The organism is Novosphingobium mangrovisedimenti (assembly GCF_025153475.1).
GTDB lineage: Bacteria > Pseudomonadota > Alphaproteobacteria > Sphingomonadales > Sphingomonadaceae > Novosphingobium > Novosphingobium mangrovi_A.
Window position 1 is genome coordinate 55120 of sequence record NZ_JANZXA010000007.1, and the last position, 57210, is coordinate 112329.

General features: G+C 65.4%; 53 protein-coding genes and 1 tRNA gene (2 of these 54 cut by a window edge). 9 read left to right on the forward strand and 45 right to left on the reverse strand.

The features are described 5' to 3' along the window. The 3 genes from NZK81_RS11545 to NZK81_RS11555 form a co-directional block, all read right to left on the reverse strand. On the reverse strand, positions 1-1109 hold the 5' portion of the coding sequence (locus NZK81_RS11545; protein ID WP_260046235.1) for an MFS transporter. The gene continues 61 nt to the left of window position 1, outside the view; only the first 1109 of its 1170 coding nucleotides appear in the window; its start codon is at positions 1107-1109; its stop codon lies beyond the left edge, outside the window. 179 nt (positions 1110-1288) lie between these two features. Then, a complete protein-coding gene (locus tag NZK81_RS11550; protein WP_260046236.1) occupies positions 1289-1891 on the reverse strand; it encodes a superoxide dismutase in 603 nt (200 codons plus the stop codon). A 255-nt stretch (positions 1892-2146) separates the two neighbouring features. Further along, positions 2147-2416: a GlsB/YeaQ/YmgE family stress response membrane protein gene (locus NZK81_RS11555; protein ID WP_260046237.1), complete on the reverse strand. Its 270-nt coding sequence runs from the start codon at positions 2414-2416 to the stop codon at positions 2147-2149. 198 nt (positions 2417-2614) lie between these two features. Here NZK81_RS11555 and NZK81_RS11560 point away from each other — a divergent pair, with 198 nt between their 5' ends. Together NZK81_RS11560 and NZK81_RS11565 are read left to right on the forward strand one after the other, a co-directional pair. Continuing rightward, complete coding sequence (locus NZK81_RS11560; protein WP_260046238.1) at positions 2615-3502, forward strand: TauD/TfdA dioxygenase family protein; 888 nt, start codon at positions 2615-2617, stop codon at positions 3500-3502. Between the two features lie 84 nt (positions 3503-3586). Beyond that, on the forward strand, positions 3587-4042 hold the full coding sequence (locus NZK81_RS11565; protein WP_260046239.1) for an RrF2 family transcriptional regulator: 456 nt from the start codon (positions 3587-3589) through the stop codon (positions 4040-4042). A gap of 1 nt (position 4043) precedes the next feature. Here the strand turns inward: NZK81_RS11565 and NZK81_RS11570 are convergent, their stop codons facing one another. Both NZK81_RS11570 and NZK81_RS11575 read right to left on the reverse strand, forming a co-directional pair. Beyond that, positions 4044-4820, reverse strand: coding sequence for an SDR family NAD(P)-dependent oxidoreductase (locus NZK81_RS11570; RefSeq protein ID WP_260046240.1), 777 nt, complete (start codon positions 4818-4820; stop codon positions 4044-4046). A gap of 67 nt (positions 4821-4887) precedes the next feature. After that, entirely contained in the window at positions 4888-5670 is a 783-nt protein-coding gene (locus NZK81_RS11575) for a TetR/AcrR family transcriptional regulator (protein WP_311202089.1), read from the reverse strand. Here NZK81_RS11575 and fahA point away from each other — a divergent pair. After that, positions 5660-6976, forward strand: a complete 1317-nt coding sequence (fahA, locus tag NZK81_RS11580; protein WP_260046242.1) for a fumarylacetoacetase — start codon at positions 5660-5662, stop codon at positions 6974-6976. The genes NZK81_RS11575 and fahA overlap by 11 nt on opposite strands. Position 6977: 1 nt before the next feature. On the opposite strand, the gene NZK81_RS11585 is transcribed toward fahA, so the two are convergent. Next, a complete protein-coding gene (locus NZK81_RS11585; protein WP_260046243.1) occupies positions 6978-8201 on the reverse strand; it encodes a CaiB/BaiF CoA transferase family protein in 1224 nt (407 codons plus the stop codon). A 232-nt stretch (positions 8202-8433) separates the two neighbouring features. Between NZK81_RS11585 and NZK81_RS11590 the strand changes: the two genes are divergently transcribed. Further along, a complete protein-coding gene (locus tag NZK81_RS11590) occupies positions 8434-9678 on the forward strand; it encodes an MFS transporter (RefSeq protein ID WP_260046244.1) in 1245 nt (414 codons plus the stop codon). 75 nt (positions 9679-9753) lie between these two features. On the opposite strand, the gene NZK81_RS11595 is transcribed toward NZK81_RS11590, so the two are convergent. The 6 genes from NZK81_RS11595 to NZK81_RS11620 all read right to left on the reverse strand — a co-directional run bounded on the left by NZK81_RS11595 (position 9754) and on the right by NZK81_RS11620 (position 17413). Continuing rightward, complete coding sequence (locus NZK81_RS11595) at positions 9754-12330, reverse strand: TonB-dependent receptor (protein ID WP_260046245.1); 2577 nt, start codon at positions 12328-12330, stop codon at positions 9754-9756. A 412-nt stretch (positions 12331-12742) separates the two neighbouring features. Continuing rightward, positions 12743-13144 (reverse strand): carboxymuconolactone decarboxylase family protein, encoded by a 402-nt coding sequence (locus NZK81_RS11600; protein ID WP_260046246.1) that lies wholly within the window; start codon positions 13142-13144, stop codon positions 12743-12745. A gap of 13 nt (positions 13145-13157) precedes the next feature. Continuing rightward, complete coding sequence (locus tag NZK81_RS11605) at positions 13158-14198, reverse strand: alcohol dehydrogenase catalytic domain-containing protein (RefSeq protein WP_260046247.1); 1041 nt, start codon at positions 14196-14198, stop codon at positions 13158-13160. Further along, positions 14195-15385 carry a sulfotransferase family protein gene (locus NZK81_RS11610; RefSeq protein WP_260046248.1) on the reverse strand — a complete coding sequence of 397 codons (1191 nt, stop codon included), beginning with the start codon at positions 15383-15385 and terminating at the stop codon, positions 14195-14197. Before NZK81_RS11610 ends, NZK81_RS11605 begins: the two co-directional genes overlap by 4 nt. Positions 15386-15396: 11 nt before the next feature. Continuing rightward, positions 15397-16569: a hypothetical protein gene (locus NZK81_RS11615; RefSeq protein ID WP_260046249.1), complete on the reverse strand. Its 1173-nt coding sequence runs from the start codon at positions 16567-16569 to the stop codon at positions 15397-15399. A 4-nt stretch (positions 16570-16573) separates the two neighbouring features. Next, positions 16574-17413 (reverse strand): SDR family oxidoreductase, encoded by an 840-nt coding sequence (locus tag NZK81_RS11620; RefSeq protein ID WP_260046250.1) that lies wholly within the window; start codon positions 17411-17413, stop codon positions 16574-16576. 385 nt (positions 17414-17798) lie between these two features. Here NZK81_RS11620 and NZK81_RS11625 point away from each other — a divergent pair, with 385 nt between their 5' ends. Both NZK81_RS11625 and NZK81_RS11630 read left to right on the forward strand, forming a co-directional pair. Further along, positions 17799-19034 (forward strand): cytochrome P450, encoded by a 1236-nt coding sequence (locus tag NZK81_RS11625; RefSeq protein ID WP_260046251.1) that lies wholly within the window; start codon positions 17799-17801, stop codon positions 19032-19034. After that, entirely contained in the window at positions 19031-19633 is a 603-nt protein-coding gene (locus NZK81_RS11630; protein WP_260046252.1) for a TetR/AcrR family transcriptional regulator, read from the forward strand. The genes NZK81_RS11625 and NZK81_RS11630 overlap by 4 nt, the downstream gene beginning before the upstream one ends. 20 nt (positions 19634-19653) lie before the next feature. Here NZK81_RS11630 and NZK81_RS11635 read toward each other — a convergent pair whose 3' ends face one another. Both NZK81_RS11635 and proB read right to left on the reverse strand, forming a co-directional pair. After that, entirely contained in the window at positions 19654-20580 is a 927-nt protein-coding gene (locus NZK81_RS11635) for an NAD-dependent epimerase/dehydratase family protein (RefSeq protein ID WP_260046253.1), read from the reverse strand. Continuing rightward, positions 20577-21719: a glutamate 5-kinase gene (gene proB / locus NZK81_RS11640; protein WP_260046254.1), complete on the reverse strand. Its 1143-nt coding sequence runs from the start codon at positions 21717-21719 to the stop codon at positions 20577-20579. Before proB ends, NZK81_RS11635 begins: the two co-directional genes overlap by 4 nt. Before the next feature lie 306 nt (positions 21720-22025). Here proB and NZK81_RS11645 point away from each other — a divergent pair, with 306 nt between their 5' ends. Continuing rightward, positions 22026-22457: a hypothetical protein gene (locus tag NZK81_RS11645; RefSeq protein ID WP_260046255.1), complete on the forward strand. Its 432-nt coding sequence runs from the start codon at positions 22026-22028 to the stop codon at positions 22455-22457. 49 nt (positions 22458-22506) lie between these two features. On the opposite strand, the gene obgE is transcribed toward NZK81_RS11645, so the two are convergent. From obgE to NZK81_RS11780, 27 genes are all read right to left on the reverse strand, one after another. Further along, the gene (gene obgE / locus NZK81_RS11650; protein ID WP_260046256.1) at positions 22507-23562 is read right to left on the reverse strand and encodes a GTPase ObgE; all 1056 of its coding nucleotides are present in this window, start codon (positions 23560-23562) and stop codon (positions 22507-22509) included. A gap of 159 nt (positions 23563-23721) precedes the next feature. Continuing rightward, a tRNA-Ala gene (locus tag NZK81_RS11655) sits at positions 23722-23797 on the reverse strand. A gap of 139 nt (positions 23798-23936) precedes the next feature. After that, a complete protein-coding gene (locus tag NZK81_RS11660; protein WP_260046257.1) occupies positions 23937-24689 on the reverse strand; it encodes a hypothetical protein in 753 nt (250 codons plus the stop codon). Between the two features lie 155 nt (positions 24690-24844). After that, positions 24845-25585, reverse strand: coding sequence for a Bax inhibitor-1/YccA family protein (locus NZK81_RS11665; protein WP_260046258.1), 741 nt, complete (start codon positions 25583-25585; stop codon positions 24845-24847). A 128-nt stretch (positions 25586-25713) separates the two neighbouring features. Then, on the reverse strand, positions 25714-26535 hold the full coding sequence (locus tag NZK81_RS11670; protein WP_260046259.1) for a pyrroline-5-carboxylate reductase family protein: 822 nt from the start codon (positions 26533-26535) through the stop codon (positions 25714-25716). 49 nt (positions 26536-26584) lie between these two features. Further along, complete coding sequence (locus NZK81_RS11675; protein WP_260046261.1) at positions 26585-27091, reverse strand: type III secretion system chaperone family protein; 507 nt, start codon at positions 27089-27091, stop codon at positions 26585-26587. Between the two features lie 198 nt (positions 27092-27289). Then, positions 27290-29101, reverse strand: a complete 1812-nt coding sequence (locus tag NZK81_RS11680; RefSeq protein ID WP_260046262.1) for a tetratricopeptide repeat protein — start codon at positions 29099-29101, stop codon at positions 27290-27292. 166 nt (positions 29102-29267) lie between these two features. Continuing rightward, positions 29268-30800, reverse strand: a complete 1533-nt coding sequence (ftsZ, locus tag NZK81_RS11685; RefSeq protein WP_260046263.1) for a cell division protein FtsZ — start codon at positions 30798-30800, stop codon at positions 29268-29270. A 188-nt stretch (positions 30801-30988) separates the two neighbouring features. Continuing rightward, positions 30989-32269 (reverse strand): cell division protein FtsA, encoded by a 1281-nt coding sequence (ftsA, locus tag NZK81_RS11690; protein ID WP_260046264.1) that lies wholly within the window; start codon positions 32267-32269, stop codon positions 30989-30991. Positions 32270-32297: 28 nt separating this feature from the next. Further along, the gene (locus NZK81_RS11695; RefSeq protein WP_260046265.1) at positions 32298-33236 is read right to left on the reverse strand and encodes a cell division protein FtsQ/DivIB; all 939 of its coding nucleotides are present in this window, start codon (positions 33234-33236) and stop codon (positions 32298-32300) included. Beyond that, on the reverse strand, positions 33233-34186 hold the full coding sequence (locus NZK81_RS11700) for a D-alanine--D-alanine ligase (protein WP_260046266.1): 954 nt from the start codon (positions 34184-34186) through the stop codon (positions 33233-33235). Before NZK81_RS11700 ends, NZK81_RS11695 begins: the two co-directional genes overlap by 4 nt. Further along, positions 34183-35073, reverse strand: coding sequence for a UDP-N-acetylmuramate dehydrogenase (gene murB / locus NZK81_RS11705; protein ID WP_260046402.1), 891 nt, complete (start codon positions 35071-35073; stop codon positions 34183-34185). Before murB ends, NZK81_RS11700 begins: the two co-directional genes overlap by 4 nt. Beyond that, positions 35073-35297, reverse strand: a complete 225-nt coding sequence (locus NZK81_RS11710) for a hypothetical protein (RefSeq protein ID WP_260046267.1) — start codon at positions 35295-35297, stop codon at positions 35073-35075. The genes murB and NZK81_RS11710 overlap by 1 nt, the downstream gene beginning before the upstream one ends. After that, positions 35294-36715 (reverse strand): UDP-N-acetylmuramate--L-alanine ligase, encoded by a 1422-nt coding sequence (murC, locus tag NZK81_RS11715; protein WP_260046268.1) that lies wholly within the window; start codon positions 36713-36715, stop codon positions 35294-35296. The genes NZK81_RS11710 and murC overlap by 4 nt, the downstream gene beginning before the upstream one ends. Positions 36716-36815: 100 nt before the next feature. Beyond that, the gene (gene murG, locus NZK81_RS11720; protein WP_260046269.1) at positions 36816-38075 is read right to left on the reverse strand and encodes an undecaprenyldiphospho-muramoylpentapeptide beta-N-acetylglucosaminyltransferase; all 1260 of its coding nucleotides are present in this window, start codon (positions 38073-38075) and stop codon (positions 36816-36818) included. Next, positions 38072-39259 (reverse strand): FtsW/RodA/SpoVE family cell cycle protein, encoded by a 1188-nt coding sequence (locus tag NZK81_RS11725; protein WP_260046270.1) that lies wholly within the window; start codon positions 39257-39259, stop codon positions 38072-38074. Before NZK81_RS11725 ends, murG begins: the two co-directional genes overlap by 4 nt. Further along, positions 39259-40614 (reverse strand): UDP-N-acetylmuramoyl-L-alanine--D-glutamate ligase, encoded by a 1356-nt coding sequence (gene murD, locus NZK81_RS11730; protein ID WP_260046271.1) that lies wholly within the window; start codon positions 40612-40614, stop codon positions 39259-39261. Before murD ends, NZK81_RS11725 begins: the two co-directional genes overlap by 1 nt. A 13-nt stretch (positions 40615-40627) precedes the next feature. Continuing rightward, positions 40628-41698: a phospho-N-acetylmuramoyl-pentapeptide-transferase gene (gene mraY, locus NZK81_RS11735; protein ID WP_260046272.1), complete on the reverse strand. Its 1071-nt coding sequence runs from the start codon at positions 41696-41698 to the stop codon at positions 40628-40630. A 17-nt stretch (positions 41699-41715) separates the two neighbouring features. Next, positions 41716-43200 carry a UDP-N-acetylmuramoyl-tripeptide--D-alanyl-D-alanine ligase gene (locus NZK81_RS11740; RefSeq protein WP_260046273.1) on the reverse strand — a complete coding sequence of 495 codons (1485 nt, stop codon included), beginning with the start codon at positions 43198-43200 and terminating at the stop codon, positions 41716-41718. Between the two features lie 2 nt (positions 43201-43202). Next, positions 43203-44666 carry a UDP-N-acetylmuramoyl-L-alanyl-D-glutamate--2,6-diaminopimelate ligase gene (locus NZK81_RS11745; RefSeq protein ID WP_260046274.1) on the reverse strand — a complete coding sequence of 488 codons (1464 nt, stop codon included), beginning with the start codon at positions 44664-44666 and terminating at the stop codon, positions 43203-43205. Further along, complete coding sequence (locus NZK81_RS11750) at positions 44663-46447, reverse strand: peptidoglycan D,D-transpeptidase FtsI family protein (protein ID WP_260046275.1); 1785 nt, start codon at positions 46445-46447, stop codon at positions 44663-44665. The genes NZK81_RS11745 and NZK81_RS11750 overlap by 4 nt, the downstream gene beginning before the upstream one ends. After that, entirely contained in the window at positions 46444-46977 is a 534-nt protein-coding gene (locus tag NZK81_RS11755; protein ID WP_260046276.1) for a hypothetical protein, read from the reverse strand. The genes NZK81_RS11750 and NZK81_RS11755 overlap by 4 nt, the downstream gene beginning before the upstream one ends. Next, positions 46974-47948 carry a 16S rRNA (cytosine(1402)-N(4))-methyltransferase RsmH gene (gene rsmH / locus NZK81_RS11760; RefSeq protein ID WP_260046277.1) on the reverse strand — a complete coding sequence of 325 codons (975 nt, stop codon included), beginning with the start codon at positions 47946-47948 and terminating at the stop codon, positions 46974-46976. Before rsmH ends, NZK81_RS11755 begins: the two co-directional genes overlap by 4 nt. Next, on the reverse strand, positions 47945-48514 hold the full coding sequence (locus NZK81_RS11765) for a division/cell wall cluster transcriptional repressor MraZ (RefSeq protein ID WP_260046278.1): 570 nt from the start codon (positions 48512-48514) through the stop codon (positions 47945-47947). The genes rsmH and NZK81_RS11765 overlap by 4 nt, the downstream gene beginning before the upstream one ends. A 465-nt stretch (positions 48515-48979) precedes the next feature. Then, complete coding sequence (locus NZK81_RS11770; RefSeq protein WP_260046279.1) at positions 48980-49351, reverse strand: hypothetical protein; 372 nt, start codon at positions 49349-49351, stop codon at positions 48980-48982. 40 nt (positions 49352-49391) lie between these two features. Further along, positions 49392-50378: a cysteine synthase A gene (locus NZK81_RS11775; RefSeq protein WP_419181675.1), complete on the reverse strand. Its 987-nt coding sequence runs from the start codon at positions 50376-50378 to the stop codon at positions 49392-49394. A gap of 94 nt (positions 50379-50472) precedes the next feature. Then, positions 50473-50790, reverse strand: coding sequence for a 2Fe-2S iron-sulfur cluster-binding protein (locus tag NZK81_RS11780; protein WP_260046281.1), 318 nt, complete (start codon positions 50788-50790; stop codon positions 50473-50475). Between the two features lie 109 nt (positions 50791-50899). Here NZK81_RS11780 and NZK81_RS11785 point away from each other — a divergent pair, with 109 nt between their 5' ends. Continuing rightward, positions 50900-51517: a DNA-3-methyladenine glycosylase family protein gene (locus NZK81_RS11785; RefSeq protein ID WP_260046282.1), complete on the forward strand. Its 618-nt coding sequence runs from the start codon at positions 50900-50902 to the stop codon at positions 51515-51517. A 159-nt stretch (positions 51518-51676) separates the two neighbouring features. Here NZK81_RS11785 and NZK81_RS11790 read toward each other — a convergent pair whose 3' ends face one another. Next, complete coding sequence (locus NZK81_RS11790) at positions 51677-53392, reverse strand: FAD-binding protein (RefSeq protein WP_260046283.1); 1716 nt, start codon at positions 53390-53392, stop codon at positions 51677-51679. A gap of 391 nt (positions 53393-53783) precedes the next feature. Between NZK81_RS11790 and NZK81_RS11795 the strand changes: the two genes are divergently transcribed. Then, entirely contained in the window at positions 53784-55568 is a 1785-nt protein-coding gene (locus tag NZK81_RS11795) for a thiamine pyrophosphate-binding protein (RefSeq protein WP_260046284.1), read from the forward strand. Between the two features lie 63 nt (positions 55569-55631). Here NZK81_RS11795 and NZK81_RS11800 read toward each other — a convergent pair whose 3' ends face one another. The 3 genes in view from NZK81_RS11800 to NZK81_RS11810 are tightly spaced (at most 45 nt apart) and all read right to left on the reverse strand, a layout consistent with a single transcriptional unit that may run on beyond the window. Then, complete coding sequence (locus NZK81_RS11800) at positions 55632-56126, reverse strand: YybH family protein (RefSeq protein WP_260046285.1); 495 nt, start codon at positions 56124-56126, stop codon at positions 55632-55634. A gap of 45 nt (positions 56127-56171) precedes the next feature. Beyond that, on the reverse strand, positions 56172-56738 hold the full coding sequence (locus NZK81_RS11805) for an SRPBCC family protein (RefSeq protein WP_260046286.1): 567 nt from the start codon (positions 56736-56738) through the stop codon (positions 56172-56174). A gap of 3 nt (positions 56739-56741) precedes the next feature. After that, positions 56742-57210, reverse strand: the 3' portion of a protein-coding gene (locus NZK81_RS11810) for an FAD-binding protein (RefSeq protein ID WP_260046287.1). The gene runs 1229 nt beyond the window's last position; only the last 469 of its 1698 coding nucleotides appear in the window; its start codon lies off the right edge, out of view; its stop codon occupies positions 56742-56744.

Below are 57210 nucleotides of genomic sequence, written 5' to 3' on the forward strand. Positions count from 1 at the left end.
GCATGGAGCACCAGCGCCACGCCCGCCACGGGTATGCTCCCGCGTTCGATCCACGGGGAAACCAGCGCGGTGCCCATCGCGGCGACGCCGAGCACGAACAGCATCACGAGGGCACTGCCTCGTGCATCGTCTCCGTGCGAGGCGAGGATGGCGCGGAAGAAGCCCGGCGGCCCGCGAAGGCCGAGCCCGGAATTGACCGGGACGAACAGCGCAGTGATCACCCACGCCGACCGGCCGCCCATCACCGCGTAGCCGAATTGCGCGAAAGCCCCGGCTGCAGCCAGCCAGGTTCCGATGGCGATGACCCGTTCGGCCCCCATGCGCGCAACGAGGCGCGATGTCAGGTTAGCCGCCACCATGAACGTCGCGATCCCGCAGACCTGCATGACGATGAAGTCGGTCAGCGTCCCGCCATGGACGCGCACGAAAACTGCAGGCATGCCGAAGACGAACACCAGCAGCCCGCCAAGGACAAAAGCCTGGCTGAAGGCGTAGCGCAAGAACGTGAGGTCCCCCAGCAGGGCCAGGAAGCTCCCGCTTCTCCGGCGGCTGACCTGCGGCACTTTCGCCGTGAACGCCAGCAGGACGGCCAGCACGACGGCCAGCCCCGACATCACCTCGAACGAGAGCTGCCACCCGCCCAGCGCCAGCAAGGCGACACCGGCAATCGGAGCGAGCGCCGGCGCGAGCGATTCGATGCTGGCCAGCACGCCGATCGCCTTGACCGCGCCTTCCTCGTCGAACATCGCATTGATGATCCCGGGCGCGAAGACCGCGGGTCCTGAGGCAACAATCCCCTGCACTACGCGCAGCGCGATCAGCGCCCCGATCGTGGGGGCCTGCCCGCAGGCCAGCGAAAGCATGGCCGTGGCCAGCAAGGAACCGATGAACAGGTGCGGCGTCGCCACGCGATCGCCCAGCATACCGAAGCCGAGCAGGCCGATGCAGCTCCCGCCGACATAGGCCGCCAATACCAGTTGGGCCCGCGCGGGATCGCCGCCCAGCGCCTCCGGCAAGTGCGGGACCGCAGGCAGGACAAGGTCCGTGCCCATCAGACCGACGATCGTACTGCTGACGACAAGCCCCAGCGTCCACCAGGCGCGATTCACATGATTTCCCCCGTACTTGGTCCCGGGCCGTGGCATGGAGCCTCGCCCCATGCCGCACAACAGCCAAAGTTTGCACGGCCCGCACACAAAAAGAGAAGCCACCCCCGAAAGGGTGGCTTCCCGGTAAGCCGCATTGTCCGGCGCCGGCCCGCTATCGGACGCGGCGCTCGCGAGACGGATCAGCCCGGATAGGTCCAGGCCGTACCGCGGTCGAAGTTCTCCGAAGCGAACTTCCAGTTGATGAGGTTCTCGAGCACCGCCTTCACGTAGGCCGGACGCTTGTTCATCTGGTCGATGTAGTAGGCATGCTCCCAGACGTCGATCGTGATCAGCGGGTTCACGTCGGAGGTGATCGCAGTGCCGGCATCGTGGGTCGAGATGACCTTGAGCTTGCCGCCGTCGACGACCAGCCAGGCCCAGCCCGAAGCGAAGTGGTTCACCGCTTCGTTGGTCAGCGCTTCGAGCAGCGCGTCCATCGAACCGAATTCAGCGGTAATGGCAGCGGCCAGCGCTTCGCTGGGCGCGGTCTTCTCGGGGCTCAGCGAATGCCAGTAGAAACCGTGGTTGTAGACCTGAGCAGCGTTGTTGAAGAGCGGGCCCGCGGCCGACTTGCTGATCTCTTCCACCGACTTGCCGGCGTTGTCCGTGCCCTCGATCGCGGCGTTCAGCTTGTCGACGTAGGTCTTGTGGTGCGCGCCGTGATGGATCTCGAGTGTCTTGCTGGAGATGTGCGGTTCAAGCGCATCCTGCGCGTAGGGCAGCGGCATCAAGGCAATGGTCATGGCAAATTTCCCTGTTCAGGTTATCGAACGCTTGGCGAAGGCGCCGTTGCGGCAGGGACGCCGCCGGCACCTGAAAGGCACGGTCGCCTATGTCTGTTGTCCCCCGCGACAATTCAAGCCGGCGATTACGGCATTTTTCACTTCGCAGGAGGATTTTCAACGCCGTTCGGGCCGGAACACGGCACGAAACCAGCCCATGCGTCCAATGAGCCCGCCCTGCGGGGCCACTTCGCCAGACGAAGCGGCCCCTTGGAATCAGCGCACCGAACCGCGACGGAACAGGTTCACGATCGCCAGCAGGATCACGGCGCCCATGAACGAGGCAATCAGCGACATCAGGTTGAACGAGCCGCTGGTGATCGGCGCTCCGCCGATCAGCGGCGTGATGAGAATGCCGGCGATAACGGAACCGACCACGCCGACGACCACGTTGAGGAATATCCCCTGCTGCGCATCGGTGCGCATCACGATCGAGGCAAGCCAGCCGATGATTCCACCGACAAGCAGAATGAACAGAAGTGTCATGGGTTTTTCTCCGGCAAATTACATGCTGCCTGGAATAACCAACCGCCGCAGGCATGGTTCCGTGTCCCGAAACCGGAGCATGGCGACGGCGACCAATGTCTCCGCAGACGCTCCAAAAAGCCATGGACAAGCGGTGTCGACACGCGCAGACTGTACACCTGTACAGCAACATAATCCCTGGGAGAGGAGCGCACCGTCATGTCCATCACTGTCGAGCCCGCAAAACCGCTGATCGGCGGCATCGTCCACGTCTCGCAGGACCACCTGCTGGACGACGAGACCATCGAGACCGTCCGCACCGAGCTGGAAAAACGCGGCGTGCTGGTCTTCCCCCGGATCAACGTTTCCGACGAACTCCAGCTCGCCTTCACCGACAAGCTGGGCGATCGCGTCAACTTCACCCGCCAGGTGCCCGGCTCCGATGCGGAAACGCCCGACGTCTACAAGATCACGCTCGACCGCAAGCTCAATGCCGAGCCCGACTATGTACTGGGCACCTTCTTCTGGCACATCGATGGCATCACCATCGACCAGCCGCTGCCCAAGGCCACGGTGCTTTCGGCGCGCACGCTCTCGGCCAGCGGCGGCGCCACCGAGTTCGCCAATCTCTATGCCGCCTGGGACAAGCTGCCCGAGGAGGAAAAGCGCGAGATCGAGAACCTCACCGTGATCCACTCGGTCGAGGCGGCCGTGCGTCCCGTCCATGGCCATCCCAGCGAGGAACGCCGCGCACGCTACAAGGCGATGGCCGCGGTCATGGAACAGCCGCTGGTGTGGACGCATGAGGACGGACGCAAGTCGCTGCTGCTGGGCACCCATGCGGATGGCATCGTCGGCATGCCCGGTCCCCACGGACGCGCCCTGCTGACGAGCCTTCAGCAATGGGCCGCGCAGCCCGACTTCGTCTACACGCACAAGTGGTCCGAAGGCGATCTGGTGATCTGGAACAACCAGGGGGTGATGCACCGCGTGGTGCCCTATACCGACGAAGGCCGCGTGATGCACCGCACCACGATCGCGGGCAAGGAACGGCCCGGACACCCTGCTACAGAGGCCAACATCGAGCGTATCTACCAGATCGCTTGAGAAAGGCATGCACCCCGCTTGACGGGGCGCGGCCATTGAGAGCATGGACAGGGGATAACGCTTCCTGCGAGATTTCTCCCCGCCATGCTTTCGCAGAAAACACGCTATGCGATCCGGGCCATGCAGCACCTCGCGGATGCCTATGGCCAGGGCCCGGTCCCGCTTGCGGAAATCGCCGCGGTCCAGAACATCCCGGCCAAGTTCCTGACCGTGATCCTGTCCGAACTCACGCGTGTCGGCATCGTCGCTTCACAACGCGGCAAGGATGGCGGCTACTGGCTCGGGGTTTCGCCCATCGACATCACCTACGGCGACCTGATCCGCACCATGCGCGGATCGCTGGCGCTTGTCCCCTGCGCCAGCCGCTTTGCGCACGAGACCTGCAGGAACTGCCTCGACGAAAAGGACTGCCGCACCCGCGCACTCATGTTGCAGGTGCGCGACGCCACGGCGGACCTGCTCGACGGCATCCGCCTGTCCGATCCTATTGAGCTCGCGCCCGCTTCAGACGACGACGTCGGCCGCGACGCGGCCGAATAAGTCAGCCGCCTGTCATTCTCAGGCCGGCATCGGCGATCAGCGTCTCGCCGGTAACCCGACATGCCGCCTCGCTGCCCAGGAACAGGGCCGTCCCGGCAATGTCTTCCGGCGTGGAGGCGACCTTGAGCAGCGTGCGCTCGATCACCGATTCGCGGATCCTGTCGCGATGCGGCCCCAGCTTGTCGAACCAGACCGTGTCCATGAACCCCGGCGCCACCGAATTGATCCGGATCTTCGGCGCAAGGCCACGCGCAAGCGACAGAACCATCGTATTGAGCGCGGCTTTCGAGGCGGAATAGGCGATCGAGGAGCCATTGCCCGTCACGCCCGCAACCGACGACGTCGCGACGATGGCGGCCCGGCCCGAGCGTTCGAGCAAATGGCGACACGCCCGGACGGTCTGGAACGTGCCCACCACGTTGACGCGGTAGACGTCGAGGAAATCGTCGCCGCTCAGCTTGTCGAGCTGGTGGGCATGCGCGGGCTTCGTCGTCTTCCCCGCATTGCAGAACAACGCATCGATCCGGCCGAACGGCGCGGCGGCTTCGGCAATCGCGATGCAATCCGCATCGTTGCCGACATCGCCCTGCACGATCACGGATTCGGCGCCGAGCACGCGAACCTGCCGCGCGGTCTCCTGCGCTTCGCTCTCGCTGCTGGCAAAGTTGATGACGACCGCGCGCGCGCCCTGATCGGCAGCTCCCACGGCAATGGCGCGGCCAAGGCCGGTCGATGCTCCGGTCACGACCACGACGGCATTTTCATATGGCGGTTTCAACGGCACGCCCTCCCCGCATGTTCATGCGGACTGGGCAGCGGACGATCAAGCCGCGTTCCGGAAAATGTCATTCCGGGGGAGAAGTCATGACCTCGCCGTGCTGGAGGAAATGCAACAAGGTGCGCGAAAGCTGGTCGACCATCACCTTGACGCGCGGTCCCGGCCCGTCCTCGGTGATCTGCACCGTGGTGCCTTCGATCATGAACAGCATCATGTAGCACTTGATGCGCCGCGGCTCGCGCTGCTCGCGTGGCAGAGCATCGAGATCGAAGCCGGGAAAACGCCGCCCCAGCGTGGCGATGATGTTGTCGTGATGGCGATAGACAGGATCGAGGATGTCGGTCTGCAGGTTGGCGCCGGCCCAGAACAGGTTGAGCGAATTGCGCCGCTCCTCCTGCTCGCCGCGCAGCCGCAGCAGCCACTTGCGCACGGCGGCCAAGCTGATCCGCCTGACCGTCACCAGCTCGGCGTAGATTTCCAGCTGGTATTCGAGATCCTGCCGCATCAGGTCGAGCAGCATCTCGTCCTTGCTGCGGTAATAAAGATAGACAGTCGCCCGGCTAACCCCCGCCATTTCGGCGATTTCCTCAACCGAAGCAGGAAAAAACCCCTTGGCATAGAACACCTTGCGAGCAGCACTCCGAATGCGCGCGATGGTCGGCTTCGTCTTGGTTCGGGAGGCCTTGCGGGGCGACGGTGTAGTCGTTGTCATAGACACTTGATTAGCTGCAACCGATTGATTTGGGCAAGCACGCAAAAGAACTCCCCCGTGACCAGGCGGATTTGACTCTGTAGAGAGCCTCCTCCCCCCAGGCGAACGACAAGAGGTTGTCCCCGAAATGCCCTCCATACTGATCGACGAGACCCACGACCCGGCCCGCGAATCCTGGGTCGAAAGCGCCAACGGGCATGGCGATTTTCCGATCCAGAACCTGCCGCTCGGGGTGTTCTCGCGCGGCGGCGATGCCCCGCGCGGCGGCGTCGCGATCGGCGACATGATTCTCGACCTCGGCAAGCTGGCGCTGTCGGGGCTGCTCAAAGGCCCTGCGGCAGACGCTGCCGAAGCCGCCGCGGCTCCTTCGCTCAATGCCATGCTTGCCCTCGGCGCAGAGCCGCGCCGCGCGCTGCGCCGGTGCATCTCGGCCTTGCTGGCGAAGGATGCGCCCGAACGCGCGCAAGTCGAGCCGATGCTGGTGCCGATGGCCGAGGTACAGATGCACTTGCCCGCGCATGTGAGCGATTACACCGACTTCTACGTGGGCATCCACCACGCCACCAACATCGGCAGCCTGTTCCGCCCGGACAATCCGCTGCTGCCCAACTACAAGCACGTGCCCATCGGCTATCACGGCCGCGCCTCGACGATCCGACCCACCGGAGCCGAGGTGATCCGCCCGCAGGGACAGACCAAGGCGCCCACGGCGGACGCGCCCTCGTTCGGTCCGATCGCGAAGCTCGACTACGAGCTGGAACTGGGCGTCTGGATGGCGACCGGCAACGATCTCGGCACGCGGATTCCCATCGGCGAGGCACTCGATCACGTCGCCGGGCTCACTCTGCTCAACGACTGGTCGGCGCGCGACATCCAGGCCTGGGAATACCAGCCGCTCGGGCCGTTCCTCGCCAAGAACTTCCTCACCACCGTTTCACCCTGGCTCATCACGCTGGAAGCGCTCGCACCGTTCCGCCGCGCCCAGCCGCCGCGCCCCGAAGGCGATCCGCAGCCCCTGCCCTACCTGTGGGACGAGGCCGACCTGCGCGAAGGTGCCTTCTCGCTCGATCTGGAAGTCTATCTCAGCAGCGCGGCCATGCGCGAAAAGCACATCGCCCCGATGCGCCTCAGCCATGGCCCGGCGAGCAACATGTACTGGACCATCGCCCAGATGGTGGCGCATCACGCATCCAACGGGTGCCAGATGCAGACCGGCGACCTGCTCGGCAGCGGCACGATCTCGGGACCCGAGCATGGCTCGCAGGGCAGCCTCATGGAGATCACCCGCAACGGCAAGGACGCCGTCGAGCTGCCCACCGGCGAGACGCGCACCTTCCTCGAGGACGGCGACGAACTCTCGCTGGCGGGACGCTTCACGGCCGACGGCGCAGTGTCGATCGGCTTTGGCCAATGCACCGGCGTGGTGGCACCGGCGAAGGTCTAAGTCAGGACACGCCCGTCACCACACCGCGCCCGGCACAATCGGCAATCGCCTCGTCCGACAGCCCGAGTTCGCGCAATAGTTCGGCGGTATCCCGCCCCATGCCCGGAGCGCATTTCGGCTCGGGCGGGAGCGGGCTGCCGCCGAACGAGACCGGCCCGGAGACCACGGTAACCGGCGTGCCGTCCTCGACAGTCACGTCGAACAGCACATCGTTGGCGGATGCCTGCGGGTCGGTGACGAGTTCGCGCAGGTTCTGGATCACTTCCCACGGCGCGTCCCAGCCGGCAAAGGCCTCGCGCCACTGATCGAGCGTGCGCGAGGCGAAGGCCGCATCGAGCGCGGCCAGCAGCGCATCGCCATGCTCGACCCGTCTCTCGACGCTGGCGAAACGCGGATCGTCCAGCAGCGCCTCGCACCCGGTGCGGCGGCACAGTTCGCCCCAGTAGCGTTCGGGGTCCAGGAACATGAGCTGCAGATAGCGCCCGTCGGCGGTCTCGTAGGCACTGGTGAGCGCATGGCGGCCGGGATTGGCGAGCTTGGCCAATTGCTCGTCGCTGAGCGCCGCACCCATCGTCACGTCCGCCGAGAGAATCCACATGGCAGACGACAGCAGCGAGATTTCCACCTCGCTCGGCTCTCCGGTGCGTTCGCGATGGAACAGCGCCGAGGCCATGCCGAAAGCCACGTTCATCGCGCCGGCATGATCGCCCAGCGCCGGGCGCGGCCGGGTCGGGCGCTGACCGGGCGTGGAGAGCATGTGCGCAAAGCCGCCCCGCGCCCAGAAGCATGAGGCATCGTAGCCAGCGCGGTCGGCCTGCTCGCCGCGAAAGCCCAGCCCGTTGCCATGGGCATAGATCAGGCGCGGATTGCGCGCGCGCAGCACGTCGAGCGTCAGCCCCAGCCGCTTGAGCGCCGCCGGACGGATCGAGGTGAGGAAAACGTCGGCCGTCTCGACCAGCTTCAGGAACAGCGCGCGGCCTTCATCCGATTTCAGGTCGATGGCGATCGAGCGCTTACCCCTGTTGTTCAGTTCCATTGCGAGGTTCGCCGACTTGGTCTGGCGCCCGTCGGTGATCTTGAGCCGGCGGTAGGGATCGCCCTCGGGCATCTCGATCTTGATCACGTCCGCGCCCAGATCGGCCAGGATGGCCCCGGCCGCCGGCACGAAAACGAATTGCGCGAGTTCGAGAACCCGAACGCCCTTGAACACCTGCGTGGCGAACATCGCCCTCTCCCATCTTTCCGGCGACCTCGAACGCACCGGTTTCATGCGCGACGATAGCCATCCATCAGTTATGTAGCAAGCGCTTGGTTTAGAAGAAGCGACGCCTCGCCGCCCAGCCCGTCGGTGCCGACAAACGTGTGGGCGCTATGGCCGCTCAATGCGCTTCCCGCCTGCGTGCCTTTCTGCCAAGCTGAACGGTAGTTCAAAACATGGAACGGGAGAAAATTCAGCCTTGGCCTACTTGTCGGAAATTTTCGCGGCGTGGCGCCCGATCCTGGCCGCCACACTCGGCATGGGCACGGGAATGTCCATCGCCGGCACGGTCACGAGTGCGATTGCACCGACGCTGGTTGCCGATGTCGGCTGGGCCAAGGCGCAATTCGCGATGATCGGCACTCTCGGCGTGCTGACCGCCATCGCCATGCCGTTCATCGGCCGTCTGGCGGACGTGATCGGCGTGCGCTTCACGGCCGCGATCGGGCTGGTCTGCATGCCGCTCACCTTTGTCGGGTTCAGCCTGTGCGGCGGATCGTTCGCGCTGTTCGCGGTCTTCTACGTCATCCAGACCTTCGTGTGTGTAACGACGACGGCCACGGTCTATTCGCGCCTCGCGGTGCAGCACGTGGTTCACGCGCGCGGCCTGGCACTGGCCATCATCGCCTGCGGGCCTGCCGTTTTCAGCGCCGTAGGCGGCCCGCTTCTCAATGGCTATGTCGAGGCGAACGGCTGGGAGGCCGCCTATCGCGCCATGGCGCTACTGGTGACGGTGACCGGGATCGTCACCTTCCTGCTGATCCCGCCCGAGCGGGCTGGCGCCGCCCAAGCCGACGAACAGGCCGCACAGAAGGCGCCCGCCCCGATCCGCCGCCGTGCGCGCGACGACTATCCGGTGATCTTCCGCTCGCCCCCGTTCTGGATCCTGCTCGGGGCCATGCTGCTGTGCAACCTTCCGCTCACGCTCGTGCTGGTCCAGCTCAAGATGCTGGTGCTTGACAACGGCGTGTCGGGCGAAGACGCGGCGGTGATGTTCACGACGCTGGCGGTGGGCATGCTCCTGGGACGCTTCCTGACCGGCGTTGCGCTCGACCGGCTGCCCCCGCACATCGTCTCCTTCGTGACCATGGTGCTGCCCGCGGTCGGCCTGTTCATACTGGCATCGCCGAACGATACGATGGGCATCGTCACCTTCTCCATATTCTGCCTCGGCTTTGCCGTCGGCGCCGAAGGCGACGTGCTGGCCTTCCTCGTGGCGCGCTATTTCCGCACCACGATCTATTCGAGCGTGCTCGGCCTGCTGACGGCAGCCACCGCCCTCTCCAACGGCGCAGGCGCCCTCTACCTGAGCTGGACGCTGGCCCGGACAGGCACCTTCGACCAGTTCCTGGTCACGGCGGGCACCGGCGTGCTGGTCGGTTCCTCGCTGCTGCTCCTGCTGGGCCGCAGGGAGCGCGAAGCGAGAGCCATGGCGCCTGCATGATACTGCACACGTGAAAAGGGCGGGCCCCGGTCTCCCGAGGCCCGCCCCTGTCATCGCGTATCGAGAAGTCGGTCGTTACTGCCCGAAGCGATACTTCAGACGAACGCCCCACATGCGCGGTTCGCCCAGAAGCCCCGAACGGAAGCCGCGTGCCGTGTTCTCGTTGATGTTGAGAATGACCACTTCCTTGGTGACGTTGGTCACGAACAGCGCCGCATCGACCGGCATGCCGCCAACGTTGTTCCAGTTGAGGTTGAGGTTGAGCACGTTGCTGCTGGGCACCATGCCCGCGCCCGGGTTGGCGAACGGGCAGCCCGGAGTCGTCGCGGTCGGGCAGCCATCGGCCACCGAACGGAACTTGCCGGTGTAGATCCAGGTGCCGCCAAGGGTGATGTCACCCACCGATTCCGGCAGTGGCAGCGTGTAGGCGGCCGATACCGTCAACTTGTGCGGTTGCGCATTCGGGATCGGGTCACCCACGTTCGGCAGGGTAACCGTGTCATACGGCGAACCTGGCGCGAAAGTCGGCGCGACCAGTTCCTTGATCTTGGTCTTCAGGTAGCCATAGGCCACGCCGAGACGCATGCCGTCGAAAGGCCGCAGGTTAAGCTCTGCCTCGAAGCCCTGGAGCGTCGAGGAACCCGAGTTCACGATCGAGGCGCTCGGCGGCGCGACGGGGAGCAAGTTCCCATCCTCGTCATAGTTCGGGAGCAGATCCTGAACGCCCAGCAGCAACTGCTGGTTGGTGAAGTCGTTGTAGAAGCCCGAGATGTTGAAGCTGCCGGGCACCACGCCGCGCCAGCTGGCCTTGAGGCCCAGTTCGTAGGTGTCGACCTTTTCCTTGTCGTAGGGCTGCGTCGTGTCCGGGCTGAAGATCGACAGGCCGCCCTGACGATAACCGCGCGTCCACTTGGCGTAGATGAGCAGGTCCTCCATCGGCTTGTAATCGAGGCCGACCAGCCAGGTCGGTGCCTTGGATTTCTTGCTCTGGATGTCGTGACAGCCATTGTAGATCGTGCTGATCGGGAACGGCGTCGTCGCGGTCACGGTCGTGCCCGAAGTATTGGAAACACCGATCGGCGAGCCGCAGAAATAGATGCCCTGGGCCAGACGCGGGCGCAGTTGCTGGACGTCCGTGGTCTGCTTGTCCCAAGTGTAGCGCAGGCCCGCGGTGAATTTCAGCTGGTCGGTGATGTCGTAGCTGGCCTGCCCATAAACCGCGTAGTCCTCGAACTTGGTCTTGGACAGCTGACCGTTGATCGAACCAAACGAGAAATAGCCGTTCACGCCCGGCGCGATGTAGTCCGGCAGGATCTGAAACGAGCAATCGTAGGCATCGATGTCGTTGCAGGCCGAAAACGTCGCCGTCTGCACGCCCGACTTGCCCAGCGGATCGCTGATCTCGGAATAGGCACCGACCTGCCAGTTGAGGCGGCCGCTGTCCGAGACGCCCTGAACCTGAAGCTCGCCCACGAAGGTCGACTGGGCATTGGTCAGCCGGGTGTAGGGGTTGATGTGCGTGAAGGCAAAACCCGTCACCTGGCTGCCCGAGGTCTCGGTGCCATAAGGCACGTCGGGGCGCAGGAAGTAGGTGCCGAACAGGTCGAGGTTCGTCTTGCCGCGGAATTCACCGTAGGACAGGATGTTCTTGACCGTGATGTTGTCGCTGGCCTGCCAGGTCAGCTTGTTGATGATCTGCCACTGCTCGATCGTCGACTGCGAGTCCGGCAAGCGGTTGGACACGGTCCAGGGACCGTATGCCGCCTCGCGCTGATACTGCGCATCGGCCATGTCGCCGAACGGTATGCCCGAGGACAGGACCCCGGCATAGGCATCGAGGATCTTCGGGATCGTGCCGTTGCTCTTCGACTTGGTGTACGTGGCAACCGTGTAGTTCTCGAGATCGGGCGTCAGGTCCGCCACCACGCTGGCGCGGAACGTCCAGTAATCGAGGTTGCCCATCCCCTTGCTGCCGTAACGGCCATCGCCAAGGTTACCGATGTTCCTGAGATAGCCGTCACGCTCCTTGTGCTCGCCGCCGAGGCGAACCTTGAAGGTGTCTGCGAGCGGAATGTTGAGGACCGCCTGAACGCCCAGCAGGTCGTAGTCGCCGGCGGTGCCCTCGACATAGCCTTCGAGCACGTCGGTCGGTTTCTTGGGGACCAGCAGCACGGCGCCGCCGGTCGAGTTACGACCGAACAGGGTGCCTTGCGGCCCCTTCAGGACCTGCACGTTCTGAAGGTCGAACAGCGCGCCCGGCCCCGCACCGTCACCGCCAAAGGATGCGCCCGAACCACGCGGCGCCACCACGTCGGCGAAGTAGACGCCCACCGTGGCGGTCGTGCGCTGTTCCTGCGTGAAGCCGCGGATCGAGAAGTTGGTGCTGTCCGCGCCGTAGCGATTGTTGACCTGAAGACCCGGCGTGTACTGGGCAAGGTCCTTGATGTTGCTGACGGCGTTGTTGTCGATCTGGTCCTGATTGAAGACGGTAACCGAAATAGGCACGTCCTGCAGGCGCTGCTCGATACGCTGCGCGGTGACGATGATGTCGTTGGCGCTGCCCTGAGCCACCGACTGCCCCATCGCCGGGGCGGCCGCGAATCCGCCCAGCGCGGTTGCGGCAAGCAGAATCCTCCTGTGGTGTAGTTTCATGCATTCCCTCCCTGTTAATTCCCAATTTCTTCTGCCGCTCCTGGCGGCTTGCCCGTTCCGATTTTTCGGAATCGAGATGAATGTTCCTCAGTTTCGAATCATCGCTTCAAATTAGTTGCGTCAATTCCAATTCCGATGGTTCGTACACATCTAGACACTTGTCAAATGCGCGTGGCCTTCCTGCCGCAGGCCTGCGACAAAGCTACTGCCTCCCCAGTCAATTCCCGCAACAAAACCGCGCATATATGATACACAGAGGATCAAATTAGCAAGGAGAGACCGCGCGCAGACTTCACCAGATGCGCCTCCTCTGCTCCGGGAAAACAGGAAGTCCTGCTATATAGTATACATTTATCCCGACTTGGCGATACCGATCGCCGCTGCAGGCGCCAAACCGTTGCCAGCCACGCCGTCAGTCCGCGTCGGTTTCACCATCCATTTCGGCAAAAGCCTGCAGCATCGCCTTCTTGGCATTCTGCGCTGCGGGAAACCCGCAATAGGGAATGGCCGTGTAGAAGATTTCTTCCACTTCCCGGCGGCTCAACCCGTTCTTCATGCCCGTCCGGGTATGATAGACGAGCTCGTCGTACGCACGTTGGGCAATCAGCATCCCGATCACCGCGCAGCTGCGCGCCTTGCGCGACAGGGCATCGCGCGACCAGACTTCGCCAAAGGCAAAGTCGATCGTCCATTCGGACTGCTTGGCGCCGAATGCGGTGCTCGATGCCATGTGCTCACGCGTGACGCGGGCCATGTCCTCGCCGAAGATCTCACCAAAGATGGCCAGCCCCTTTTCGCGCGAAGTGCCATCCATCTTTCTTCTCCCGTCAGTTACACAGAACGTGGACCTTGGTCTCGTTGTTCGGTCCACGCAGGGTTTCGAACATCGCGGGCAGGTCCTGCAAGCCGATATTGTCGCTGACGATCGCCTTGGGATCCGGATTGCCGGCGCCGCGGATGCGGTCGCGGTCGAGCTGTTCGGCGATGTAGATGAATTCCTTCATCGAATAGCCCACCACGAACTGCATCGAGACGCACTTGTAGCTCGCCATGCCGGGGATCACCGGATCGGGCGACGTGCAGAAGCCCAGCGAGATGATCCGCCCGAACTGCGCGGCATGCATGACCGCCTTCATCAGCATGCCCTCTGCCCCCACGCATTCGAGCACGACTTGCGGCGCGCCGCCGAGCACTTCCTGTACCTCGCCGATCTCGTTGTCGCCAAAGGCCACAAAGGCATCGGCGCCCATCTCGAGGCACAGGTCCTTTCGCCGCGAGGAGCGCGACATGGCGACGATCCGCCCTGCCCCCAGCCGCCGCGCCCAGTAGATTGCATAGAGCGCCACCGTGCCGCCACCCAGAACGACCACGCTGTCGCCCGGCTCGATATGCGCCATCCCGGTGCCATAGAGGCTGATCGCCATCGGTTCGATCAGCGCGCCGTCGGCCATCGACAGCGTCTGCGGCAGACGCGTCGCCACGCTGGCAGGCACCTTGGCCAGCTCTGCAAAGCCGACCATGGCCGAACCGGGGCTGTTCCCGCACAGCACGTTGTTGCCGTGGGCCGTGCACGACGGACACGCGCCGCAGGCAACGGACGGCAGCACCGCGATCCGTTCGCCCACCTTCCAGCCGGAGACATCCTTGCCAACCTCGATGATCTCGCCGGCATATTCATGGCCGAACTGGACGCCCTTGCCCCCGGAACCGGCATAGTCCCACATGCCGCCCTTGGTCATCGACAAGTCGGTCCCGCAGATGCCGCAGCGATCGACGCGGATCAGCAGGTCGCCGGGGCCGGGAACGGGATCGGCAATGTCCTCGATGACGATGGGCTTGCCTTCGCCCGGATAGATCGCGGCTTTCATGGCTTCCTCTCCACCAGATCGTAGCATTCGACATAGTCGCCGAACGGCGCGCGCGCCTCGTCTTCGGTCATGCCGAAATCGGCGATCGAATACCGGTGCACGCCGTGCCGCAACTCGGGCTTTTCCTCTATCCGCCGGGCCAGCGCGGCGCGCGTGCCCTCGGGAATATCCATGCCGATGAAGCGGTAGATCGCCTCAACCGTCTCCATCGGACGCGCATGGAAGTCGGCGTGGACCACGTCGAGCACCTGCCCGGGATGCGTCTTGCGCACCTTGTCCGCCTTGCGCACGGCGTTGGCCCACTTTGCGACTTCGCGCTGGAGCAGGTTCTCGGCCCGCTGCTGCGGCCGGTCGCCTTCCGTCACGTTGTTGAGGTTCATCAGCAGCGAGACGAGGCTGGGCATCGCCTTGGCCGGATCGCGGTGGGTCTGGACCACCCGCGCATCGGGAAACACTGCGAAGAGCAGGTCGAGGTGCTCGATATGACCCGGATTCTTGAGCAGCCAGCGCTTGTCCGGATCGTTCATGCCGATCAGCTGGACGCACTTGTGGAAGTGGCGATAAGCCGCCGCCTCGCTCTGGCACTGCCACCAGGCATCATAGGTCGCCGCCGACCAGCCGCAGGACCACAGGTTCGAGACGAACGACTGGCGCAACACCATGCAGCATTCGTGGACTTCCTCGGCAGCACGGTAATGCGCGGCCTTGGCATCGGGCGCGGCGGCATATTGCGCCTCGAGCTGGGCGACCGTCGCCCGGAACTCGGGATAGTCCCCCCAGGTCTCGATCGGGGGGCGCGGCATCGGGCTGTCGAGCAGCCATGTCTGCAGTCCCTGGAAACGCGGGTCGACCGCAAGCAGCCGGTGCAACGCGGTGGTGCCGGTACGTGGCACCCCGGTGATGACCACGGGCGCAAGGATCTGGCGATCGGCGAAGCCGGGATTGGCCTTCATCGAGGCATAGGCCTGCGCCCTGCCCCGCAGCACGCCGACCACCATGCCCCATGCCACCCGCCGTCCGGTTTCGGAAAAGTGCGGATCGTAATCCATGGACTGGAGCAGGACCTTCAGGCCCGGCAGGTAGTCATCGGGACCGAAGTCGGTCAGGCCGGTCTCGCCGGACACGACTTCGTGCAACTGGTCGAGCGCATGGCGGAAGGCCTCGGGCGGATCGTAGCTCAGGTCCATGGCTCAGCCCCTCACCACCGGCGCCGGCGCTGGCAGGCGACGACGCGGCGGCGGATTTCTGCGGCGCGCTGTTCGGGCGTCACCACCGGCGTGTCTTCCGGCAAATATTGCCGCAGGTCCGCCAGCTTGACGCGCGTGATCGTGGGCACCGGCTCGCTGTCGCAGTCGTACCAGCGGCCGTAGATGCCGCCTTCCCTGTAGCCCGCCGGATCGAGCCAGTTGGGCACGCCCGGATCGGTCAGCGCAATCACGCCGCGATACTTGCCGTCACTCGACAGCGCAGCCATCGCGCCATTGGTGCTGCTGAGGCGATAGACGTATTCGAGGGCGTTGAAGTACGGATCGTTGAGCTGGATGTTCCAGTAAGGCGCTTTCTCGGGAATTTCCGTCTCGATGACGAGCGCCTCGTCTTCCTCGAGCTGGAACACAGCGGGCCAGTAGGTCTGCTTGATCAATGCCCCCGGCATGCGCAGCGGCTCGAAGACATTGAAGCCGACGCGCTCCTTCACGCCGTTCTGCATCGCGTAGTAGAGCTTGGTCTTCCTCGCAGGAAACCTGGCCATCTCCTTGATCCGGCGCAGGATTTCCTCCGGCGTGAGGCGCGGTTTGGGCGGCACGGGATCGAGACACTCGATCGACAGAACCGGGTCCACCTCGCCGTGCCAGTCATACATACGATAGCGGGTGAACATGCCACGCGCCTCGGGATCGATCGGCGCCCAGTGGCCTTCATAGCCCTTGGGCCGCTCGGCACTGAAGACAATCGAGAAGTCCTTGCCCAGCCCGATGCCGATGTCGTTGGTATCGAGTTCGTTGTGGCCGCCGGGACGCGGCAGTTCATCGACCGTGCCCGAAAGCGCCTTTTGCGACGTGAACGAGAGAATCTTGCACGTCCCCCGATTGCCCGAGACCCGATAGGTCAGATCACCCCGGATCGGCGATTGCACGTAGATATCGTCGGGGTTGGGCTGGAGCGTATAGACCGGATTCCACAAGGGCGCCCAGTCGGGGTGCTCGGCATCGGCATGGAAGTACATGAAATAGGCGTAGGAGAGGCTCGTCATCGTCTGGCGATAGACGTCGGCACGATAGGCCGGATCATCCGGGTGCCAGGTGTCCCTGAGATTGGCAACGGCCCCTTCGAGATCGGCCAGGTACGGAAGGATGGCGGGCTCGATTTCCATCGCCTCACCTGCCTCCGGTCATGAACGAGGGATCGATCGCGCCGGTATAGACGCCGCTGGCAAAGCCCTGGTCGGTCAGCAGGAAGGCGCCGGTCACGGCGGCATTGAGCGGCGAGTTCAGCAGCACGAGTGGCCAGGCCTGCTCCTCCGCCGTCGCCATGCGGCCAAGCGAGGGATAGGGCCATGCCTCGAGGAAGCCTTCGGGCAGGTGCTGTCCCTGCTCGTCCATGAAGGCGGTCTTGGTCGGGCACGGGCCGATGGCGTTGAGGCGGATGCGCCGCTCGTTGCCGAGCTTCACCGCCGCGTTCTGCACCCAGATCACCAGCATTTCCTTGGACGAGGTATAGCCGTCGCGCACGCGTGTCTCGGGATCGGCCTCGCACCATGCAAGCGCTTCGTCGGGCTCGGAGATCGCGAGCATTTCGAGGCTCTGCGCAAGGTTCTTCTGCCAGCCGAGCGCGGCATCGGAGGAAATGAGCGCGATGCCGGCCCCGTCCCTCAGAGAAGGCAGCAGGCATTCGACGAAGTGGCGCGTGCCGATGTAGTTCACCTGCATGCAGTACATCGGCCCCTTCACCGTCGGCGGCAGGCCGGCGCAGGGGAACAGAAAGTCGATCGGCGCCAGTGCGGAAAGCGCTTCGGCCACGCCGCGCACGGCGCCGAAGTCGGCAAGATCGACCTGATGGAAGGTCTCGTGGGCGACCTTGGGCTCGCGAATGTCGACGATATGTACTGCGGCGCCCAGTTCACCGAGAATGCGGGCAACCTGTTCACCCATGCCCGAAGCCCCGCCGGTGACGACCACCGTCTTGCCGCGATAGCCCAGACCATCCAACTCCAGCATGTCTTCCTCTCCTTGCAGGTCCCCGGTGGCGATCGTGCGTCGGCCTGCCCGGAGAATCGGTTCTCCATTATTGATAGTACGGACTATCTTTAGAGACCAGAGGGGTCCAATCGCCCCGGCGGAGAACAATCCAGCCCCAGGGCAGTCCGCGCGGCAGGATCGGCCGGGAAAGCCCGATTGCCCATGCCCGACGAGGACATGAAACATGACCATCCCCTTCAAGGCACAGGACAGCATATTTTCTGTCGGTCGATTGGCGAATGCCGGACATCTCTCGTCAAAACATAGCCTTTTAGGACAATTCGTCTGAAATATGCTAACAAGGTGACTGGCAAACGGCGCGACTCCGAAAAACAAGCGCCGACCAGGAGAGAGAAATGATCCCATGACCGCCCAGCGCATAGACGACCTCGATCTCGTCCACCTTCCGATCGAAACCCCCGAGTTTGCAGCCGATCCCACCCCCTGGCTGGAAAAGGCCCGCGCCCGGCATCCCTGGCTGGCAACCAGTTCGATAGGCCCCGTACTCACCTCCTACCGCGCAATCGACGAGATCATGCGCATGGACGACGCCCTGAAAATGCCGGGCGGCGAGATCGTCGCGATCATGGGTGCAGAGGGCACCGGCTGGGGCGATTTCGCGCAGGAAATGATGCTCGTGCGCGAAGGCCAGGACCACCAGCGCCTGCGCGGGTCGGTGAGCGGCGCCTTCGGCCCGAACAACGTGAAGCGCATGCGCCCCGTCATGATCGAGACGATCTCGGCCCTGCTCGACGAATGGGCCCCGAAAGGCGCATTCGACTTTGCCGAGTTCGCCGCCAATTTCCCGGTGCGTGTCATGTTCGCCCTGATCGGCGGCGACGTGAGCAAGCTGCCCGCCATCATTTCCTCGCTCGAGGTGCAGGGCACGAGCTTCAACATGATCGTGGAGGACATGCCGAAGATCGAGGAGGCCTATCAGGTGCTCTGGCGCTTCGTCGACGACCTGATCGGGGAACGCGGGCCCGATGCCGGCAAGGGCGACCTGCTGGACGACCTTATCGCCGCCAATACGCGGGGCGAGCTGACCGACAAGGAACTGCGGCAGATGCTCGTCTTCCTGTTCGGCGCCGGATACGACACCTCCAAGAACCTGCTCACCTTGCTGATGAACACGATGATCGACCACCCCGACATCTGGCGGCACTGCGCGCAGGATAAGGAATACTGCCGGCTCGTGGTGCGCGAGCAGCTACGCCTGACCAGTCCGTCCAACACCTATCGCGTCACGACCCGCGACGTCACCTGGGAAGGCGTCACCATTCCGGCCGGAACGATGCTGCTGTTCCCGCTCGGCATTTCGGGCCGCGACCCGACCCTGTTCGCGGATCCCTTGCGCTTTATGCCCGAGCGCCCGGACCGCACCGCCCCTCTGGCTTTCGGGCGCGGCATGCACATCTGCCTCGGCCAGTTCCTGGCGCAGGCCAATGTCGAGGAAGCCACCCACCTGATCGCCCGGCGGCTGAAGAATCCCCGCCACACCGTCCCCGCCCAATGGCGCAGCTTTGCCGGCGTGTGGGGGATCAAATCGCTGCCGATCGCCTTCGACCCGACCCCCACCCACGCCCCGGAGCCCGCATGACGACAGCCACCGCCCCCAAACGCCGGATGGGCTCGCGCAGTTCGGCCACCCATGCCGCGCTGCTGGATGCGACCGAGGCGGTCATGCGCGAGGAAGGCTATGCAGCCGTCACCTCTCGCCGCGTGGCCGAGCGGGCGGGCATCAACCAGCAGACCGTCTACTACTACTTCGCGACGATGGACGACCTGCTGCTTGCAGCCTACGGCCGCCGCACCGGACAGATGCGCAAGCGGGTGGAGCAGGCCATGGCGGCGGATCGACCGCTGCATGCGCTGTGGCAGTGCTTTGCCGACCCCTTCGACGCAGCCCTGACCATGGAATATCTCGCGCTCGCCAACCACAACGACGCGATCCGGCGCGAAACCGTGGCATTCGGCGAGAGGCTGCGCGCGCTGGAAGTCGACCATCTGGTTCGCGGCGCCAGATCCCCCCTGCCCGACGGCGCGCCGGACAGCCCGCTGGGCCTTGTCATGGCCCTGACCTGGGTAACGCACCTGATGGGGTTCGAAGCGACGCTGGGGCTGCGCGGCGGGCACCGCGAAGTGCGCCAGCTGGCCGAATGGGCGCTGCGTCAGGTGGAACCGGCCGGCCGCAAGTAGGCTGGTTCAGGCCCGCCCGGTCACAGCCACTTGTTCTCGCGATACCATTGCGCGGTGGACTTGAGCCCTTCGCGCGTTTCGATCTGCGGCTGCCAGATATTCGCCGGAACGGCCGCCTCGGGCGAGACCACCCAGTCGGGATGGCTGAAATAGGCCGCGCGATCCAAGGTCATCTTGGCCTTGGTCCCTCGAAAGAACCGGTCCACGTGCGCGGCCCTCTCCAGAGCCTTGCGCGAAAGACCGAACACCATCGGACGCCGCCCCATGGCCCAGCCGATCGCGCGGGCCATTTCATAGTGGCTCCAGCCCTTCGCGCGGCCATCGTCGGGCTCGAACACACGGCCCGAGACAGTCTCGCCACCGTCCACCAGCGCAATCAGCAACCGCGCGAGATCCTCGACATGGATCATCGAGACGAGGCCTTCGCTCGGCGTCGGGATCACGCCCCAGCGCGCGGCGCGAAAAAGTTCGAACATTTCCTTGTCCCGCGGACCGTAGATCGCGGGCGGTCGCACGATCGTCCAGTCCAGCGGGCTGGCCTTCAGCAGCTTTTCCGCACGCGCCTTGGACGCGCCGTAGGCGGACAGCTCCGGCTCGCGGGCCGACAGCGAGGAGACATGAACGAAACGCGGTATGCCCTTGGCGATCAGCGTCTCGACCAGATTGAGCGTGCCCGTGACGTTACCGGCCTCGAACCCCGCCGCATCGGGCGCGTTGACCACGCCGGCCACGTGGATCGTCGCCTCCACCCCGCGCGTCAGGTCGCTGAGCGACGCGGTGTCGGCCAGCTCTCCGGGGACCCATTCCACCCCTTCGCGAGGGGCCTGCTCGCGCCGGGTCAGTGCGCGCACGTCGTACCCGGCGGCCAGCGCCGTATCGAGCACGGCCTGACCGACGAATCCGGTAGCCCCGGTCAGGGCAATCGAAGGGCGCGCGGTTCCGGTCACTTGAGCACGAGCTGATCGCGATGAACCACCGAGGAACGCGGCGCATATCCAAGCACTTCGGCCTGTTCACTGGAATGAAGACCGGTAATCGCGGCGCATTCGGCAGCATCATATTCGGAAAGGCCATGCGCCAGCACGCGTCCGTCGCCATCGACAATGGCCACCGGGTCGCCGCGCTCGAACACGCCCTCTACGGCGGTGATGCCCTTGGCCAGCAGGCTCGACCCGCGCCGCAGCGCGGCCGCGGCACCGGCATCGACCATCAACCGGCCCTTGAGCCGCAGCCGCCCCCCCAGCCAGGCCCGTTTTGACGTCCCGCGCGCGCCGGCCTTGCGGCGGGGCAGGAACAGCGTGCCGACGCCCTGCCCCATGATGCGCGCGACCGGCCGGTCGTGCTGGCCGTTTCCGATAGCAAGGCAGATACCCGCAAGCTCGGCGATCTCCGCAGCCTGCAGCTTGGAAACCATGCCGCCCGAGCCCATGCCCGAATTCGATTCCGGGCTGGCCATCGCCTTGATCTCGCTCGTGACCCCTTCCACCACCGGGATCATGCGCGCGCCGGGCTCCTTCGGGTGCCGGTCGTAGAGACCGTCGATGTCCGACAGCAGGAGCACCGCGCTCGCCATTGCCGCCTGTGCGACGCGCGCGGCAAGGCGGTCGTTGTCACCGAAGCGGATCTCGTTGGTGGCAACCGAGTCGTTCTCGTTGATCACCGGCACCGCCCCGGCATCGAGCAGCCGGGTCAGCGTGGCGGTGACGTTGAGGTAACGCCGCCGGTCTTCGAGATCCTCCAGCGTGAGGAGCATCTGGGCGGCGGTAAGCCCGTGGCTGCCAAGCAATTCCGTCCAGAGCCCGGACAGCGCGATCTGCCCGACGGCGGCGGCGGCCTGCGCATCGGCAAGCGAGCCACGCCCGCCCTTGTCGAGCCCCAGCGTCGCCGCGCCGAGCGCAATCGCGCCCGAGGAAACCACGATGACCTGCTGCCCGCGTGCGCGCGCCTCGGCGATCTCGTCGACAAGGCCGGCAAGCCATTCACGCCGCACGCCTTCGCTGCCGACAAGCAGCGCCGAGCCGACCTTGATGACGAGGAGCGGGCACTGTGCCTTGTCGGCAAGATCGGGAAGACAGGTGATAGACATGGAGCGCCAGCCTCTAGGAGAATTGCCGCGCGGGGGAAAGCATCTCGATGCGCGAATGGTCCTGCGCCGGGCACGGGCGGACGGAAGCGGCCGCTTGCCCGAGCCCTGCCTGGGTGTTACGAAACCGCCATGAGCGCGAAGCCCTGCACACTCAATCAACAAGGCCGTCATTTCCCGGCGGTGTCGGTGCGCGCGTTCGATTTGAGAGGTCGATAGACCCGACCTCTTTCGAAAAGCCAGCTCATCACCCCGCCCGATCGGCGGGGTTTTTCATGCCGGTTGGGCTTCCACCAAGGACAACAGGCCATGACACTATCCGACGATTCCTCCATCGAAAGTCTTGCCCTTCGCTTTATCGACGCGCGCCTGCCGAAAGCGGAATGGACCCACGAGGGCCATTTCGCGGCGGCGCTCTGGTTGTGCAGGCACCGGCCGGACCTTGCCGCGCCGGACGAGATCCGCACGCTCATCACGCGCTACAACGCGGCGACAGGCACGCCCAACACCGAGACGGAGGGCTACCACCATACGATCACGCTCGCATCGATGCGGGCCGCGCATCATCACCTGCGCAGTCACGCACCGGATGCGCCGCTTCATCAGGTGCTGCGCGCGCTGATGGCCTCTGCCCATGGACGCACGGACTGGCTGCTGGCCTACTGGCACCGCGACACGCTGTTCAGCCCGGCGGCACGGCGCGCATGGCACGCGCCCGACAAGGCGGACATGCCGTTCTGAACGGCACCGGGGCGACGGTCCGCGTCACGCGGGCCGTCCATGGCCGCGATCAGATCGGCGACCAGGGCTTGTCTTCCGCCTCTTCCTGCTCGCCTTCGGGACGTTCGGTCACGGTCGCGGCGGGAAGGTATTCGATCACCGCATCGAGCAGCTTGGAAATGCCCTTGCCGGTCGCGCCGGAGATCGGGAACACTTCCGCCGCGCCTGCCTTGAGCAGTTCGCGGGCGTAGTCTTGCGCCAGATCATCGTCGACAAGGTCGATCTTGTTGAGCGCAACGAGGCGCGGCTTGTCCTCCAGCCCGCTGCCATAGGCTTCCAGCTCTTCCTCGACGATCTGCATCGCCTCGACCGGATCGGCGCTGGAAATGTCGATCAGGTGGATCAGCACGCGGCAGCGCTCGACATGGCCCAGGAACCGGTCGCCGATGCCCGCGCCGTCAGCGGCACCGGCGATCAGGCCGGGGATGTCCGCCAGCACGAACTCGCGGTTCTTGTGCATGACGACGCCGAGCTGCGGGCGCAACGTGGTGAAGGCATAATCGCCGACTTTCGCCTTGGTGTTCGACAGCTTGTTGATGAAGGTGGACTTGCCCGCGTTGGGCATGCCGACGAGGCCGACATCCGCCAGCAGCTTCAGGCGCAGCCAGACCCACATTTCCTCGGCCGGCTCGCCGGGCTGGTGCTGACGCGGGGCGCGGTTGGTGCTGGTCTTGTAGCTGGCGTTGCCACGGCCGCCCAACCCGCCTTCGAGCAGCGTCACGCGCTGGCCCGCCTCGGTAAGGTCGGCCAGCACCGTCTCGCGGTCCTCGTCGGAGATGACCTGCGTCCCCACCGGCACCTTGATGACGAGATCCTTGCCCGCCGCGCCGTTGCGGTTCTTGCCCATGCCGTGCCCGCCGCGCGGTGCCTTGAAGTGCTGGGTATAACGAAAGTCGATCAGCGTGTTGAGACCAGCGGCCGCTTCGAACACCACGTCGCCGCCCTTGCCGCCATTGCCGCCGTCCGGGCCGCCGTACTGGATGTACTTCTCGCGCCGGAAGCTCACGGCTCCAGGCCCGCCCCCACCGGAACGGATGTAGATCTTGGCTTGGTCGAGAAAATGCATGGCTTGTTATCCGGCGGAATGGGCAATGTGTCGAGTGTGGTGATGAAGCACCGCCGGATGCGGCACCAGCCGACGTAAAACAGGGACGCGCGCAGCGCATCCGGTGAAAACGCGAACGGCCGCAGCGATGTGCGGCCGATCAGCGGAAATATCAATTACTGGTGGAGCCGAGGGGGATCGAACCCCTGACCTCGTCATTGCGAACGACGCGCTCTCCCATCTGAGCTACGGCCCCGTTCCAGTTTGATTCCGAGCACGGCCCGCTTCATCGAGAGGCCGCATCGGGAGCGCCCCCTTAGCGAAGAGAACAGCACCGTGAAAGAGCAAAAATGCGCGGGGCGCGAAGAATCTCGCGCTCCGCGCCCCAGCCGCCCTTACTGCGAGTAGGACTGCGGGCTGCTCGCGTGCTGCTCGGCCTGCTGCTCGAACGTCGGACGAACGGTAACCAGCCCCCCGCCGTAGCGGGCCTGCCATGCGGCAAGATCGGCCTTGTACTGCTCATAGGCGTTGAAGAACGACTTGAACGGCGCTTCCATCTTCGCGAGGCCGGCGAAGGCATAGCCATTGAACTGGCCCGGATCGACGGTCTCCAGCTCACCGGAAAGATCCATGGCCGCCTGGCAGAAGTCGGTGCCGACGGGCGGCAGCGAGAAGAAGTTGTAGACCTGCGTCTGGTAGGTCTCGCGCGCGACGATGGCGGCCCGGCGGCTGTGCTGCGTGCGGAAGCTCGCGTCGATTTCCTTGTTCGCAGCGGCAAGCTGCCTGGAATAGACCGACAGGAAGCGCTTGTAGCCGGCAAGGATCGGGTCGTACCGAGGCTCGACGCAATTGAGCGCCGCGACATTGAAGGCCGAACGCAAGTTCCACACCGCCTGCGAGGTCGAGATGCCGGAATTGACCGTGTGACGGTCTCCGTTCGCATCGAGCGGCGGAACGGTCATGTCGAGCTGCGCCCCCATCGGCGGCATCGGCATCGGCGGGATGACCACCACCTTCGGCGGCGGCGGTGGCGGTGGCGGAGCAGGTGTGGGAGCACAGCCCGAGAGGGCCGCGATCGTAAGCGCGACGGCCGCCCCCGACAGCAGAGGCAGCCTGCGACCAAGAGCTTTGAACTTAAACAATTCCACCCCTCAACTCTCCATTACAGAGCCCAATATCTAACGCTGCCGCGAAAAAAATGAAATGCCCGGTGCGACGAAACGCACCGGGCATGGTCACCAGTTGAATCCTGGTACGGTATTTTCCCCGCGAAATCGCTGCGCGGGGGCAATTCGCCGCCGTGTCAGTTGCGCTGCCCCAGGAAGCTCAGCAGGAACTGGAACATGTTGATGAAGTCCAGATAGAGGCTGAGCGCACCCAGAACCACCGCCTTGCCGACAAACTCGGTGCCGCGCAGGTGATAGTACTGGTTCTTGAGCATCTGCGTGTCGTAGGCGGTCAGGCCCGCGAAGATCAGCACGCCGAGGATCGACACCACCAGCTGCAGCACGGTCGACTGCACGAACAGGTTGATGAGCATGGCCACGAGAATGCCGACCACGCCCATGATCAGGAACGTGCCGAAGCCCGACAGGTCCTTCTTGGTGGTGTAGCCATAGAGGCTGAGGCCCGCGAAGGCCGCCGCCGTGGCAAAGAAGGTCGTGGCGATCGACGCCTGCGTGAAGACCAGGAAGATCGTGGAGAGCGATAGGCCCATCACCACGCAGAAGCCCCAGTAGAGCATCTTGAGTGTCGATTCCTGGAAGCGGTTCGCACCGCCGCTGATCGCAAAGACGAACCCGAGCGGCGCAAGCATGACCAGCCACTTGAGCGGCGAGTAGATCATCTGGGCGGCCATGCCCGAGTTGGCAAAGAGCAGCGCCACGATACCCGAAAGCAGGACACCGGAAGCCATGTAGTTGTAGATCGACAGCATGTGCCGACGCAGCCCCATGTCATACGAGGCCCTGCCAGCGGCACGTCCGTCAAGGCTGGGCGACGCACCGAAGCCCGAACGGGGCTGGGGGTCGTTCCAATTCGCCATTTCAAACTCCCTTTCGCGGGGGTCTTCCGCACAATGCGGACCCCGGACAGGAGCAATATCGGCCCGGTCCGTTAAAGTTTCAAGAAAAACCGGGCCCAGGCAATTGTGACAAATTGTAAGTCGCGTGGTCAGGCCTTGCGGGCCTCGGCCGCCATTTCGGCGTTGCGGTCCCGCGAGGCGGTCATGGCCGCGGCCACGACTTGCACCAGCGCCCCGCCCGCATCGAGCACGTTGAGCCCTGCCCGGGTCGAGCCGCCGGGACTGGCGACACGGTCCGCCAGTTCGCCCGGAGAAACGGGTTCGGCAGCCCCTGCCTGAGTCGCGGCAAGCTCGGCCGCGCCCTCCACCATCGCCAGCGCCAGCCGCTGCGACTGCCCTTCGTCGAGACCGAGCGCGACGGCACCGGCCGCCAGCGCGTCGATGAAGCGATAGACGAAAGCCGGCCCGCAGCCCGCCAGCGCGGTGACGGCGTCGAACAGCGATTCGTCGGCCAGCCACTCGGGCGTGCCGAGCGGAGACATCAGGGACGTGACGGCGGCACGCCCGGTCTCGTCCAGCCCCCTCGCATCGAGCGCTATCGGCGACTTGCCGACGGCTGCGGCGAGATTGGGCATGATCCGCACGATCGCCGCAGCATCGGGGAAACGCGCCGCGAGGCTGTCGAACTCGACCCCCGCGAGGATCGAGAACAGTACCGTCTCGTGCCCGACCAGCCCCGTCAGCACCGATGCGACGTCGTCCAGGCCCTGCGGCTTGACCCCCAGCAGGACCGCGTCGAAACGGCCATCGGGAAGATCGCGAAGCAGCGTCACGCCCTCCGGCACTTCGGCGCGGTAGGGATCGACGACGGTAAAGCGGGATGCCGGAATGCCGCCGGCGAGCCAGCCAGTGAGCATGGCGCCGGCCATGTTGCCACAGCCGACGAGCAGGATGTTCTGAAAGCGGTCCATGCGCGCCCGCTTAGGCCAGCATGGTCGCCCTGCCAAGTATGTGGAAGGCTCAGGCCTCTCCCGCGGCGTCGACCAGCGCGGCGGCCAGCGCTTCGGCCGGGGTCTTGTCCCCCCACAGGATGAACTGGAAAACCGGATAGAAGCGATCACACTCCTCGATCGCCGCCTCGACCACCATTTGCGCCTGGCTGGGACCGAGCAGGCCGTCCTCGCCGAGCATCAGCCCGTGGCGGTAGAGCACCACGCCGCCATTCGACCAGACATCGAAATGTCCCAGCCATACCTGTTCGTTGATCAGCGCCAGCGCTTCGAACACCGCCGCCCGCTTGCCATCGGTAATCCGGATGTCGGGCAGGCACAGGAGCTGCAGCACCCGATCCTGCGCGCGCCAGATCGCCTGGAACTGATAGGTCGCCCAAGCCCCTTTCACTTCGGCAGAAATTTCATCCTCGCCGGCATATTCGAAGGGCCAATCGCGCGCTTCGAACAGCGACGCGAGCATCTCCACCGGAGCGGCCTCATCGTCCCTGTCGATATCGTCCTGAACTGTCCTCATAAATTCTGACACATGCCCTCCGCGAGTACGCACAGCATGGATGCTTTGCCGGGATGGGAGAGCACAATGCGGCAGGCGCGATCGCCTGCGTAAAACTGCACAAGTCTGTTTACAGCGTGTGGATAAGGCTAACCGGGCCTTAACAAGTCGGCAAAAACAGTACGGCAAATCGGCCCGATACGGCCTGCCGGACCGCGCTTACTTGACCGGAAGCGTATCGACCACCTGACCGGCGGGGCTGATCCAGGGCAGCGCGCCGTCGATCCCCGCTTCTTTCAGGTCCGCGATGAAGGCATTGGCCGCCTTGCGCGTTTCGAATGGGCCCGCGAGGATCCGGTTGGTGCGGCCCAGATCGCTGATATAGGCCTCCCTCCCCTTGAACAGCTTCGGGGCCTGCTTCACGTAACGCCGCCAGTCGAAGGCGATGGCGTTCTTGTTACGGCCCACGCCGATCTGGACCCAGATGCGGCTGGGATGTGCGGGCTTCTTCGGCTTTTCCTCGACCTTGGGCGCGGGCCGTGCGGGCTCGATCTTGCGAATGTCGACCGCGCCAGAGGCTGGCCCCGCCTTGAGCACCGGCTTGCCGAGATCGGCGAAAGCCTCCGCCATCGACGGCTCGGGCGGTGCCGGCCTAGGCGTTGCTGGTTTGGGCGTTGCTGGTTTGGGCGTTGCTGGCACTGGCGGCGTTGCGACCGTCTCGCCCGATTGCGACCTGGAAAGATTACCCAGATCGAAGCCCGGCGCGGGAACCTTTCGCGCAGGTGCCGGCGGCGGTGAGGTCGCAGGCTCACCGCGTGCCACGGCCGGACCGATCCCTGCTGCCTCACGCGGAGGCGGCGCGGGGGTCGGCCGGGGGGATGGCGCGGGAGCCGCGGACGGCGGGGATACGGTTTTCGCGGCGGGCGCGCTTGCGACCGGCGGCAACTCGGCGCTTTTGCGAAGCGGCGGAAGCTCCCCGGTGCTGTCGATCGCAGGCCTGGGTTCCGGCGGCGCGACCCGGTCGGGATCGTTCGCCGCAAGCGCGGCGGTGCGAACGGCCTTTGCCCGGCCCGACGTGTCGCTCTTTCCCGCATCGCCGCGGGTGCGTTTCGATGACGTCTTTTCCGCCTTGCTGCTCTTTGCGTTCCGGCTACCGCCGAACGCATCGCCCTTGGGCACGAGCCCCGCGTCCGCGGCCGCAACGCGGGGCGGCGAGTAGGCAGCGATACGCGGATCGTCCCGACCGATTTCGGAGGCCCTCGGAAACCGTCCGAGGTTAGCGGCCGCAGCCTGCTGCGCCTTGGTCAGACGCGGCATGTAGCGCAGGTAGGGGACGACGTTCTGCGCCAGTTGCTCCGGCAACATGGCCTGCGTGATCTCGACCGCCTGCTTCGTATCGCCGTCTATCGCAAGAGCGAATGCCCGGGTCCGCCAGCCCGGCTTGTTCTGCTTGCGCAGCAGCGGCATCAGGGTCGTCTCGGCAGACGTCCGGTCACCGCCGATCGCCTGGCTGAGCGCGAGGCGCATGCGCACCTCCTCGCTGTCGTCCCCCGCCAGCGCCACGGCATAGTATCGCTGCGCAGTGGCATTGTTCCCGACGAGATCGTAGGCAAGCCCCCGGTCCGCCGCGATCTTCGCGGGCGCCGCGCCGACTTTCTCGGCCGCATCGAAATAGGGGATCGCGCTGACCGGATCGCCATTCATGACGAAGGCCCGGCCAAGGCCGGCCTGCACGCGGGGATTATCCGGAGAAACCTCGTCCGCCCGGCGATAGAAACCGATGGCCGCGTCGAAATCCCCGAGATTGCCTGCGGCATCGCCGGCGTCGATCAGGGCATCGACATTGTGCGGGTCTCGGCCGAGCTTGGCCAGCGCGGCATTGAGACTTTGAACGTGGGGATCGGGCAGCGCCTGCACGACGGGCTGGGAAATCACCGGCGCAGCCTGGGCAAGCACGTTGACCGGCAAAAGCGCGGCACCGGTCCACGCCGCTCCTGCCAGCAACCGCAAAACCCCGACCTCAACCTGCAAGACCCTGGACATTCCCGCCTGACCGCGAGCCTTCGCCCGCCTTCTCAAAAACACCGCAACCGGATACCGCGTCGTTCCCTGGCATCCGGTCGATGAACCTCACGCGAACATCACGCTGCGGGGCGGCAGTCCGCCGCCCCTACGCGCTGGGCCGGGCATCCGGCCCTTACTGGTTGTTCTGCCTGCCGAGGAAACGCGGGATGCTGATCGAGCTGCCGTCCTCTTCTTCCTCGTCGGACGGCAGGTCGCTTGCCGCCGCCTTGGGGCGCGAAAGGCTGGTCATGCGCTCGAACAGGGTGCTGCCGCCGCCAACCGGCTTGGGACGCGGCGCGGCCGTTTCGGTCCGCGGAGCCGCCTGCCCGCCATCGAGCAGCAATTCGTCCTGCGCACGATTCTTCGGTGCAGGCGCCGCTTCTTCCGCCGGGCCAAGTTCGAGCGGTTCGCTGCGCGCACCACCCAGACCGGAGAGGCTGGCATAGTTGCCCGAAGCGGTCTCGTCCTCTTCCTCGCTCTCGATTTCGTCTCCCACGCCCAGTTCAAGCTCTGCGGAAGCCTCGTAGGGCTCAGGCACTGCCGCGGCGGCGGGGCTGAAATCAGGTTCGGGGGCCGGCTCGTTCAGTTCGATCGGCTCGGGGGCGGGTTCGGGGGCAGGTGCCGCCTGGACCACCGGACGCACGGGTCCGCGCGAAGCGCCCAGATTGAGCGGACGCGTGGCGACCTCGGCCTGCTCGGCGGTCTGCTCGATGCCGGTCGCGACCACGGAAACCCGGATCTTGCCCTGCAGGTCCGGATTGAACGCCGAACCCCAGATGATGTTGGCATCGTTGTCGACCAGCTCGCGAATGTGGTTCGCGGCCTCGTCCACTTCGAGCAGCTTCATGTCGTCGCCACCGATGATCGAGATGATCACGCCCTTGGCGCCCTGCATGGAAACGCCGTCGAGCAGCGGGTTGGCGATCGCGTGTTCGGCCGCCTCGAGCGCGCGGTTCGGGCCCTCGCCCTCGCCGGTGCCCATCATCGCCTTGCCCATCTCGCCCATGACCGAGCGCACGTCGGCGAAGTCGAGGTTGATGAGGCCCGGCATGACCATGAGGTCGGTGATCGAGCGAACGCCCTGCTGCAGCACTTCGTCGGCGAGCTGGAAGGCCTCCTTGAAGGTGGTCTCCGCCTTGGCGACGAGGAACAGGTTCTGGTTCGGAATGACGATCAGCGTATCGACGTGCTTCTGCAGCTCCTCGATACCCGATTCCGCGGCCCGCATGCGGCGCGTGCCCTCGAACAGGAACGGCTTGGTGACCACACCCACGGTCAGCACGCCCTTCTCGCGCGCGGCCTGGGCGATGATCGGCGCCGCACCGGTACCGGTGCCGCCGCCCATGCCGGCGGCGATGAAGACCATGTGGACGCCTTCGAGCAGACGGTCGATCTCCTGCAGCGTCTCTTCCGCCGCCGCACGACCGACCTCGGGCCGCGAACCGGCACCGAGACCCTGCGTGATGTCGGGGCCGAGCTGCACGCGCGTTTCGGCGATGGAATTGTTGAGCGCCTGCGCGTCGGTATTGGCGACGACGAAGTCGACGCCTTCGATCTGCGCCTCGATCATGTTGGCAATCGCATTGCCGCCGGCACCGCCGACGCCGATCACGACAATCCGGGGACGAAGTTCGTCGATCGCCGGCGGTCCGATGTTAATACTCATTCTGATCTCCTGCAGTCCCGCGCGCGAAGAAATTACTTTGACTATGCTGATTGCACGCTTCGACTCGTCGAGGCAAAGCATGGTAAACCGTTGTCCACAGCGAAGACCGCCGTTTCAGCGGCATTCCCGCCGCTTGATCGCGCCCCTTGCACGACTGGTCGGGTCGTCGCACCGGGCACCGATCCATTTCAGAAATATTCTTTCAGGGCATGGTAGACGCGGCCCACCATCCCGAGCCCGCCAAACCGTACCGTACGCTGCGTGAAACGCCCCATCGCGCGGATGTCGACCGGATCGGCCGCCGCATAGAGCACGAGCCCCGCGAGCGTCGAAAATCCGGGCTTCACGTGTGCCTCGGCCAGCCCTGCCAGATGCGGCACGCGGCCGATGCGCACCGGCTTGCCGATCGCCGCCTGGGCATAGTCCGCCAGACCGACCAGTTCCGCGCCGCCGCCGGTGAAGACCACCTGCTTGCCGCGCTGAGCGTTGAACTGCATCATCTTCAGCGCCTTGTTGACCTCTTCCATCACCACGCCGAGCTGGCCGGTGATGACGCCGATCAGTTCGGCACGCGGAATCCGGTTCTTGTCGTCCGCATGGCGCGCGAGCGGACCGGATTCCTCTTCGCCGGGCGCGTTGACCGGGATCATCTCGCGATGATCGTGCGGGCTGGCGATCGCCGATCCGTTGACGCACTTGAGCCGTTCGGCCTGGTAGCGCCGGATACCGAAGGCCGATGCCACGGTATCGGTGATGTCGGCGCTGCCCATGGGGATCGCCACCATGTCCTTCAGCATCCCGCCCGAATAGAGCGAGACATTGGTCACTTCCGCACCGAGCTCGACCAGCGCCACACCCAGATCGCGCTCTTCGGGCGAAAGGCAGGCGTGCCCCGCCGCGATCGGCGAGCCGACCACCGCCTCGACTTCGAGATGCGCGGACTGCACTGCCTCGGTCAGGTTTCGGATCGGCGCGCCGTCGGCCAGCATGACGTGGATGTCCACACCCAGCCGCTCGGCATGCAGCCCCTTGGGATTGCCGACGCCATGCGCGCCGTCGAGCCGGTACTGCGCGGGCTGCGCGTGCAGCACCATGCGCCCGTCAGGCCGGATCACCTCGCGCGCGGAAACCAGCAGCTGGTCGATGTCCTCCTGCTCGATGCGGCGACCACCGATCTCGGCATCGAACTGGTCGATGCGGCTGGCCAGTCCCGCGCCGGAACAGCCGATCCAGACCTTCTGCACGGCGGTATCGGCCATCTTCTCGGCCCGGTCGATGGCATCGCGCACGGCATAGGTGGCGGCGGCCATGTCGGTCACGTAGCCGCGCTTGATGCCCTGGCTGGCGCGGTGACCAGAGCCGAGCACGACCACGTCGCCCGTCTCGTTGATCCCCGCGACGATCGCGGAAATACGGAAGGAGCCGATGTTGACCGCGCCGAAAACGCGGGTGATCCGGGGTGCAGCCATTATGCGGATCTCCCTTTCGCCAAGACCATCATTGGTCGCCTGCCTGTGCCGTGTGCGGAACGGCGCCTGCCTTGAGGGCCAGTTCCTTGCCCTCCTCGTCGGGAACGCGCAGGTAGATGCGATCCTTCGCCCGCATGTCGAACGCCGTCACCTTGCCGCCGAGCAGGCGATTGGTGCCGTCGAGCCTCGCGAAGGTGACAAGCGCGCCGGCCGATTCCCGCTCGCCTTCGGGCAAGGCCAGTACCTGCCCGGTGTGGAACGTGAGGTTCCAGCGCCGGTTGCCGATCCATTCCGCTTCCGCCACGCGCGGCTTGAGCGCCGGCGCGGCCTCCAGCAAGCTCGTCAGCGCAACGACCTGCTGGCCCGCGCCGGGACCCGAGACGATCAGCTTGCCCTGCGCGTCCTTGCGGCTGATGGTTTCCAGCTCATGCCCGGTCGCGTCGATCAGCTCGAAATGATCTGCCTTGCGCAGCACCGCGTGCGGCACCCGCTCGACGATGTCGATGACGAGGGTATCGGGCAATTGCCGGGAAACCCGCGCATCCTTGACCCACGAAAGGCCGAGCAGCTCCTGGCGCAGCGCCTCGAGATCGACCAGCGGCATCGCGCGATCACGCTCGGCCAGGGCCTTTTCATAGACCTTGAGCTCGTTGATGTTCCTGACCCCGCGCACTTCGACACGCTTGACCTCGAACCCGGCGTCCGCGGCCATCTGCGCCATCTGGTACCCGGCCATCGTCGGCAGGCCCGCCATCGACGCAACGGCCCACGCCAGCAATGCCGCCCCGCCGAGGATCGCGACAAGGAAGATCCGGTGGAGCTGCTCTTCGGAAAAAGGCAGCCAGCCCATCAGCATGTCGAAGGCGGACCCGGTGCGCGCGCGGGCCGTGCGGACCTTGGCCTTGGTGCCCTGCGCCGCGGCCGCCTTGCGTGCCGTCGTCGCCTTGCGCCGGATGGTCGTGCTCATTTGGCCCCCTTCCGCTTTTCAGCGTCCGCCAATGCTTCCGCGATGATCGCCTCGACGAGATCGGGATAGTCCATGCCGCAGGCCCTGGCCTGTTCCGGCACGAGGCTGAGCGGCGTCATGCCCGGCTGGGTGTTGGTTTCGAGCAGGAACAGCCCTTCCACGCCCTGCGTATCGTCCCAGCGGAAGTCCGAACGACTGGTGCCCTTGCAGCCGAGCACCTTGTGCGCGCGCAGGGCCAGATCCTTGCAGGCCTGCGTGATCTCGTCGGGGATCTCGGCCGGACAGACGTGCTCGGTCATGCCGTCGGTATACTTGGCATCGAAATCGTAGAAGCCGGACTTGGGGCGCAGTTCGGTAACGAGCAGCGCGCGATCACCAATCACCGCCGTCGTCAGTTCGCGCCCGCGGATGTAGGGCTCGGCCAGAAGGTGATCGAATTCCTGCCACGGCCCCTTGGCATCGCGCGCGATCGGATTGCCATAATTGCCCTCGTCGGTGACGATGGCGACGCCGACCGAGGAGCCCTCGTTCACCGGCTTGAGCACATAGGGACGCGGCAGCGGATCGCGCTCGTAGATTTCCTCGCTCGCGACGATCCGCCCGCCCGGCATCGGGATGCCATGCGGCACCAGCGCCTGCTTGGTCAGTTCCTTGTCGATGGCGATCACCGAGGTGGCGAGGCCCGAATGCGTGTAGGTGAGACCCATCAGGTCCATCATGCCCTGCACCGTGCCATCCTCTCCCGGCGCGCCGTGGAGGGCATTGAACACGACATCGGGCTTCACTTCCGCCAGCCGCAGCGCGACGTCGCGATCCATGTCGATGCGCGTGACCTTGTGCCCCTTGCTCTCCAGCGCCTTGGCCACGCCTTCCCCGCTCGAAAGCGAGACCGACCGCTCGTGCGACCAGCCGCCCATCAGGACTGCGATGTGGAGTTTGGGGAGGGTCACTGTCTGCCTACTCTCTGAATTTCCCATTCGAGCGTCACGCCCGAGTTTTCCTTCACGCGCCGGCGCACTTCCTCGCCAAGGGCTTCGATGTCGCTGCTGGTGGCTTCGCCGGTGTTGATCAGGAAGTTGGTGTGCTTTTCCGAAACCTGCGCACCGCCCAGTTGCAGGCCCCGGCACCCGGCCTGATCGACGAGCTGCCAGGCCTTGTGACCTTCGGGGTTCTTGAAAGTCGAACCGCCGGTCTTGCTGCGCAGCGGCTGCGAGGCCTCGCGGCTGGCGGAGATGCGGTCCATCTCGGCCTGGATCGCCGCAGGTTCGCCGGGGCGCCCGCGAAAGCGCGCGGCGACGACGATGGCGCCTCCGGGCAGTTCGGAATGGCGGTAGGTATAGCCAAGATCCGCGTTCTGCAGCGTCGCCAGCGAACCATCGCGCAGCACCACGTCGCAATCGACGAGGATGTCCTTCACCTCGCCGCCATAGGCTCCGCCGTTCATCCGCACGAAGCCGCCCACGGTGCCCGGGATCGAGCGCAGGAATTCAACGCCTGCAATGCCGTTGTCGCGCGCCGTCGAGGAGACGAGGATGCCCGAAGCCCCGCCGCCGCACTCGAGCGTAAGCGCATCGACCGGCGTGACCTTGGCAAAGGGCTTGCCCAGCCGAACCACGACGCCCGGCACGCCGCCGTCGCGCACGATCATGTTGGAACCAAGCCCCAGCGCCATGACCGGCGTGGCCGGATCGAGATCGCGCAGGAAGCCCTGCAGGTCAGCCAGATCCTTCGGCTCGAACAGCCACTCGGCCGTGCCGCCGGACTTGAACCAGACGAGCGGGGCCAGCGGCGCATCGGCCGTCAGCTTACCGGAAACGGAAGGGAGCACCTGCACCATCAGAACCGCCACATCCCCAGCCACGACCATTGCGCCTTGGCCAGTTGCTCGGCCGCCTCGATGGCCTTGCGGTTGGCGTCTTCCAGCTTCTCACCCGCCTCTTCGGCCCGTTCGGGATCGACCGAGGCCTGCGTGGCCTCGATATAGGCCTGCATGGCCTCGATCTGCTTGCGGTGCGCCTCGGCAACCGCCTCGATCCAGTCGACGGGGTTAAAAAGGCTCACGTTGCCCTCCGTGACCGGATCGCCCCGGCAAGGCCCGCGGCCCACTTGGTGATGTCGCCCGCGCCCAGGCACACGATCATGTCGCCCGGCTGTATGGTGTTCGCAAGTGCATCGGCCAGAGCATCGGGGCCCTCAATGACTTGCGCCGAACGGTGCCCGCGCGATTTCATGCCCGCGACCATGGCCTCGCTGTCGAAGCCCTCGATCGGCTTTTCGCCCGCGGCATAGACCGGCGTTGCATAGACCACGTCGGCATCGTTGAACGCGCCCTGGAAGTCCTCCATGTGATCGCGCAGGCGCGTATAGCGGTGGGGCTGGACAACGGCGATGACCCGTCCCTTCACGCCTTCACGGGCCGCCGCGAGCACGGCGCGGATTTCCACGGGGTGGTGGCCATAGTCATCGATCACCGTAACGGCACCGCCATCCACGGCCACTTCGCCGACCTTGGTGAAGCGGCGCTTGACCCCGCCGAATTTGGCAAAGCCGTTCTGGATCACGTCATCGGCGCAGCCCATTTCCACCGCGACACCCACGGCGGCGAGTGCGTTCTGGACATTGTGGCGGCCGGGCATCGGCAGTTCGATGCCCTCGATCCGGCGGAAGCTGCCGTCGCGCTGGCGCAGCGCCACGTCGAAGCGGTTGCCGCCCGGGATCGGGGTCACGTTCTCGCCGCGAATGTCGGCCTGCGCGGAAAAGCCGTAGGTCACGACGCGGCGGTCGCGGACCTTGGGAATGATCGCCTGCACTTCGGGATGGTCGATGCACAGCATCGCCGCGCCGTAGAAGGGCACGTTCTCGATGAATTCGACGAAGGCTTCCTTGACCCGGTCGAATGAACCGTAGTGATCGAGGTGCTCGGGATCGATGTTGGTGACGACGGCCAGCGTGCCGTCGAGCCGAAGGAACGAGCCGTCGCTCTCGTCCGCCTCGACCACCATCCAGTCGCTCTCGCCCAGGCGCGCGTTGGAGCCGTAGGCATTGATGATGCCGCCGTTGATGACCGTGGGATCGATACCGCCCGCATCGAGCAGCGCCGCGATCATCGAGGTGGTGGTCGTCTTGCCGTGCGTGCCAGCCACGGCCACGGTGTTCTTGAGGCGCATCAGCTCGGCGAGCATCTCGGCGCGGCGCACGACCGGAATGCGATGCTCCAGCGCGTAGACCACCTCGGGATTGTCGCGCTTGACCGCCGTGGAGGTAACGACCACCGCCGCCCCTTCCACGTTCTCGCCCGAATGGCCGATCATGACCTTGATGCCGCGCGCGCGCAGCCCCTCGACGACATAGCCCTCGGCAATGTCGGAGCCCTGCACCGAATAGCCCAGGTTGTGCATGACCTCGGCGATGCCCGACATGCCGATGCCGCCGATGCCCACGAAGTGGATCGTGCCGATGTCCGTGCCGACGCCCTTCATGCCAGCCCCCCGTGGCCACCAACGTGCTTCGACCAGCTCGGCACGAGCGGGTTTCGGAAATTCATGACAAAGGTCCGCTCATCCTGAGCTTGCCGAAGGATCACTGCGCGCGCTCCATCGCAAGTGCCTCGGCACCGGTCGCGGGCACGGCATTGTTCATGCGGATCACATCCATGATCGGCGGCGCGCCAAAGCTCTCAACAAGGTCGGCGAGGTCCTTCGCGGCATTGGGATAGCCGCAGTTCCACGCAGCATGCGCGGCATTGGCCAGCGAGGCGGGGTTCTTCGCGATGGCCTGGATCTGCAGGCACACGTCCTTGGCCATCCGCTGGAAGATCTCCGTCTGCTCCCTCAGCAGTGCATTGCGTGCGTCGCCCTTACGGTCCTCGGGATTTTCCGTCGTCACCCGGGGCTGGCGGATCACGCGCGCACCGCCCGCAGCGACGATTTCGCGCGTGTTGGCCGACTGGTGGTCGTCGGTCGCATAAGGCAGCGGAATGAGAATCGCCGGGCGGCCCACGGCAGTCAGTTCGGCAATGGTCGAAGCGCCGGCACGGCCGATAAACAGATGCGCCCCGGCCAGCCGCTCGGCCATGTCCTCGAAATAGGTCGCCAGTTCCGCCGGGATGCCATGGCCGGTATAGCGCGCGCGCACCGCGTCGATGTCTTCGGGGCGGCACTGCTGGATCACCTGCAGGCGCGAGCGCAGCGCCGGCGGCAGCATCGCGAGCCCATCGGGCACGACTTCGGACAGCACCCTCGCGCCCTGGCTTCCACCCGTCACGAGGATACGGAAAAGGCTGTCCTCGGTGAAATCGGGGAATGCCTGATCGCGCAGCGTCAGCACATCCGCACGCACGGGGTTGCCGACAAGCGTGACCTTGTCCTCGTACTTCGGATCGAGCCGGTCGACCTGTTCGAAGGAGGTCGCGATCGCGTCGACCTTGCCGGCGAAGTAGCGGTTCACCCGCCCCAGCACCGAGTTCTGCTCATGCAGCACGGTCGGGATCTCCGCCGCGTTCGCAGCGAGCAGCGTAGGCATGGCCGGGTAGCCGCCAAAACCGATGACCGCCGAGGGCTTGAACGTCTCGAACAGGCGCAGCGCCATCGAGCGTCCCTGCAGAACGCCGCGCACGCCTTTCAGCCAGCCGAGAGGGTTCCTGCCCGCGATGCGGCCCGGCGGCAGCACGTGCGATGTCAGGTAGTCCGGCTTTCCCGGAATCGCCGCACCGCGCTGATCGGTGATCAGCGCGACGTGGTGGCCCCGCTCGTGCAGTTCGGCTGCCAGCGCGAAAGCGGGGATGAGGTGTCCGCCGGTTCCGCCGGCGGCGAGAACATAGTGGCGGGAAACCTGGCTCATTGAAAATCTCCGATGGCGCGCAGCGAAAAGGTCTCGCGCTGAATGTACGGATTGCGCCGGGTAATCGCCAGCAGAAGCCCCATGCACAGGCACATCGCAACCGTGGATGAACCGCCGTAGCTGATGAGCGGCAAGGTCATGCCCTTGGACGGGAAAAGCTGCAGATTGACGAGAATGTTGATGAATGCCTGACCGCCGAACTGCGCGGCGAAGCCCGAAGCGGCAAGAACGGTAAACAGGTCCTCTTCCTCGACCAGCCGCAGGACCACCCGGATCAGGATCGCGAGATAGAGAACCACGATGGCCATGCATGCAAGCAGGCCGAATTCCTCGCCGATGACCGAGAAGATATAGTCGGTATGCGCCTCCGGCAGCGCCAGCTTGCGCGTCCCCATCCAGAAGCCCAGCCCGGTCCACCCCCCGTTCAGCAAGGTCCGCTGGGCGAGATCAACCTGGTCGAAGGCCGTGCCGCCGAACAGGAAGTTGTCAATGCGGTTACGGCCGTTGTCGTACGTGAAATACATCAGGACGAGCCCGACGAGCCCCACCCCGAAGAAGATGCCGATGCGCCTGATGTCGATGCCCGAAAGCAGGATCAGCACCAGGAACGTGCCGGAAAACAGCATGGTCGAACCGAAATCGGGCTGCAGCATCAGCAGCGCCCCGAGCAGCCCCATAACGCCGAAGCAGATGCCCACTACAGGGATTTGCGGATCGCGCGCACGCCAGGACAGGATCCAGGCGAGCAGGATTGGGTACCCTGCCTTCAGGAACTCGGAAGGCTGCAGCGAGATGCCGAAGCGCAGCCAGCGGCGCGCGCCGTTGACCTCCGATCCGATGAAGGGAACCAGCACGAGCGCGGCCAGCATCGCCGCGCCCAGCAGGATGCCGAACCGGCGCGCGTTGTCCTTGCCGAGGCTTGATGCCCACGCCAGGGCCCCCAGGCCGAGCAGCTGCCAGCGCATGTGCAGGTAGAAGAAATAGAGATCCGGCAGCTTTTCGTGCGCGGTCGAAAGGCGGCGCGCGCTCGCCGGCGAACTGGCCGCCACCGCCACCGCGCCGATCGCCATCAGGATCAGCACCAGGATCAGGGTGCCGCGGTCGATCTCCTGCCACCAAACCGCGAGCCGGCTGCGCCGGTTGCGGTTGTAGCGGGCTGCCGCCGAAGCGTGAGCGGTGGCCATCAGGCTTTCACCTCGGCCTCTTCGTCAGACGCAAGCAGCGCCTCGACGATCTGACGGAAGGCCTGCCCACGCGCCTCGAAATCGCGGAACTGGTCGAAGCTCGCGCACGCAGGCGAGAGCATCACGATGTCCCCCGGCTTGGCTTCGGCCATCGCCTGCCGGATCGCTTCGGCCATCATTTCGGAACGATGGACATTGGTGTAGGGCGCCAGGATCTCGGCAAAGCGGGGGCCGGCATCGCCGATCGTGTAGGCGGCGGCGATATTCCCGAAATAGGGCGCGCACTCGTCCAGATCGTCCCCCTTGGGCAGCCCCCCGAGTATCCAGTGGATGCGCGGATTCGGATCGGGCGGGAACGCGGCAATGGCCGGCGCGGCGGAAGCCGGATTGGTGGCCTTGCTGTCGTTGATGTAGATGACGCCGTTGGCCTCGGCGACGCGTTCCATGCGGTGGGGCAGCCCGCGAAAGTTGCGAAGCGCCTTCTTCCATTGCGCTTTCCTGATCCCCAGCGCCTCGACGACGGCGACGGCGACCGCGGCATTCTGCAGGTTATGCGGCCCCTGCAGCGACGGCCAGTCGCGCTGCAGGTCGGCAAGGTCGCTCCCGTCGACGAGGCGGACCAGCCCGGCCTCGCGGCGCGCGGCCTCGATCCGCGCAATGGCACGGGTTTCGCGATCGGAGGTGCCGAAGACCGCACGGCGTTCCTTGCCCTGCATCTCGAACAACCGGGCCTTGGATGCGGCATAGCCTTCGAAGCCGTCATAGCGGTCGAGGTGATCGGGCGTGATGTTGAGCAGCGCTGTCACGTCGCAGTCGAGGCTCTGCGTAAGATCGATCTGGTAGCTCGAAAGTTCGAGCACATAGACACCGCCGGCAGGCAGCGGATCGGTGGTCAGGATCGGCACGCCGATATTGCCGCCCATCTGGGCCGGCACGCCCGCGACGCCGAGAATATGATGGACCAGCGAGGTCGTGGTCGACTTGCCATTGGTTCCGGTGATGCCGACGACGCGGTGTTCAGGCAGGCTTTGGCGCGCGATCGCGAAAAGCTCTATGTCGCCGATGACCGGGACACCGGCGCGTGCGGCCGCTCCGGCAATGGGATGGCGGTTGAGGGGAATGCCCGGGGACACGACCACGCCGTCATAACCGGAGAGATCCGCGAAAAGCGGATCGGCCAGTTCGACTTTACCGCAATCGGCCCATTCGCCCAGGGCCTGCCGCGGTTCGTCGCGGCTGTCCCAGGCCATCACGTGCGCCCCGCTCTTCACCAGCGTCGCAACGGCGGCCTGCCCCGAACGGGCAAGGCCGAGGACCGCGTAACGCTTTCCGGCAAAGGCGGGAGAAACGATCACGCGCCTTCCCTCCCTATCGCAGCTTCAGCGTGGAAAGGCCGATCACCGCGAGGACGATCGAGATGATCCAGAAGCGGATGACGACGGTCGATTCCCGCCAGCCCTTCTGCTCGAAATGGTGGTGGATGGGCGCCATGCGGAACACGCGCCGCCCGGTGCGCTTGAACCAGAACACCTGGATAATCACCGAGACCGCTTCGAGCACGAACAGGCCGCCGACGATGGCCAGCACGATCTCGTGGTGCGCGGAAACCGCGATGGCCCCCAGCGCGCCGCCCAGGGCCAGCGAACCGGTATCGCCCATGAACACGGCAGCCGGCGGGGCATTGAACCACAGGAAAGCCAGTCCGGCCCCCATGATCCCGGCGCAGAAGATAGCAAGCTCACCCGCGCGCGGGACATGGGGAATGCCAAGATAGGTCGCGTAGTCGACGCGACCGGCCAGATAGCAGATGATCGCGAAAGTGCCCGCCGCGATGATGACCGGCATCGTCGCCAGCCCGTCGAGCCCGTCGGTCAGGTTCACCGCGTTGCCCGCACCGACGATCACGAAGGCGGCGAAGACGTAGTAGAACGGCCCCAGCGGAATGTACCGACCCGACAGGAACGGCACGTAGAGATTGGTGTTGAGCTGGCCCACGATGAGCCACGCCGCGATCCCCGCTACGACGAATTCCAGCAGCAGGCGGATCTTGCTCGACAAACCCTTGTGGCTGCTCTTGGAGACCTTGTCGTAGTCATCCATGAAGCCGATCACGCCGAAGCCCACGGTCACCGCGATACAGGCCCAGACGAAGGGATTGCTCATGTCCATGTAGAGCAGCATGGACAACACCAGCGAAGTGAGGATCATCAGTCCGCCCATCGTCGGCGTACCGCGCTTGGCAAGGTGGGTCTGCGGCCCGTCCTCGCGGATCGGCTGCCCCTTGCCCTGCCGCACGCGCAGCATGTTGATGAACCTGGGGCCGATGAGGAGCCCGATCAGCAGCGCCGTCATCAGCGCCGCGCCGGAGCGGAACGACTGGTAGCGAAAGAGGTTGGCAAGCCCCTCGAAATTCAACCACTCTGCGATGAGATATAGCATTTTGCGGGGGAGCCCCCCTACCCTTCCTGTCTGCCAAGTGCCGTCACGAGGGAAGCGAGCCCTACCGAATTCGATCCCTTGACCAGGATGGCATCGTCCCGTTCAAGCCCGAATGCACGCAAGGCATCGACAGCTTCCCCCACAGTAGCGCAATGGGCGAAGGGCACCGGTTTGCCAAGCTCCTCCGCCGCCGATTTCCCCAGTTCCCCGGCAAGCGCCGTCATCTCCTCGCCGACCAGCAGCGCATAGTCGACGCCGGCCTCGCGGATCGGTTCGGCAAGCGCGGCGTGATAGTCGGGACCGTGGCTGCCCAGCTCCTTCATCGCGCCCAGCACGGCAATGCGGCGGCGCGCGGGCGTGCGGCCGAGCTGCGCCAGCGTCGCGCGCATGGAGGCGGGGTTGGCGTTGTAGCTTTCGTCGATCAGCAGCGCCTTGCGCTGCCCGTTTTCATCGGGCTCGCCGCCAGGCACGTCGATCTCCAGCCGCGCGCCGCGTCCCGCCAGACCGCCCATTTCGGCAAGAGCGACCCCGGCCGCGCCAAGGTCACCCTTGACCGCGCGCACGGCAGCCATGACCGCCAGCGAATTGATGACCTGATGCTCGCCCGGCGCCGCGACGGTATAGCAGACGCGGCGGTCGCCCATGTCCACCGTCACCAGCGAACCGCCGCCAATGGCCGAAACGGTATCGAGCAGGCGGACGTCCGCCCCCTTCGCCTTGCCGAAGGAAACGACGTGAGCACCGCACCGCAGCGCCGCCTTGCGCAGCCGCTCGAAATGCGGGCTGTCGGCCGGGATCACGGCCGTGCCGCCCCGCTCCAGCCCCTGGAAGATTTCCGCCTTGGCCTCGGCAATCGCCTCTTCGGAACCGAGCATCTCGATATGCGCGGGCGCGATGGTGGTGATGACCGCCACGTTCGGGCACACCTGGCGGGTCAACGCCGCGATCTCGCCCGCATGGTTCATGCCCATTTCGAACACGGCAAAGCGCGCGCGGCTCGGCGTGCGGGCAAGGCTGAGCGGCACCCCGACGTGGTTGTTGTAGCTCTTGACCGAACGGTGCGCATCGCCCCGGCTGGCGCGGTCGAGCGCGGCGAAGATCATTTCCTTGACCCCGGTCTTGCCGACCGAACCGGTAACACCGATCACCGGACCACGCGTGCGGGCGCGCGCCGCGGCGCCCAGCCGCACGAGCGCCTCCATCGTGTCGTTGACGAGAACGTGCGGTCCGTCGACCGGGCGGTCCACCACCACGGCCGCGGCGCCCTTGGCGAAAGCCATCTCGACGAAGCGATGGCCGTCGGTGCTTTCACCCTTGAGCGCGAAGAACAGGTCGCCGGGCTGGACGTCGCGGCTGTCGATCTCGACGCCCGACACCGTGAACTCGGCATTGGCCGTACCCTTGACCGCGCGGGCGATCGAAACCGCATCCCACAGGACGTGCGGGTTCTCCTCGGTCGCTTCGACAGGCCAGTCGAGAATGCGGGCAACGGCTGCGTTCATCGTCATTTACCTCCCAGCGTACCGGCCATTTCCCTGGCCACGGTAACATCGTCGAATGGCAGCACGCGCAGGTTCTCGCCGCTGCCGATGATCTGACCCTGTTCGTGCCCCTTGCCGGCGATGAGGACGATGTCCCCCGCCCCGGCCTCGGCAAGGGCGGCGCCGATTGCTTCGCGCCGGTCGCCGATCTCGCGCGCGCCTTCCGTCATGCCGGCCAGAACCATCGCGCGAATGGAGGCCGCGTCTTCCCCGCGCGGATTGTCGTCGGTGACGATGGCAAGCTCCGCGCCCTCGCTCGCCACCCGGCCCATTTCCGGCCGCTTGCCCTGATCGCGGTCGCCGCCCGCGCCGAACACCACGATCAGCCGTCCGTTCACATGCGGACGCAGCGCCGCGATTGCGGCTTCAAGCGCATCCGGCGTATGCGCATAGTCGACATAGACCGGAGCACCGACCGGGCAAATCGCTGCCCGTTCCAGACGACCGCGCACGGTGACCAGGCGCTTCATCGCATCGAAGGTCAGATGCGCATCGCCGCCCGTCGAAAGCACCAGCCCCGCCGCAACGAGCGCGTTGGCCGCCTGGTAGGCGCCGATCAGCGGCAGATCGATCACGCGCGTCCTGCCCGCATGCTCGATCTCCAGCTTCTGCCCGAGCCCGCCCGGCGTGCGGCCGAGCAGCCTGATGTCCTCACCTTGCGTACCCACTGTAAAGATCTGCAACCCACGCGCCTTCGCGTGCCCGATCGCCTTTTCCGACCAGGCATCGTCCGCCCAGATCACCGCCGTCCCGCCGTCAACCACAACTTCGTCGAACAGACGCATCTTCGCGGCGAAATACGCATCCATCGTCGCGTGGTAGTCGAGATGGTCCCGGCTCAGGTTGGTGAAGGCCCCGGCACTGACGCGCGGCCCCTCGATGCGGTATTGCGACAAGCCGTGGCTGGACGCCTCGTAGGCGACATGGGTCACGCCCTCGCGGGCCAGCCCGGTGAGATTGGCGAGGAACGTGACGATGTCCGGCGTCGTCAGCCCGGTCGACACCGTCTCGTCGCTCGTTGTCACGCCCAGCGTGCCGATCGAGGCCGCGCGCTGTCCGGACATGCGCCAGATCTGACGGGTGAGTTCGACGGTCGACGTCTTGCCGTTGGTTCCGGTGACAGCCACCAGCGTTTCCGGCACCGGCGTGAAGAAGGGCGCGGCGAGACGGGCGAACAGGCAACGCGGCTCGTCATCCGCAAAGTGCGCCGCGCCGTCCACGTGCGCCCCGGGGGCCGCGACGACGGCGACCGCACCGGCTTCCACGGCAGCGGCGATGAAGTCCTCGCCATTGAACTTCGCGCCCTTGAAGGCCCCGAACACGGTGCCCGGCGCCACCTTGCGGTGGTCGATCGCAAAGCCGGTCACGTTCGCGTCCGGCCCATCGAAGGCGATGCCGGCGGAGGCACAGAGAGAGGAGAGCTTCATTCGCCGTTAGCTTTGCTGACTTCCTGGGGGATCAGGGGTTTGAGATCGGAAATGTCGATATCGCGCGTCTCGTCGGGCATGATGCCCAGCAGCGGGCCGATGCGCGGCACCAGCCGGCCGACCGCCGGCGCCGCGTTCCAGGCCGCAGTGCGCTGGTACGAGGTTGCCGGCGTGCCCTGCGGCTCGTCCATCATGGCAACGACGACATAGCGCGGCTCGTCCATGGGAAAGACCGCGGCGAATGTCGTGATCAGCGCATGACGGCGATAACCGCCCACGCCCGGCTTTTCGGCCGAACCGGTCTTGCCGCCGATGCGAAAGCCCGGCGCGTCCGCCTTGCGGCCGGTGCCGTACTCCACGATCATGCGCAGCAACTGGCGGATACGCGCGCTGGTAGCCGCCGAAAACACGCGGCGACCGGCGGGAACGTCGGCCGGATCGAGCTTCTTGAGGGTCGCCGGACGCCAGATGCCCCCGTTCACGAGCGCCGCGTAGGCCCCCGCGAGGTGCAGCGGGGTAACGGCGATGCCGTGCCCGAAGGAAACCGTCATCGTGCGCAGCCGCGGCCATTTGCCCGACGGCCAGATCGGGAAGCCGCGCGCCGGCAGCTCGATCGCGGGGCGCTCGTTCATCCCCAGCGTTTCCATCGTCTTCTTCATGCGCACGCCGCCCAGTTCGTCGGCGATCTGGGCAGTGACGATGTTAGAGGAATGGATCAGCGCCTCGGGCACGTTGAGCGAGGGACCGAGGTCCTCGTCGTCGTGGATCGTGAAACGCGCGACATGCAGCGGCTTGGCCGGCCAGCGGCGGCCGAGGTCGGTAATCGTCCCGGCATCAAGCGCCGCCGCAACCGTGATCGGCTTGAAGGTGGAACCCAGTTCGTAGACCTGGTTGGTCACGCGGTTGAAGCCGTGGGGAACCTCGCCCTTCCTGGCTTCCGCGTCGGAGACCATCATGTCGTCGGGCTTGACGTGGTTGGGATCGAACGACGGCAGCGAGGCCAGCGCCAGCACTTCACCGGTATCGACGTCGAGCACCACGCCGCCGGCCCCCTTGGCACGGCTGAGCACCATGGCCTTGCTCAATTCGTCTTCCAGCGCGCTCTGCACGCGGAAATCGATCGAAAGCACCGAGGGGTCGGTCCGGCCCGCCGTGCTGGTCAACTGCTTGTCGAAGGCCTCCTCCATGCCGACCTGCCCCTTGCCGTAGCTGTCGACATACCCCAGCACGTGCGCGGCTAGCGAACCCTGGGGATAGAAGCGCGTCGTCTCGCGCGGATACTCGAGCGCCGGTTCGCCGAGGGCATGGACCTTGTTGGCCTCCTCGGGAAGAATGGACTTGCGCAGGTAGCCGGCCTTGCCCGAAGCCAGCCGGGCGATGACTTCGCCGCGGTCAAGATCGGGAAAAATGCGGACAAGACCGTCGGCGATTTCGTCCGGGGTATGGATCAGCGGCGAACCCTCGACCATCGCCTTGGGATTGAACCACAGCGAATAGACGCGGAAATCGCGCGCCAGCGGCACACCGTTGCGATCGACGATTTCGCCGCGATCGGGAATCAGCGCATCGCCCAACTCGCCGCGATGCGTCGTAACGCCGGTAGCGCCCAGATAGCCGATACGCCCGAGAGCACCGACCCCGACGAGAGCAAACACGCCCAGCACCCACAAGGTACGCAGCTTGGCAACCAGCAGCGTGCGCTGCCGGACATTGACGAGCTTGCGCCGCCCCGTCGAGACCGTGGTCGGGAACGTTCCGATCGGGAGTGCGGCTGCATTCACTGCTGGCCAGCCTCCGCGACTTCGATGCGGGCAAGCCGCTTGCTGAGTGCAGCAGCGTCGCGCTCCAGGGCCTCGCGCTCGGGATCGCTCGCATTCACCGCAGGCTTGGGCAGCGCCGCGGCAGTGGCGCCGGCAACCGGCGAAACCATCGCCAGCAGCGTCGAGCCGGTTTCATGCGACACCGGCCGCTCGGCATTGGCATAGCGAATCGGCTCCGGCGCACCGGGACCGGCCGCCTTGCCCAGCGCGGCCAGTTGACGCTCGCCCTCGATGTATTGCCCGGCAACCGGGGCCTTGTAGCCGAACTCCAGATCGTTGAGCTGCTTCAGAGCCTGCTGGTTGGAGCGGGTCTGGAACTCGGTCTGAAGAAAATCGATGTCCTGCTGCACCCAGACGATCCGCTTTTCCGTGTCGTGAACCTGACTCTTCACTGCATTGACACGCAGCGTCAGCGCAATCGTCAGCGCACCACATACCAACAACACCGTGGCCCAGCCGATCGAACGGACGCGATCGCTTGTGAGGTTCATGCTGCACTCCTCTGGGTATCTCGGGCTGGGGCATCTGTGCGCACGGCGCTGCGCAGGGTCGCGGAACGGGAACGCGGATTGACGGCAAGCTCGGCCTCGCCCGGGCGCACGGCCTTGGCGACCAGCTCGAACGTGGGAGCGCTGGCAGGCGCGACCTGCGGCAGGTGACGCGAGATGGTCTGCCCGGCGCCACTGGCATCGCGCAGGAAGCGCTTGACCTTGCGGTCTTCCAGACTGTGGAAGGTCACGACGGCAAGGCGCCCGCCGGAACGCAGCAACCGCTCCGACGCGGCGAGCCCGACGTCAAGTTCGTCGAGCTCGCCGTTCACATGGATGCGGATGGCCTGAAAGCTGCGGGTCGCAGGATCCTTGGGGGCGCCCGGCCTGTATCCCAGCGCCTTGCGCACCACGCGGGCCAGTTCGCCGGTGGTCGTCAACGGCCGGGCGGCAACGATGGCACGGGCGACGCGGCGCGACTGGCGCTCCTCGCCGTAGAGATAGAGCACGTCGGCGATTTCGGCCTCATCGGCCTCGTTGACGAAATCGGCGGCCGAGAAGCCTTCCTGGCTCATGCGCATGTCGAGAGGGCCATCGGACGCAAAGGCAAAGCCGCGATCGGCCTGATCCAGCTGCATGGAGGACACGCCGATATCCATGACGATACCGTCGACTTCCTCGACGCCCACCTCGGCCAGTCCCTCGACCATTTCCGAGAAACGGCGCGGGTGGAGCACGAGGCGAGGTGGATTGCTCGTCAGTTCGGGCCACTTCGCGGGATCGGCGCGGATCGCCGCGATCGCATCGGGATCGCGGTCGAAGGCGTGCACGGTCGCACCCGCATCGAGCAGGCGCCGGGTGTATCCGCCCGCACCGAGCGTCGCATCGACGATGCGATCGCCGCCCTGGGGGTTCAGGGCGGCGACCACCTCCTCAAGGAGCACGGGGATATGGGGAGCCTCGGCGGTGCTCATTTCTTCTTCGCCTTGGCCAGTTCCTTGGCCGCCAGCGAGCGGCAGGCGGTCTGTGCCATCCGCCAGCCGTCGTCCATCGCGTAGAGTTGCTCGGGCGCCCAGGCCGTGAAGAACTTGCCGTTGCCGCGGAAGTAGAGCTGATCGCTCACCCCGCCCAGCGCGGCCAGATCCTCGGGCAGGACGAAGCGGCCGCTGCCGTCGAACGGCACGTCGTAGGAAGAGTACATGTCGCTGGCGAGCTTATCGCCATCGAAGCCGGTATTGCCGGAACGCAGCGCGACCTCCTGCAGCTTCTCAAGTTCCTCGCCGAACTCGTTGATACGCGAGGCGCCGAAGCCGATCAGGCAGGGCCAGCGGTCGTGCATGGTCAGATAGACCACGTCCTTGCCGCTCGATTCGCGCACGGTGCCGCGAAACACGTTGGGCAGCACGAAACGGTTCTTGTCGCGTTGCAGCGAAAAGCCCTGTCCGTTGTAAATGAATGGCTGCCCCGCCATGCCGCCCCGCTTCATTCCCAAGGTACGCGTCTCGAGAATGACCGCACCCACCCCCAGCCGCACACGCATGCAGCAGGGCTCCGCGCCCACACGAGACGCGACGAGACTCAGCCATTCCGATTGACTGCTTTCATATAACGGGAAATTCGGGGATTAAAGGGAAATATGGGGATCAGCGGGAATTTATCCACCAATTCGCTCGAAACCCCACGGAAAGCAGGACGGAACCGGACTTCACATGAATACGGAATTCCTACTATTTATAATATAAATCAATATGTTGGTTATAATTTTAAGTCAGCATCGTCCTCCCCCCGCCTCATCCCCACTTCGTGCCCATATTCCGCCCAAATGACGCCCAAACGCCCATGCGGCGACGCACGCGCTCATGCCGCTCCCCACATTTCCCCAAAAGCCGCAAGGCTCCGGCACTGACGCGAAAACACGATAGATTCCACCCCAGACACGGACATCCATCAGGGGATGCGGACGGGACCTTCCCCGAATTTCCCCAAAAGGGAAAACGACGGTGGATTAAGGGCGCGCCAACGGGTCGGCGACGGCATCGCTGCTCCGGGGCGGCTGGGCCGCCGGCGCAAGCACCCGCGTCGGGGCGGGTGTCGGGCTCGGATCGGCTGCCGGAACGACACCGATGTCGGCCAGGGGATCGCTGGCCGCCTTCTTCGGCCTGGCATCGGCGGCGACCACGTCATGGATCGGATCTTCGGTATCGGCCAGCCTGGCGCGATCCATGATGATATTGGCGAGACCGACGAGCAGCAGCATCGCACACAGCCCGAACAGGCCTACCTGCAGCCGATGCACCGCCTGCGCGCGAAGCTCGCGCGAACCGGGCGCCGCATAATGCTGGGCGGTCGTGATCGGTTCAACCAGACCAGTGGTCATTTGGGGCGGATGCTGTCCTGCCATCGGCGGGACTTCTACCTCAGCTTGCCAGCCAGGGGAAGACCGGGAGGCCCTTTGTCTCGAGCCAGGCCGGATTGTAGAGCGAGGACAGGTAGCGGAAACCGGTGTCGCACAGGATCGTCGCGACACGCGATCCGGGCCCCAGCTGCTTGCCGAGCATCACCGCACCCGCGACATTGATGCCCGAGGACAGGCCCAGGCACAGGCCCTCCTCGGACAGCAGGCGCCGGACCCATTCGAGCCCCTCCTCGTCGGAGATGCGGAACTGCGTATCGATCGGCGCACCTTCAAGATTGGCCGTGATCCGCCCCTGCCCGATCCCTTCGGCGACCGAGGACCCTTCGGCCTTGAGCTCGCCGTGCGCATAGTAATTGTAGAGCGCAGCGCCATACGGATCGGTCAGCGCGATCGTGATATTCTCGTCGAAAGCCTTGAGCCCCATGCCGGTGCCGGCGATCGTTCCGCCCGTGCCGGCAGCGCAGGTAAAGCCGTCGATGCGGCCTTCCAGCTGCTCCCACAACTCCGGCGCGGTGCTTTCGATGTGAGCCTTGCGGTTGGCGATATTATCGAACTGATTGGCCCAGATCGCGCCTTCGGTCTCTTCAGCGATTCGCCGCGAGGTATGGACGAAGTGCCCCGGATTGGAGAACGGCGCGGCCGGGACCAGCACCAGTTCCGCCCCCAGCGCGCGCAGCGTGTCCATCTTCTCGCGCGACTGCGTCTCGGGCATGACAATAACCGTCTTGTAGCCCAGGGCATTGCCCACCAGCGCCAGGCCGATGCCGGTGTTGCCCGCCGTCCCCTCGACAATCGTGCCGCCGGGCTTGAGCGTACCCTTCGCCTCGGCGTCGCGTACGATCCACAGCGCCGCGCGGTCCTTCACCGAGGCGCCGGGATTGGCGAACTCGCACTTGCCCCAGATCTCGCAGCCGGCCGTCTCGCTCGGCCCCTTGAGCAGGGCGAGCGGCGTATTCCCGATGAGATCGAGCGAGGAGCGTTTGGGCATGGTTACGGTCATGCCGGGAGAATTAGGAAGTACGGACGCAAGGCGCAATCGAATTGCGCCTTACCCCCGACAAGTCAAACTTCCAGCGCGCCGGTCAGTCTTCCTGCGCGATCGTGACCTTGCAGCCCTCGAGCGTGGCAGTCACGGGGATCTGGCACGACAGGCGCGAATATTCGTTGCGGTGCTCGGAGCTGTCGAGCAGGTCGTTCTCGTCCTCGCTCATCGCCGGCAGCTTGTCCATGAAGGACGGATCGATGTGAACGTGGCAGGTCGCGCACGAGCAGCAGCCGCCGCACAGCGCGAGAAGTTCGTCAAAGCCGTTGTCGCGGATGACTTCCATAAGGGTGCGACCTTCACTGGCCTCGACGCTCGATTCTTCACCCGACTGATTGACGACGATAATCTTCGGCATGCTCTAGGGTCCTCTTTGATACACCATGTATCATAAATGCGGCGGTATGCACGTTTGCCGCAGGCTGCTAAAGCCTGCAACCCTCTTTTGCAAGGTAGCCGAGACACGAATGGGCCTGACCAGCGACCAACTCAAATCCGGGCTCGACGCCATCGCCGCAGCCGAACCCGCCATGGCGCGCGCGCTGGACGTCGCCGGCTACCCGGAACCGCGTATCCGCCCGACCGGATACGCCACCTTGCTGCGCACGATCGTGGGCCAACAGGTCAGCGTGGCGGCGGCGACTTCGGTGTGGAACCGGCTCGAAGCCCTGCTGGGCGAAGGCCTGCCGCCGGACGCCCTTCTTGCCGCCGATTTCGAAACGCTGCGCGGCTGCGGCCTCTCGCGCCAGAAGCAGGGCTATGCGCGCTCGCTGTGCGAGCTCGTCGTCGCCGGCGCACTCGACCTGGACGCCCTGCCCGCCGACGACGAGGAGGCCATCGCCCAGCTCGTCCGGATCAAGGGCATCGGGCGCTGGTCGGCGGAGATCTATCTCCTCTTCGCCGAGGGACGCGCGGACATCTGGCCAGCCGGAGACCTCGCCGTCCAGGCCGGACTGCACAAGATCCTGGGGCTGGAGGAACGTCCGAGCGAGAAGCACACGCGCGAACTCGCCGAATCGTGGCGCCCGCACCGGGGCGCGGCGGCCATCTTCACCTGGCACTGCTACAACAACCCGGCGCTTTGACGGGCATGCCCGGGCACTAGGACGGATCGACATTCAGAAGATGGCGAGCCGAAATGGTGTTTTTACGGGATCCGGAGCGCAGCGTACTTTTAGTACGTGAGCACCGGAAGCACGGAAAAGCGCCATTTGCAGGCCGTCAGGGCTGAATGTCGATCCGTCCTAGTCCAGCGCACCCGCAGCAATGGCCTTTTCCAGCAGATCGCTGGGGGCGCCGGCGGCATGCCGTCCGGCGAGGTAACCATGCGTGATGCCCCTGGCGTTGGACATGCCGCTTTGCATGACCGCCCCGCTGTCGAGGCGCGCGACCGAGTTTCCGGCAAGATAGAGGCCATCGATCACGTCCCCGTCCCAGCCCACGGCGCGGCAATGTTCATCGACGACGATACCGGCGGAGGCAATGCCGGAACTGGCAAGGCGATGTAGCGGAACCGCATAGAACGGCGCCTTGAGCAGCGGGCCGAGGTTGGGATTGGGCTCGTGGAAGCGGTCGCCGCTCATATAGGCACCCCAGATCATGCTGCCGCGTCCGAACTCCGGGTCCTCGACAGCTTCGCAATAGCCGTTGAACCTGCGCACCGTCTCCTCGAGACCCTGCGCGTCGATCCCGGTACGGGCGGCCAGTTCCGACAGGGAATCGGCGGTAACACCCACTTCCTCGGGCAAGGCGTCTCCGGGCATGATCGAGGCGAGCGGGTACTTTTCACGCGCCTGGCTATCGAGCACGAGCCAGCAGGGAAAGTTCGGGTGCGTCTGGGTAGCTCCGTCGATGTCGTCCACCGCGAAGTAGAGCGAACGGTAGAAGGCCTCGTTGGCGAAACGCGCGCCGGTGCTGTTGACGACGATCGAATGGGGCAGGCCGGCAAAGGCCATGGCATTGCGCCAGAGCGGCACGCCATCCTGCAGTTCTTCCCCCGGGATCTTGAAACCGAGCATGGTAACATCGGGTACGCGCGCCACCCGCGCACCGAACTTTCCGGCAAGACGCAAATGCGCGCCATCGACCTCCGGCATGATCACCGATTGCACGTCGAGTTGCTGACCCAGCGTCTTGGTGAAGACAGGACTGCGCTCGTAGCTGCTCACCGCCACCACGACCCCGCGGTTGGCCCTGACGAAGATCTCCTGCCCGTCCTTGCGCGCCCGAACGCCGACAACGCGCTGGCCGTCACCGATCAGGCCCGTGACTTCGACGCCCGTATGCATCGGAATACCGCGATCGAGCGCGCCCTTCACGAAATAGCACACGAGCCCCGAACCCAGGCAGCGCTCGTCCTTCCGCAAGCGTTCGGCGAGGACCGAGAAGTCCCAGTTGCGGATGTTCGCCGATCCTCCGTTGCGGAAGATGTCCTCGTGCGTAAGGCCGTACATAACGTGGGGCGAGACGCGCGTGCGCGCTTGCCATTCGCCCAGCGCTTCCGCCGCGAACGGCTCCACTTCAAGCAATCGCCCTTCCGCAAGGCTGTCATTCGAATAGCCGTAATAGTAGTCCGGGCAATCGCGGATCACGGTCATCTTCAGGCTGATCGCCCGCTCGAAATAGGCCATCACGGCAGGGCCATGGACCGCCTGGTTGAGGATGGTGACATCATTGGCATAGCCCAGCCCGAGGCGCTTGACGTAGCGCAGCCCACTCTCGATCGAATCCTCTATGCCGAGCGCCTTTTCCAGATGGTTGCCGGGCACCCAGACTTCCCCCAGCGAATAGGCGGTTACGCCGCCGACCTGATCGGTTCGCTCAAGCACCATGGCACTCGCGCCATGGTCGACGGCCGTGATCGCCGCGGCAAGACCGCCCCCCCCGGAACCGACGGCAACGACATCCGCCTCCATATCCCATTCGGCCGGCAGGTTTTCGATGATCTTCGTGTCATTCATTGGCTTTTATCCGGTAGATTCATCAATGACGGACAGACCCGGCACAGGATTGCCGATACCGACATGCGAGCCCGCCTCCACTCTCCCAAGGGGCTGGATCACAATAAGTCACCCGTATCGTTTCAACTGCCAGAAGCGCTATCGCGTGTCACGGAGATTCTGCCCGATGCCGCCCCATGCCCAGCACCCGGACCGGCCACGGCGTGAGCGCCTTTTCGATGCGCCCGCCTTTTCCCGAGCGCATCGTCGAATGCGAATCCCGGCGTGAAACGCATCGGGCGCCAAACACCCCGCCTCGCTCAGCCGACGGACTGCAAGCCGGCAATATCGTGCCAGCAGAGTTCCCATGGCGAACCTTGTGTTTCGGGCAGGGGCGCTGCAAGTTTCGGCCATGACACAGACAATCCAGGACCGCATTCTCGATCTCGTCCAGGCCGAGAACATCGACACACTTTTCGGCATCCCCGACCCCAGCTTTTTCGGGCTGTTCATCGAGGCCGAAAAACGCGGTATCGAGATCGTATCGCCACACCACGAACAGGCGGCCGCGCTGACTGCCGACGGGCATTTCCGCATGACCGGCAAGCCCGCCGTGCTCTGCGTGAACAAGGGCCCCGGCGTCGCCAACATCGCGGCCGGCGCCAACTTCCTGCGCAAGGAAAACGTGCCCGCCGTGTTCATCATGGCACAGCGCCAGCGTTTCTACGAACAGCGCGTGCGGCGCGGCAAGATGCAGTACATGAGCCAGCCGCCCATGTTCGACGGCGTGATGAAGTACGTAGGCGTCGTCGAATATCCCGAGCAGCTCGACGAGATCTTCCACGAAGCGTTCCGCCAGGCGGTAAGCGGCGTTCCCGGGCCGACCTACATCGAACTTCCGCTGGGCATCATGCAGGCGAAATTCGACCTGCCGCCCGCCCCGCCGCCGCATCGCTACCGCATGGTACGTCAGCGCGCGGACGACCTGGGCATTGCCGAAGCGGTCGAACTGCTGCGCGGCGCGAAGAACCCGGCACTCCTGCTCGGCCAGGGCGGCTTCGTGAGCCGCGCGCACGACATGCTCGGCGTGCTGGCCGCGAAGCTTTCGTGCCCAATCCTGCTTTCGAACGCGGTAGAGGCCGTGCTGCCGGGCATGGAAGATCGCACGTTCGCCTACAGTTCCGATGCCGGTGCGCAGATCGCGGCGCAGTCTGATGTCGTTCTCGCCATCGGCACGGAGCTGGGCGAGGCGCTCAACTACGGCCGCGGACATGCCTGGAAGGAAGGCGACGCAACGCGCAAGTGGATCTACATCGAGCGTGACGCGCTGGCCATCGGCGTCAACCGGCCGATCGACGTGCCGCTCGTCGGCGACCTGCGCGACGTGGTCCCGCAACTGACCGAGGCTCTCGGCGACCTGCAGCGCGACCTTCCGGCAAAGCTGCCCGAATGGACCGCCCTGCGGGACTCGGCCAAGAAGGCCCTGGAGGATCGCATTCCCACCACGTCATGCCCGATCCACACCGGCCGCGTCGCGATCGAAGCGACTCGCGCGTTGCCGGAGGATACGATCCTGGTACGTGACGGCGGCGCCTCCAGCATGTGGTTTTCGGCGCTTCTGCAGTTCACCCCGCGCGATGCGATGTGGAGTTCCAACTGGGGCGCGATCGGCAACGGCCTTCCCATGGCGCTGGGCGCGCAGCTTGCCGTGGGCGACAAGCGCCGGGTTGCCCTGCTCACCGGCGACTCCGCGTTCCTGTTCCACATCTCCGAACTCGAAACGGCGGTGCGCAAGAACCTGCCGCTCATCTGCATCGTTGCCGTAGACCATGCCTGGGGCATCGAGGCCGCGTCCTACAAGGCGAACTTCGGCGACAACACGCCAACGCCCGAAGCACGCTGGGGCAATTCGGTCCGGCTCGACCTCACCGCCCAGAGCTTCGGCGCATACGGCGAATACGTGGACAAGGCCGAGGACATCGCACCGGCCGTCGAGCGTGCTCTGGCTTCGGGCAAGCCCGCGGTAATCCACGTCGAGGTCGACCAGGCCGCCAACAGCACGTTCGCCGGCATCCCCGGCTTCCTCGAATTCCGTAACTGGTTCGGCGAAGAAGGCGATTTCCTCGGCGTGCCGGGCGCCGCCCCGGCGCCCACCGCCGGTGGCGGCGGCTCTACCGAGAACAGCAGCGGCTACTGAGATCGCGGCAGAACGGACCGCGCGGGGCCAGGCGGCATGCCGTCCCGCCCCGCCGCGATCCCGTCAGTTGCTCTGAAGCGAGAGCATCAGCTTCATGAAATCGTCTTCTCCGATCAGCGCCGACTTCGGCGCGAATTCGGAGAAGAGCCAGTCGCCGTCGGGCTGGCGCCTGCAGGTCATGCGGCAGTCGGCGATCATCGAGGGGCCCTTCAGCCCGCTGGCCGGCGCGGCCCCTTCGGCGGCATAGTTGACGTTGGTGAAGTGGATATAGGCGTTGTCGTCGTCGATCAGTTCGACGCGCACGTTGAGGAAGGTGTGACGCCCGGTACGCGCGCCGTCCTTCTGGTACTTGGCGACGTTCTCGTTGCGCGTTTCATAGAACTTCACGATCGCATCGCGCGGCGTGATGCGGTTCGGACCTGCCACGAAGGTCGCATCCTCGGTGTAGAACCGGTCGATATTACGGGAATCGTTGTGGTCCAGCTCGGCCGCGAAATCATAGAGCAACTGCTCCAGTTCATAGGCCAGAACCAGCTGCTCGGGGGTGAAACGACGCATATTTCCGCTACCTCATTGTCTTGTGTTCTGTGAACGCCCGAGGCGTCAGCGCAGTTCGCTGCTGCGGCGATGGAACAGCGCCTTCCATAGCGATTTCAGCCAGCCTGCAAGCGCGGCAAGCCCACCCGATTTGGCTGCCTGCCCGGCAGGCGGTACGCTCGTCGTGACTCCGTTGACCTCCTCAATTCGGCCCTTGAGCTGCTCGGCAAAGCCCTTCGCGAATTTCGGCAGAACCGGGCCGCCCATGGCCTCCCACATCGGCGCCATCGGGCCGGTGCCGGCGACTTTCACGTGCAGGGTCATGTCGGTCTGCCCCCCGTCCGCAGGTGCCGCGAGGTAGGAGCCGCTTCCGGTCACCGGATCGCCCTCCAGTTCGAAGGTAAAATCCACCCGCTCCGGCCCTGCCCATTTCTCGACATGGACCCGCACCTTGACCGTGCGGATCATGGCGCCGACGCCGACTTTCAGGATCCAGCGCGAATTGTCCTCGTCCTCGATCTCGCAGGACTGGTAGCCGGGCATGATGCTGGCCCAGCGTTCGAAGTTCTTCGCATAGTCCCAGGTCGCATCGATGTCGCATCCGACAAGGACGGTCTGTGTCGTCTCGATCATGTCCTAGATCCCCATGCGCTGGATTTCGCTGTCCAGCAGGTCACTCGGGTCGCCGGCGGCGTGACGCGCGGCCAGCCAGCCGTGCGTCATGCCGCGTGCATTGGAGATGCCGCTCTGCATGACGGCACCGGTCTCCATCCGCGCGACCGAATTGCCCGCCACGTAGAGCCCGTCGATCGGATTGCCCGACCAGTCGAGCGCGCGGTTGTGCTGATCGGTCAGCAGGCCCGCCGGGGGAATACCGCTGTCACCGATACGCTTCAATTCAAGCGCATAGAACGGGCCCTTGGCAATGGTTCCGAGGTTGGGGTTGGGCTTGTTGAAGGGATCGCCGCACATCCAGTGGCTCCACACCCGCTCGCCGCGCCCGAAATCGGGGTCCGCGCCCTTTTCGGCATGTTCGTTGAACCGTGCGACCGTGGCCTCCAGCCCCGCCACATCGACGCCGATCTTCGCGGCGAGTTCGGACAGC

Bases quoted from the DNA above. Each gene is read 5' to 3' on its own strand.
- NZK81_RS11560 (WP_260046238.1), top strand. From the start codon at position 2,615: ATGTCCATCACTGTCGAGCCCGCAAAACCGCTGATCGGCGGCATCGTC.
- NZK81_RS11550 (WP_260046236.1), bottom strand. From the start codon at position 1,891: ATGACCATTGCCTTGATGCCGCTGCCCTACGCGCAGGATGCGCTTGAA.
- NZK81_RS11645 (WP_260046255.1), top strand. From the start codon at position 22,026: ATGACACTATCCGACGATTCCTCCATCGAAAGTCTTGCCCTTCGCTTT.
- NZK81_RS11725 (WP_260046270.1), bottom strand. From the start codon at position 39,259: ATGGCCACCGCTCACGCTTCGGCGGCAGCCCGCTACAACCGCAACCGG.
- mraY (WP_260046272.1), bottom strand. From the start codon at position 41,698: ATGCTATATCTCATCGCAGAGTGGTTGAATTTCGAGGGGCTTGCCAAC.
- NZK81_RS11675 (WP_260046261.1), bottom strand. From the start codon at position 27,091: ATGAGGACAGTTCAGGACGATATCGACAGGGACGATGAGGCCGCTCCG.
- obgE (WP_260046256.1), bottom strand. From the start codon at position 23,562: ATGCATTTTCTCGACCAAGCCAAGATCTACATCCGTTCCGGTGGGGGC.
- NZK81_RS11805 (WP_260046286.1), bottom strand. From the start codon at position 56,738: ATGATCGAGACGACACAGACCGTCCTTGTCGGATGCGACATCGATGCG.
- NZK81_RS11575 (WP_311202089.1), bottom strand. From the start codon at position 5,670: ATGGAGGGCATTTCGGGGACAACCTCTTGTCGTTCGCCTGGGGGGAGG.
- NZK81_RS11780 (WP_260046281.1), bottom strand. From the start codon at position 50,790: ATGCCGAAGATTATCGTCGTCAATCAGTCGGGTGAAGAATCGAGCGTC.
- murG (WP_260046269.1), bottom strand. From the start codon at position 38,075: ATGAGCCAGGTTTCCCGCCACTATGTTCTCGCCGCCGGCGGAACCGGC.
- NZK81_RS11765 (WP_260046278.1), bottom strand. From the start codon at position 48,514: ATGCGTGTGCGGCTGGGGGTGGGTGCGGTCATTCTCGAGACGCGTACC.
- NZK81_RS11630 (WP_260046252.1), top strand. From the start codon at position 19,031: ATGACGACAGCCACCGCCCCCAAACGCCGGATGGGCTCGCGCAGTTCG.
- NZK81_RS11555 (WP_260046237.1), bottom strand. From the start codon at position 2,416: ATGACACTTCTGTTCATTCTGCTTGTCGGTGGAATCATCGGCTGGCTT.
- NZK81_RS11770 (WP_260046279.1), bottom strand. From the start codon at position 49,351: ATGACCACTGGTCTGGTTGAACCGATCACGACCGCCCAGCATTATGCG.
- NZK81_RS11775 (WP_419181675.1), bottom strand. From the start codon at position 50,378: ATGCCCAAACGCTCCTCGCTCGATCTCATCGGGAATACGCCGCTCGCC.
- murB (WP_260046402.1), bottom strand. From the start codon at position 35,073: ATGGTGCAGGTGCTCCCTTCCGTTTCCGGTAAGCTGACGGCCGATGCG.
- NZK81_RS11755 (WP_260046276.1), bottom strand. From the start codon at position 46,977: ATGAACCTCACAAGCGATCGCGTCCGTTCGATCGGCTGGGCCACGGTG.
- NZK81_RS11745 (WP_260046274.1), bottom strand. From the start codon at position 44,666: ATGAAGCTCTCCTCTCTCTGTGCCTCCGCCGGCATCGCCTTCGATGGG.
- NZK81_RS11740 (WP_260046273.1), bottom strand. From the start codon at position 43,200: ATGAACGCAGCCGTTGCCCGCATTCTCGACTGGCCTGTCGAAGCGACC.
- NZK81_RS11625 (WP_260046251.1), top strand. From the start codon at position 17,799: ATGACCGCCCAGCGCATAGACGACCTCGATCTCGTCCACCTTCCGATC.
- NZK81_RS11795 (WP_260046284.1), top strand. From the start codon at position 53,784: ATGACACAGACAATCCAGGACCGCATTCTCGATCTCGTCCAGGCCGAG.
- NZK81_RS11665 (WP_260046258.1), bottom strand. From the start codon at position 25,585: ATGGCGAATTGGAACGACCCCCAGCCCCGTTCGGGCTTCGGTGCGTCG.
- NZK81_RS11605 (WP_260046247.1), bottom strand. From the start codon at position 14,198: ATGAAAGCCGCGATCTATCCGGGCGAAGGCAAGCCCATCGTCATCGAG.
- NZK81_RS11790 (WP_260046283.1), bottom strand. From the start codon at position 53,392: ATGAATGACACGAAGATCATCGAAAACCTGCCGGCCGAATGGGATATG.
- NZK81_RS11600 (WP_260046246.1), bottom strand. From the start codon at position 13,144: ATGGATGGCACTTCGCGCGAAAAGGGGCTGGCCATCTTTGGTGAGATC.
- murC (WP_260046268.1), bottom strand. From the start codon at position 36,715: ATGAAGGGCGTCGGCACGGACATCGGCACGATCCACTTCGTGGGCATC.
- NZK81_RS11565 (WP_260046239.1), top strand. From the start codon at position 3,587: ATGCTTTCGCAGAAAACACGCTATGCGATCCGGGCCATGCAGCACCTC.
- NZK81_RS11615 (WP_260046249.1), bottom strand. From the start codon at position 16,569: ATGGAAATCGAGCCCGCCATCCTTCCGTACCTGGCCGATCTCGAAGGG.
- proB (WP_260046254.1), bottom strand. From the start codon at position 21,719: ATGTCTATCACCTGTCTTCCCGATCTTGCCGACAAGGCACAGTGCCCG.
- NZK81_RS11585 (WP_260046243.1), bottom strand. From the start codon at position 8,201: ATGTTCGCCACGCAGGTGTTCAAGGGCGTTCGGGTTCTCGAACTCGCG.
- NZK81_RS11595 (WP_260046245.1), bottom strand. From the start codon at position 12,330: ATGAAACTACACCACAGGAGGATTCTGCTTGCCGCAACCGCGCTGGGC.
- NZK81_RS11610 (WP_260046248.1), bottom strand. From the start codon at position 15,385: ATGGACCTGAGCTACGATCCGCCCGAGGCCTTCCGCCATGCGCTCGAC.
- rsmH (WP_260046277.1), bottom strand. From the start codon at position 47,948: ATGAGCACCGCCGAGGCTCCCCATATCCCCGTGCTCCTTGAGGAGGTG.
- fahA (WP_260046242.1), top strand. From the start codon at position 5,660: ATGCCCTCCATACTGATCGACGAGACCCACGACCCGGCCCGCGAATCC.
- NZK81_RS11620 (WP_260046250.1), bottom strand. From the start codon at position 17,413: ATGCTGGAGTTGGATGGTCTGGGCTATCGCGGCAAGACGGTGGTCGTC.
- NZK81_RS11695 (WP_260046265.1), bottom strand. From the start codon at position 33,236: ATGAGCACGACCATCCGGCGCAAGGCGACGACGGCACGCAAGGCGGCC.
- NZK81_RS11670 (WP_260046259.1), bottom strand. From the start codon at position 26,535: ATGGACCGCTTTCAGAACATCCTGCTCGTCGGCTGTGGCAACATGGCC.
- NZK81_RS11800 (WP_260046285.1), bottom strand. From the start codon at position 56,126: ATGCGTCGTTTCACCCCCGAGCAGCTGGTTCTGGCCTATGAACTGGAG.
- ftsZ (WP_260046263.1), bottom strand. From the start codon at position 30,800: ATGAGTATTAACATCGGACCGCCGGCGATCGACGAACTTCGTCCCCGG.
- ftsA (WP_260046264.1), bottom strand. From the start codon at position 32,269: ATGGCTGCACCCCGGATCACCCGCGTTTTCGGCGCGGTCAACATCGGC.
- NZK81_RS11785 (WP_260046282.1), top strand. From the start codon at position 50,900: ATGGGCCTGACCAGCGACCAACTCAAATCCGGGCTCGACGCCATCGCC.